The sequence below is a fragment of the Glutamicibacter sp. NPDC087583 genome, assembly GCF_044743685.1.
GTDB lineage: Bacteria > Actinomycetota > Actinomycetes > Actinomycetales > Micrococcaceae > Glutamicibacter.
Genome location: NZ_JBIUWY010000010.1, coordinates 1 through 56646, shown reverse-complemented (window position 1 = coordinate 56646; position 56646 = coordinate 1). Strand labels below are relative to the sequence as shown.

Below are 56646 nucleotides of genomic sequence, written 5' to 3'. Positions count from 1 at the left end.
GCCGCAGCCGGTCAGGGCCAAGGCCGTGGCGGCAAGCAGCGCGGCTGGGGCCAACAAAGTGCGAGTGATCTTGCGGGTCATGCGGGTGATCCTTAAACGGTCGGCCGCCGGGTGCGTGGACTGCGAGGTCCCACGGAGCGCACCACAAATCGGCACTGAGCATAGGCTAACCTATGTGAGTTACGAAAATAATTAATAGCATATTATGGGTAGCATGTCCTCATCTATGCTCACCGGGCGCACTCTGCTGCGCGGCATGCTGCGAGCCGAACGCGGCCGCATCATCGGCGCCATCGCCCTCCTTTCCTGCTGGACAGCGGGCGAAGCGCTTGTCCCCGCGCTGGTCGGTGCCACCATCGACCACGCCATCGCCGGGCAGAGCTTGCCGCTGCTGGTGGTGTGGCTCGCCGCCCTCGGCCTGTGCTTCCTCATGCTGTCCTCCGGCTACCGCTTGGGTGCACGGCTGGGCAACTCCGGAATGAACCGCCAGGTGCACCTGATGCGAACCCGGATCGCAGAGCATGTCATGGACCCCGGCTATCGGCCTGCCACCGCACGGATGCCCGGGGAAATTGCTGCCATCACCTCGGTGGACACCACCGTCACCGCGACGATCATCCGCCAGGCTTCCCTGGGCTTCAGCGCCTTGGCGGGCCTGCTGGTCTGCGCCGGATACCTGCTCTGGGCCAACCTCTGGGTTGGCCTGGCGGTGCTGGCCATCACGCCACTGGGCATGGCCGCCCTGCGCTGGCTGACCCCCAGATTGAGCCGGGCCAGCGACCGGTTGCAGTCCGATATCGCCGCATCCGGCGCGGCGGCCGCCGATCTCATGGCAGGAGTCCAGGTACTGCGTGGCATCGGCGGCCAGGACCAGGCATCCGAGCGCTACCGTGCCGCCAGCCGCAGCGCCGCCACCGCGGGGGTGGCCTCCGCTTCGGCCACCGGACGGATCGAGGGCGCCCAGGTATTGATCTCGGGGCTGGTCCTGCTGTCCGCCGCCAGCCTGGGCGCCTGGCAGGTTGCTGAAGGAGCCATGGGCATCGGCACCTTGCTGGGTGTGCTGGGCGTGGCCCAGTTCTTGTCCACGCCGCTGGGCACCCTGGTCTCAACGGTGGAATCCGGCACCCGGTCCATCGCCGCGGCGGATCGCGTTGCCGCATTGCTGGCCGACGGCGGGCGGCAACCCGGAACCCGGCGTCCGGCGGCCCAGCCGGATGCCGCACTTGCCTTGGATGTGCCCGGGCTTGGCGAACGCCCGCTGGTTTTCGTGCCCGGCAGGTTCACCGTGCTGGTCTGCGCCAACGACAGCATGCGCCACCGGCTGGCCAAGCTGCTCAGCGAAGGCTCGGAAAATCCTGGCACCGCGGCAGTCCGCGAAGGTACAGCGGCGGCGGCCGCGCGGCTGCTGGTTGATGGAATCGACGCCGCGCAGATCGATCCCGCCTACCTGCCGCAGCTGCTGCGCATGGCCCCGCATCAGGCGCACCTCATCGAGGGCAGCGTGAAGGAAAACATTGTGGGCGACGCAGCGCTGCCCGACCCGCAGACCCTGCAGCTGCTGCTGCGCGCCAGCGGCGTCGACGAGCTGCTGGGCACGCTGCCCGATGGGCTCGAACACCAGGTCCAGGGCCGTGGACATAACCTTTCCGGCGGCCAGCGTCAACGCATCGCACTGGCCCGCGCATTATCCGGCGGACCGTTGGCGCGCGTGCTGCACGATCCAACCAGCGCAGTGGATTCGGTCACCGAGGCGAACATCGCCCAGGGCCTGGTCCAGCTGCGCGCGCATGCCGCCAGCAACGGAGCCGGGGCAGGCACCTTGCTGGTGCTGAGCACATCCCCCACCCTGCTACATGCCGCAGATGAGGTGCTTTTCCTCGCGGCCGATGGAAGCATCACGCGTTCCACCCACCGCGCACTTGCAGAAAATACGACCTATGAAAAGGTGGTCGGCCGATGAGCGCTGTTCACGACCGGGCAGAACCCTCCGCTCCCGCCCTGCCGACCGCCAGCGCCGCTGCGGCCTGGCGGGCACTGCGGCGAACGCTTCGCCCGCACCGCCTGCTGATCACCTGGGCATCCGTTATCACCCTGGCTGCCTCCGCAACGGCCATGGTCCCGCCGTTTGCCATTGGCATCCTGGTGGATGCGCTGGGCACCGGCGCACCGGGCTCCGCCCTGGTGTGGTGCCTGGCCTCCATTGCCGCCTCCTTGCTCGGCGGCGCGCTGCTGACCTGGTACGCCCGGGTGCTGTACGCGCGCATTGCTGAGCCGACGGTGGCCACGCTGCGCGAGGACGCGGTAGAGCACGCGCTCCACCTGGAGTCGGGAATCCTGGAGCGCGCCGGTGATGGCGAGCTTGTCTCGCGTGTCTCGGATGACTCGCGCCTGATCTCCCAGGCAGTAGCCTGGCTGCTGCCCGCGTTGTTGTCCGCCGGCACGCTGCTGGTGCTGTCGGTTCCAGGGCTGTTCACCCTGCACTGGGTGCTGGGGCTCACCGGGCTGATCGCTGTCCCGATGTACCTGCTCTCGCTGCGCTGGTACCTGCCACGCAGCGCACCGCTCTACCGCGAAGAACGCGAGATCCTCGCTCGACGCACCAATACCTTCTTGAACGCATTCCATGGCCGGGCTATGCTGCATTCGCAAGGCTGGGCGCAAACGCAAATCGATGCCCTTGAACACGCAAGCGACGATTCACGCCACGTCGCGGACCGGGTTTTCCGCATGCTGACCCGCTACTTCGCACGCAACAACCGGGCCGAATTCATCACCATGGCCGCGCTGCTGACCTCGGGGTTCTTCCTGGTCCAGGCCAATGCAGCGACGGTTGGCGCTGTCACCACCGCGGCTCTGCTCTACCATCGGCTGTTCGACCCGATCTCCGAGGTGGTCACCTTGTTCGACATGCTCCAGGAAGCGGGGATCGCGTTGCGCCGGGTGACCGGAGTGTTGCTGGCCGCTCGGCGCACCCCGCTGGCCAGATCCGCGGTTCCCTCAGCTTCTTCCCCTGCCGAGGGACTGATTCTAAGTGGTGTCAGCCACCGTTTTGAGACCGGCCCGCAGGTCCTGGGCAATCTCGACCTGCATCTGCGCGATGGCCAGTGCGTCGCCTTGGTCGGTTCGACCGGCGCCGGGAAATCCACAGCAGCCAAGATCTTGTCCGGCGTCATCGAGCCGAGCTCAGGCACCGCCGCGTTGGATGGAACCGCGCTGGCCGCCCTGGACACCGCGACCCTGCGCCGCAACATCGCATTAATTTCGCAGGAGACCCATGTCTTTGCGGGAACCGTCCGGGAGAACTTGCTGCTGGGATCCACGGCGCCGTGCACCGATGCCCGGATTCAGCAGGCGTTGGAAACCTGTCACGCTGGCTGGATTAATGCACTGCCCGAAGGCCTTGATACCCTGCTCGGCTCCGATGGGCATCAATTGACGGCCCACGAACAACAGCACCTGGCGTTGGTCCGCATTGCACTGCTCAACCCGCGCATCATTGTGATGGATGAGGCCACGGCCGAGTCCGGATCCAGCAATTCGCGGGTGCTGGATGCGGCTGCCGCCGCGCTGGCTGCCGGGCGCACCGCCTTGGTGATTGCCCACCGGCTTTCCCAAGCGCGTTTGGCCCACCGGATCATTGTGATGGAGCACGGTCAGATCATTGAGGATGGCAGCCATGAGGAATTGCTGGCAGCCGGTGGGCGCTATGCCCAGCTCTGGGCCGCGTGGGAAGGATAGTTCACGTTCTCCTGGCAGCCATGTTCAGTCCGACGTCGAATAGCTGCTGGCTACGGGCTTCGCACCGCTCGGGGCGGCGCTGGTGCTCTCGCGCAGGATTCCCCCTATGCCAAGGCGCCGTGATGCCCTGGACGAGCAGGGCTGGAGGCCCGAGATGTCCCATCCTGCCTCCAGCCCCTGCCCGGTGCTTTATTGTCCGGCTTGCGCGGCTAGCTTGCGCTGCGGTGCTCGTCCCTGATCTGGCCGACCAGCTCTGCGAGCATGTCTTCCAAGGTCACCATGCCGGTGACCTTGCCCGATTCGCCATCACGCACCAGGGCCAAATGGGCTCCGGAGAGCTGCATTTCCTGCAGCGCGGTGCGCACGCTCTGCTGCTGCCCGAAGGACGGCAACTCGCGGATGCCGCTGGGCTGCAGCGGCCGCGTCCGGGCTTGCGCGTCGGCGCCCAGCACGTCCTTGACGTGGACATAGCCCACCGGGGTGCCGCCGGCGTCCACCAGCGGGAAGCGCGAGAAGCCATGCGCGGCCGCCGCCTCGATCTGCTCTATCGTGGCATCCACCGGCAAGGTCTGCACCTTCTCGAAGCTGATCGCCACGGACTCGATGCTCCGGGCATCGAAGTGCAAGGCGCCCAGCAGCAGCTGCTCGTCATGCGCATCGAGCAGGCCTCCCTCCCGGGATTCGGCCACCATGGAAGAGACCTCGTCGCGGGTAAAGGTGCTGGCCACTTCGTTCTTCGGAACGACGCCGAAGATCCGCAGCACCAGGTTGCCCATGGCATTCATCAGCCACAGCACCGGGCGCAGCACCTTGACCAGGATGACCATGCTCGGGCCCAGGATCAGCGCCATGCGCTCGGGTCCGGCCAACGCCATGTTCTTGGGCACCATCTCGGCAAGCACCACGTGCAGGTAGGTCACCGCGATCAGCGCAATCGCGTAGGACAGCGCGTCGATCATGCCTGCCGGAACGCCGATGGCTTCGAAGGGCCCGGCCACCGCGTACTTCACCAGCGGCTTGGTGACATAGCCCAGCGCCAGCGAGCAGACGGTGATGCCCAGCTGGGCACCGGCCATGACCAGCGAAACGTTCTCGATGGCCCACAGCGTCATCTTGGCGCTGCGGCTGCCTTCCATGGCCTTGGGCTCGATGATGCTCCGGCGTGCGGAGATCAGCGCGAATTCGGCGCCGACAAAGTAGAAGTTCGCTGCCAGCAGCGCGACCGTCACCAGAATTCCCATAAGGTCGCTCATCGCGCGTCCTCCCCTTCTGCCTGCTCGGACACCGTCACATCGACACTGGCGATCCGCTGCCCATCGGTGGCGTGGATGGTGAATTCAAGTTCCTTATGCGGTCCACCGGGCTCGCCCGGGACCACGAGGCGCACGACATCGCCCACCTCGCCGAACTTGCCCAGCTGCACGGTCAGCAGTCCTGCCAAGGTCTCGTAGTCCGAGTCCTCGGGGATCTGGCAGCCCAGCAGCTCATTGGCCTCATCCGGCCGCAGTGCCGCATCCAGCCGCCAGGAGTTCCCGGAGAGCACCTGGATGGTGGAATCCTCCGGGTCGTGCTCGTCGCGCACTTCGCCGACGATTTCCTCCACGAGGTCTTCCAGCGTGAGCATCCCGGCGACGTCGCCGGTCTCGTCGATCAGTACCGCCAGTTGCAGCCCGCCGTTGCGCATCTGGTCCATCAGCTCATCGAGCTCGATGGTATCCGGGACCAGGAAGGCCTCTTCGGCGCTGTCCCCGGCCGCGGACTGCTGCCGCTGCGCGTAGGGGATGGCGAGCAAGGCGCGGATGTGCACCATGCCCAGCACGCGGTGCCCGCCCTCGTCCACCAGCGGGAAGCGGGAATGCCCGGTCCGCGCGGCAAGCTCCAGCACTTCGTGCACCGTCTCCTGGGCGGTCACGGTGATCATCCGCGATCGGGCGGTCATCACATCATGGGCCCGGCGGTTGCCGAAGGCCACGGTCCGGCGCAGCATTTCGGCAGTTTCCGAGGGAAGCAGTCCCTCGCGGGCCGAGTGCCCCACCAAGGCCACCAGTTCCTCGGCCGAACGGGTCGAGGCCAGCTCTTCTTGCGGCTCGATGCCGAAGCGGCGGACAATCCAGTTGGCGTTGCCGTTGAAGAATGAAAGGAAGGGCTTGGTCACGACGCTGAAGCCGCGCTGGAACCCCACCACGGCCTTGGCTGTTTCGAAAGGCTTGGCAATGGCCAGGTTCTTGGGAACCAATTCGCCGAAGACCATGGTCAAGATGGTGGCCAGGATCAGCGCAATGGCAATGGAGACCGAGCGGGCCAGGGTTTCGTCGAGGCCGAAGTCCTGCAGCGGCCCGACGACCAGGGCCGCGATGGCCGGCTCGGCGAGGAAGCCGATGCCGAGGTTGGTCAGCGTGATGCCCAGCTGGGCGCCCGAAAGCTGGGTGGACAATGTTTCCATGCCCTTGAGAACACCGGAGGCACGGCGGTCGCCGTTCGCGGCGGCCTGCTTGACCTGATTCCGGTTAACCGTGATCAGCGCGAATTCAGCGGCAACGAATAATCCGCAACCGAGAATGAGGAGAAGCGCTATGAGTAGCGAGATCCATTCCAATTACATGCACCCCCTGACCTGCGGAGCCTGGCCGGCATGCCTTCCGGGCAGAGGGTTGGAACTATGAGATCTACTGTCGCCTGAAGCGTCCATCATTCCCTTCCGACCGGAGTATCTTCCTCCGGCCTGCTGTGTTCCATCAATTATCCGGCATGCTGCGCGCCAAATTGGTTGAACCGTACAATTGTTTGCCCAATCCCCTGCTCTTGCATAGAGATTTCACAAGATTACCGGCAGCCGAGCTGATCGGCTATGCCGGAGATTCAACAAACCTGTATCTTCGGTTCAGATCCATTGGCTTCTTTTAAGTCCGCGAAATACGCTGGTCCGGCGCATGGCGCCCAAGAAGGAGAAGCTCTATTTCCGGGCGCTACCGTCTTCGGCGGTTCCTGACGGGCGTGGCTCACTGGCGTATTGCTCTTAGCTTCTTCCAACGACCTGGACACGCAGTTCAACTAGGCCGAAGACCCGCAGAATTTCGTCATCGTCAGGCACGGCTCCCAAGAATGCGGACGTCGAAGGGCTGACTACCGCTTGCTTGAAGATGCGCAAATGCCTGGGCGGTGGGCACTGAGCCGGCCGCTTGCCGGCTCACCCAACAGCGGAGAGGTTCGCCGCGGAGCTACAGTGCTCCATGGCGAACCTCGTCAATGCCCATGCGTCAGGAGAAGTTGATGCCGCCATCGATCAAGACGGTCTGGCCAGTCATGTGGTCCGAGTCCGGGCCTGCCAAATAACTCACCAGCTTGGCGACGTCCTCCGGCTCGGAAACACGGCCAGCCAGAATGTTGTCCACCTGCGCCTGCAGGGCACTGCCCCTCGGGGTTCCTTCACGCGCCGTGAGCCGCTCGTCAATCAAATCCCACATCGCGGTTCCCACCACGCCCGGCGCATAGGAATTGACGGTGATGTTGTGTTTGGCGAACTCCATGGCGGCCGCTTGGGTCAGTCCTCGCACCGCCCATTTGGTGGCCGAATACGAGGCGAGGATGGGAAACGGACGGAAAGCAACGATGGATGCCGCGCCAATGATTTTCCCGCCGCTGCCCTGCTCAATGAAGCGCTTGGCCGCCAGCTGGTAGGAATAGAAGACGCCTTTGATGTTCACGTCGAGCATGCGGTCCAACGCCTCGGGTTTCACGTCCAGGATCTCCTCAACCTGCGCAATGCCGGCGTTGGCCACGAACACCGTCAGGTCGCCCAAGGCTTCGGTACCCTCCTTGATCATCCGTTCCACGTCTTCGGGGTTCGACACGTCTCCGGCTACCCCGACCGCACGGCGCCCGCGCTGCTGGACGGCGGCGATGACCTCATCCACGTTCTCCTGGGCTCCTGGGACATCGGCAACGATGATGTCCTGCCCATCATCAGCCAGGCGCTCGGCGATGGCCCTTCCAATCCCTCGTCCTGCTCCGGTGATGAGTGCGACCCCTGCGGTGGATCCTGCCATGGTGATTCCTCCTGTTAGATGCTGCTCGGACTTTGAAGCGGCCCCTTGGCCCGTCGAGTCTGCCCAGCTTGGGGCCCGCGCTCGCTCCGGGGATAGCTTCGTTCTCGCAGAGCGATAATGCCCGCAACGTGGCGCCGAGCGAGTTGCCGGGCCATTCTCACCAGCCGATAACGACGCTGGCAGCACTGTGACGTGCACTACATAATCCAAGTAAGGCTTCACTGCCGGTTTCCCTGCAGAATCAGCGCAGGAACTGACCTAACCGTCTAATAATCGAGGTGACAACAATGGTGTTCCCAGCAAAATATTCATCTCTCAACGCCCTGGAGCTCTCGGATGAGGCTCGGCGGATCTTGACCCGGATCATTCGGGTTTCGTTTCCGCACCCGCAGTTCCCGGATGGGCCCTACGAGCGCATGACAGAGAAAATCATCGAGGCTTCAGCCGAATCCAGCTGGTTCCGCATGGCTTTGGCCCAGGGCTTGATGACCCTGGATACGCTCAGCGAAGAGCATTTCCTGGATCTTCCCGATGACCGTGCACTGGCGGTGCTCAAGCGCATCGCGGATCTGGAGTTCTTCGCCTTCATCCGCCGCACCGTAGTCCTCAATTTCTACGATGACCCCGAAGTGCATCAGGCCCTGGGCTACGAAGGCGAATCCTTCTCCAAGGGCGGCTACGTGAACCGCGGTTTCAATGATCTGAATTGGTTGCCCGAACCGCGCATCGAGGAAAGCGGAGAGCCCGTACAAGACCAGGGCCCGCTTCCCTACGCCGTGAAAGCCTACGCATCGGAAACCAGCAGCAAACCCGTGGACAACGTCCTGGGTGATTCAGGAATCCTCGAGGAAGGGACAACCCGATGAGCACCGAAGAGCAATCGGCAGTGCACGACCATGACGACGACTCGGTAGTTGTCGTCATCGGCTCCGGCGCCGGCGGCGGAACTTTGGCCCATGAGCTGGTTTCCAAGGGCGTCAAGGTGGTCATGCTGGAGGCCGGCCCGTATCTGAAGAATGAGGACTACCACCAGGACGAATGGGCCGCCTTCAACCAGATGGCTTGGCTGGATCCGCGGACCACCTCGGGGTCATGGCGCGTGGCCCGCGACTTCCCCAATCTGCCGGCCTGGATCGTCAAGGCGGTCGGAGGCACCACCACCCACTGGTCCGGGGCCACCCCGCGATTCAAGGCACATGAGTTCAAGGCGCGCAGCACCTACGGCCGGGTCGACGGGGCCAACCTGCTGGACTGGCCCATCACCCTGGACGATTTGGCACCGTACTACGACCGTGCCGAGCAGAAGATGGGCAGCACCCACCGCCACGGGCGTCCCGCGCTGCCGGCCAACAACAACTACAAGGTTTTTGCCAATGGAGCCCAGCGCCTGGGCTACCGCCAGTATGCCACAGGGCCCTACGCAACCAATGCCGAACCCTACGACGGCCGCCCAGCATCCATCCAGGATGGGTTCAACTTCCAGGGCGACAAGAACAAATCCAAATGGTCCACAATGGTCTCGGAAATCCCGAAGTCGCTGCGCACCGGCCTGCTGGATTTGCGTCCCGAATCGCATGCTGTTCAAGTTACCCATACTGCTGCTGGCAAGGTGGACGGAGTCATCTACATAGATTCCGAAGGGAACCCGCAGCGCCAAAAAGCCCGCATCGTGGCGGTGGCCGGCAACGCCATTGAAACCCCTCGCTTGCTGATGCTGTCAGCTTCGCCGCTGTTCCCCGATGGATTGGCGAACTCCTCGGGCCAGCTGGGCCGCAACTACATGCGCCACACCACCGGCAGCGTCTATGCCAAGTTCGACCAGCCGGTGAACATGCACCGGGGCGAGACGATGGCCGGGCTGATTGCCGACGAATCCCGCCATGATCCGGATCGCGGATTCTGCGGTGGCTATTACATGGAAACCATCGCCTTGGGGCCGGCGTTCCTCGCCAGCTTCGTGGAGCCCGGCGGCTGGGGACCGGAATTCACTACGCTGCTGGACGACTACTTGAACACTGCGGGCATGTGGATTACCGGTGAGGATATGCCGCAGGAAAGCAATCGAATCACGCTGAACAACACGGTGAGCGACCGCTTGGGCCTGCCGGTGCCGAATGTCCATTTTGACGACCACTCCAATGACCTCGCCATGCGAACGCACGGCTACCAGCAGGGTTCGCTGCTCTTCGAGGCAGTGGGCGCGCGGTCCACGCACCACACTCCCCCGTACCCGTCGACGCATAATCTCGGTACGGCGCGAATGAGCCAGCGTCCTGAAGACGGGGTGGTCAACGCTTTCGGCCAGGCCCATGATGTTGCGAATCTGTTCATCTCCGATGGCTCGCAATTCACCACTGGAGCCGCGGCCAATCCGACCTTGACCATCGTGGCGCTGGCCATCCGCCAGGCCGAGTACATCGTCGAGCAAATGGCCCAGGCCAAGTTGTAGGCTGTCCGGGCACCTCGTTAGTCGGCGCAAGCTGCGCCTAGCATCGAGGTGCCCCGCAGCGCGCGGCTCACCCGCGAAGCCACATCGCGCAGCAGGACGGAGACGTCTCGGTGGCGGGTCTGGAATTCGGCCGGGTCCATGGAAACTGCCACCGATCCGATGACTTGCCCGGCGCCCGTGGTTACCGGGGCGGCCATGCAGGAGGCGCCTCGGATGAATTCTTCGCGTTCGATGGCAATGCCGGTCTCGCGTACGGCGTCCAGTTCTGCGGCAAAGACCTGCGGATCGCAGATGGTCGCGGAGGTCATCCCGGGCATGCCGTGCTTGTCCAGGTAGGCGTGGCAGCGTTCGGCATCCATGGCCGCCAACAGCACTTTGCCGAAGGCGGTCGCATGGGCACCATTGTTGAACCCGAAGCCCATGGGGGTGATGCGCGGGCGCAGTGGCGACTCAACGACGTGGGCCACCACGATATCTTCTCCGCGGTGCACTGCGTAGTAGGCGGCGGCATCGGCCCGCACATGCAATTCGCGGATCAAGCGCGCCACCGAAGGCGGGGTGCCTACCTGCCGGCGCAGCGAGTTATCCAGGGCGTGAAGCTTGTAGCCCAGGGCATAGAGCCCTTCATCGCGCAGGTGGACCAGGTGGCCCGACAGGGTCAAGGTCTTGAGCAGGCGATAAACGGTAGGCAAGGGCATCTGCAGTTCTGCAGCGATCTCCTTGGCAGCCATACCCCGGTTATGCGCGGCCACCACGTCCAGCAAGGCGAATGCTTTTTGAACTGAAGCAAGGCCAGCTAGTGAATCGTTATATCCCATAACCCCATCTTGTCGAGGTGAGCTGGGAACTTCAATATGAGTCGCAGCTGCCGCTGGCCTTGCCCCAGCAATTTCATGGTTCATCGCAAAAGCTGCTAGCTGATTTCCAATTCGCCCATGCGGTCCCAGGTATCGCCTTCGATCTGCCGGCTGACAATGCGCGGAGTTTCAACCAGGGCCGGCGCCATGTCGATCATGGCCTGCTTGAAGTGGTCGCTGCCCACGTGGTCTCCAGCTGCGTCGTCCTGGAAGGCTTCAACCAGAACGAATTCGTTGGGGTCTTCAAGGCTGCGCGACCAATCAAACCAAAGGTTGCCTGGTTCCGCACGGGTTGACTCGGTGAAACTGCGCACCAGATCCGGCCAGCGGTCTGAGCAATCCGGCTTGACTTTGAATTTAACGACAATAAAGTACACGATGACGTCCTTTCGGTAAGCAGCACATCCCTGCAGAAACAGGGCCTACTGCCAGTTTCCCCGGTGCCACGCGGCTGGGCCTATACGCATTATCGACAGGCGAGAATGCGGCAATCCCAAGAGGACAACAGTGTCCTGCAGCAGCCATCCTGACCGAGACTCCAGGCGCGATAGTGGCAGTGAAATCCAAATCAGAGCAGCCTCAGCAGCGAGTGGTTGCCGGCCAGATCCTCATCGCCCATCACGGCATCCTTCGGCGGTCCCGCTTCAATCTTGTATTCGACTGATTGGCCTTCTTCGACGCTCATGAATCCGAAGCTCTGAATTGCACTGCAATGCGCGAAGGCATCGGCAAATCCGCCAGAAGGCTGGATGAATCCGAAATTGCACGCATGATCAGCCTGCATTTCATGATCTCTCTCCTTATGATCGGGGCCAGCTTTCTGTCCCCATAGAAGTCGCCGCACGGCAAAGCCCTGCGCGGCTGAACGTCCCAGAATTCCAGCAACTTCTGCAGGCACTTTCTGACCGGCCGTAAGCATGGGTACACGGCATAGGGCGCTCTTGCCGATAGGGTGGGCCGTAACCGGAACAATGGCAGAATCCACCCGAGATCCAAGAGGAAATGGCACCATGAAGAATCCGATTCCCGATTACCTCCACGAAGTGCTCGATGCGCTGCGCGACGACACCTCCGGGCAGCGCGCCGGCTACATTCCCGAACTGGCCGACGCCAATCCGGATTTCTTCGCCCTGGCCGTGACCACCGCCATGGGCAGCACCTACACCGCCGGGGATGCCGGGATCGAGTTCACCATCCAGTCCATTTCCAAGCCCTTCGCCTATGCGGCGGCCATCATGGACCGCGGGCTGGAGCATGTGCTGGAACATATCGGGGTGGAGCCTTCGGGCGAGGCCTTCAACGAGCTGTCGCTGGAGGATGGCACCAATCGGCCGAAGAACCCGATGATCAATGCCGGGGCCATCGCCGCCCACGGCCTGATGGTCGGCGCCGACGCCACCGGCGAGCAGCGCGTTGACCGGGCACTGGATTTGTTCTCCGCACTGGCCGGGCGCCGGCTGCGCATCGACGAAGCGGTCTTCAACTCGGAGCTGGGCACCGCGGACCACAACCTGTCCATGGCCCACATGCTGCGCAAGCACGGGATCATCGACGATGACCCGCATGAGGTGGTCACCGGCTACACCCGCCAGTGCTCCATCCTGGTCACCGTGGCGGATCTGTCGGCGATGGCCGCCACCTTGGCCAATGGCGGGGTGCAGCCGTGCACGCACGAGCGGATCATGGACGAGGCCACGGCCCGCCAGGTGATGTCGGTGATGGCGGTGGCCGGAATGTACGACGGGGCCGGCGACTGGCTGACCCGCGTCGGGATCCCCGCCAAGAGCGGGGTGGCCGGCGGGCTGGTGGGCGTGCTGCCGGACCAGGTGGGCATCGGCGCGTTCTCGCCGCGGCTGGATTCGCACGGCAACAGCCAGCGGGCGCGGCGGGCCTTCGAGCGGCTGTCCACGGACATGGGCATGCACCTGCTGGCCCCGAGCCATGGCCCGCTCGATGTCATCGACGTGCAGCGCGGCGGAACGCGCGAGACCTTCTCCCTGCAGGGCAACGTGCAATTCACCGCTGCTGCCGAACTGCTCGATATCATGTCCGAGTCGCGTTTCGACGGAGACGTGCATGTGGATATTTCCCGGGTCTTCTCCTTCACCGATGTGGCCCGGCGAATGACCTTGGAAGGGCTGCGCCGGCTGCGCAATGAAGGGCGTCGGGTGTTCTTGCATGATCCGCTGCAGTCGCTGGCAAATCCGGATTTGGGCGATGGCACCTATCCGGAGACGCCCTGAGCGCCGGAATCTAGCGGAAGATGTCCAGGTACGCCAGCGCGGAACCCACCCGGTACTCCGCGGCGGGGTTGTTGGCCACCAGGTAGCGGTCCCGGATGGCCAGTTCCACGTTGTCGGTGACGATGCCGTCCACGCCGAGGCCCAGCAGCTCGCGGATGGTGGACTCGTCATTAACGGTCCAGGCATACACCTCCCGGTCCAGCGCGTGGGCCTGCTCCAGGAATTCGCGGGTGAAGGAGGCCTGCTCCAGGGTGTAGAAATCGGCGTTCGCCTTCGGCAGCCCGCCCACGCTCATGGCAACGGTCAGCCCGACCCGCAGCTCGGGGCGCTGCGCCTTGATTTCCTTGACTGCCCGGGGGCTGAGCGAATGGTAGATGTTCTGCGTGGTGGTCCCGGTCGCGTCCAGCTGCGCCAGGAAGCGCTCCAGGTAGCCCTTGGATTCGTGGCCGGTGACCTTCAGCTCCACGAGCACCGGGATGCCCAGCTCATCGGCGTGCTCCAGGTACTCCTGCATGGTGGGGATGCGGTCGGCGAAGCCGCCTTCGCGCACGGTGACCTTCCGGACTTCGGCCAGGGTCATCTCGTGGATGTTCCGGTTCACCCCGGCGACCACCAGCAGGTTGGTATCGTGGCTGGCTACGAAATGCCCGTCCGCGGTTTCCTGGAAATCGGCCTCGACGATGTCGGCCTGATGCGTTGCCGCGGCTTCCAGGGCTCCCAAGGTGTTTTCCACCCCGCCCGCCGAGTAGCCGCGGTGGGCCAGGATCTGCGCGTCCCCGGCTCCCGTTGCGGTCTGCCCCAAGGCAGGGGATGCGGCAAAGCTCGCTGAAAGCACCAAGGCCGCGGCCGCGGTCCCGGCGGTGGCCTTCAGTGCGCGCGACTGCGCGCTGCGATGCCGCTGCGAGCGCTCCTGCAGGGTGACGGGCAGTGCCAGGTGCTCGCGGCTCAGGGCCACCACAATCTGGATCGCCACCACGGTCGCGGCTCCGATCAGCAGGAAACCGAGCGTGTGTCCCACGCCGATGCACAGGGTCGCCACCAGCGCGGAGTTCTGCACGCCGAGCAGGCTGGCGGCCAGATCCGAGGTCCATACCAGCGCCTCGACCAGCAGCGAGGCGCACAGGGCGCAGACTCCCAGCGGGATCCCGATCAGCAGCAGGTAGCGCAGGCTGTTGCGGTGCGTGGCCTTCAGGCTGGTGCCCAAGGCAGCCAGCGGCCGCTTGGGCCCGACAGCCAGCAGCGGCAAGGTGAGCACCAGGCGGAGGTTGGCGTAGATGATCGCCCCGATCATCAGCAGGTAGATCCCCGTGCTCAGCGGCGCCTTGAGGTACTCGCGGGTCACGAAGGGCGGGATCCCCACACCCTGGATCAGCACCGAAGACAGGCCCAAGCCGCCCAGCGGCAGGGCGAGGAAAAAGTACACCATCATCAGCGGCGAGGGGTAGGACAGCATCCGGCCAAGGCAGGCGGCGGTCTCGCGGCACTCGGCCCGCAGGTTGGGAGGCTTCCCGGATTGCTGGCGGTTGACCATCACGATCAGTGCTACGAACTGCACGCTCACCGCGCCCAGTGCCAGCACCGCGATGGCCAGCAGGAGCAGCACCGAGACCGGATGGGCCAGCAGCACGGTGTAGGTCCGGTCGGTGACGTTGTTCAGCTTGCTGATTTCCAGCGCCAGGCCGAAGAGGTACTTGATCGCAGGGATGACCAGCAAGCCATTAGCTGCCTGCAAGGTGGTGATCACCGCCAGGTAGCGGAAAACGCGCACGTGCCCAAGCTTCAACACGCGCAGCAGGAAACCGAGGATCTGCCTCAGGGCAGGCAGGCCGCGGCCCGAGGGCAGCGCAGCGGCAGGAAAGTTCTGCCTGTCCTTGCGCGATGAAATCCTTGGGTCCACTGCTTTGCTTTGCCTTCCCGCCCGCCGGGTACACCTCGGCGGCTCCTTGCAATTCTATCGCCGCCACGTGCCGTTCGCTGTGCGCCTGCTGGATGGCAGCTGCGGGTAGCTTGCTGGACAAGGGGCGAGTGTCACCGCCAACGGGCAAGACCCAATACGAACTAGTCGAGAAGAACCCATGGATATTTTAAGTTGGATCGTTTTGGGACTGATCGCCGGTGCTATTGCCAAGGCCATCAAACCCGGAGAGCAGGGCGGCGGATGGCTCGCTACTTTGCTGCTGGGCAACGTCGGCGCAATCGTAGGTGGCCGGATCGGCTCAGCAGTCTTCGGCGAAGGCGTGGACCAGTTCTGGTCCCTGTCCAGCTGGCTCCTGGCCATCGGCGGGTCGCTGATCGTATTGGTGATTTGGGGATTGTTCACGCGCAAGCGTGCCTAACTGCACCTGCAAAGCAACGGTCCACCACGGAATAGTGGTGGACCGTTGCCGTATGAGGAAGTGCCTCTCGCATGCCTGCGCCGGATGCTCACTGGCGAGAATCGGATTCAAAGTCCCGATCCCGAGCCGAATCAACCTCGGGGCCAGTGTCCGCTTCCTTGGTGGAAGACTCGCTCTGTTCGAGCTCGTCAGTACTGTGCTCGTGAATCGTCTCGCGTAGACCCTCGACTTCCTGGGCCCGTCCTTCCCAGTAGGCCGGCTCTAAGCCGAAGCCATTAGTCGCTTCTTCGGCCATCTTCTTGAAACCATCTCGATGGTCCTCCAGAGCGTTATTCAGATCCTCGAACTCAGCATGACTGACACTTACATCAACGTGCTTTCGTGGCATTTGCATCATCCTAACTTGTTAGAAAGGCTAAATACTTTCTGGTTTCGTCTAACTTACGCGTCCAAGTTGCCTGCGACAGCTACCACAAGGTTTTCCTCAGAAACCTGTCTTCAAAAACACAGGAACTAGGCCCCTCGCGCGTCAGACGATCACTCAACTGGAGCACGTGGAGAATCAAAATCACTGAAGGAAACTAAACGGGCTACTATCCCTTGGTCGGTCTGCTAACTAAGGTATCGGTCAGATCTTCCAGCGTGGATAAAGCGGTGCTATGCGCTCTGCACCTACCGGGAAGACGCGGTGCTCTCCGCCATCTGAGATTTCCCCCTGGAAGGCTGGCTTGGCTCGTCCTCGATCTCGACGCTGCGGATCATGGCCTTCAGGAACTTGGCAACCGCAACCCTCTCGGCCTCGGAGAGCGTGGATACGGCATCCATCATCTGCTCATGCATCCGATGCAGCGTTCCTCGAACGTCCGTATCACTGTAGTCAGTGGGCACAATTCCCACAGACCGCCGATCTGCAGGATGCACAATACGCTCGGCATACCCATCGCGGCATAACCGGTCGATCAATACCGACACCGAGGCATTGGAGATCCCCAGTTCCTCAGCAAAATCCCGCTGGCGGGGAACCAACCCCTTACGGTGCGCAGCGAGCAGGAAGCGCAGCGCCGACATATCGGTCTCATTCATTCCCATCGAACCGCGGGTCGCAGCTCGCATCTTGCGCTCCGCCTCACGGTACTTGCGCATCAGATTCAGCAAATCCACCGCTTCGGGCACCGAACGGCCCTCGCCGTACCAATACCCACTGGCTTGATACCTACTCATGAAAACTCCTTCCGCCGGATGCGAACGCCATGCCCGCAACCCCTGGGGTTCCAATACCCTTCTTCGCGAGGTCCAGCTTGCTCAACACAGAAAAAATCATGTAACCTATCTAATAGTTAGCTTGTCTAAAGATATTCTACTACGAAACAGCTATCAGTACCGGAGTGAAAGATGAAAGAATCCTTAGCAGTTCCCGTAGAAACAACGATGCATGACACCAATTCGTGGACCACGCGAATCCACAAGATCGCCGCCTTCGCCTCTGAAGAGTGTCGGAGCCGGGACGCGGTGCATTCAGCAATATGCACCATTACCGGGTCCCCGGAGCAGCTGGTCGTGAATTTGGCCTGCACCGCGAAGAGTGAACGGGACGTATCCTCGCTGATGCAATATGTCAACGACACCCTCATGCCGCAGATGGAGACAGCGCTCGGTGTCCGATTCGAGGTGAAGAATCTGCAGTTCGCCGTCGCCGGCAAGGAGAGCCTGCTCGCAGCACCAGAGCACGCGCCCGAAGCTGGACTCCCAGCACATTGGCTCGATCAGCCTTCCGCCGCACCTTCGCTGGCCCCCACCACTGGTTTAGGGTTCGAACCTACCAGTTTGGGAAGTGAATCAGATGGATCCCATGCAGATTTGAGCATGGCCTAGGATCTGCAGCACCCGCCGCACGCCAAGAGCGGCACCACCAAAACGACGGGACCTTTCCGAAGCGCATCTCACTGCGGAGAATTACGTCCACATCGATATTTTTCATGAGCAGTGCACGAAAGGGAAGTATCTAAAATGCCAGGTCGAATCGCACGAACCCGAACCGCAGTCAGAGTCGCTGATTTTCTCGCCACCCGTGAAGGCAAGTCCCACCTGTCCGACTACGGCTGGGCGCAGGGAATGCCGATCGTCATGACGCAGCCTGCCGAATCGCTCAACGATGCCATGGGCATGGCATCAATCCATGGCCGTGCAGTGCTGGTGGCCATGCTCGATCCGCAAACCGAAGAACTGCACATGATGCATGTCACCGTCCCCCAAGCAGCACTGAAAGTCACCAGGGCCTGCGCTGATCGACTCACCATGGAAGAGTTCTTCGAACGCCTGGCGACCGAGCTCATTGCCGAGTTCCGTGTGAAATTCTGGAAGAACACTGCCGTCGCCCACAAGATCCCAGCCTGCCCCGCTATGCAGTCGCGAACCACCTCACCGGCTCGATATCCTCTCCCGGAACGCTGCCACGCAGAAGCGCCCGTCGCGGCGGGCGCCAGCCAGTAAGCCCTTCAGCCCAGCGGTCCTGGCTCATTCTCATGGCTGGTCAATACCCATGTTGGGTTGGACCGCTAATGGGCCAGAACCGGGCTTCTTCTGGGGGCTAGTTGTTGGCCTTGGTCCTCTATCCAGGGTTGCGGATACCAGGATCCAGAACAGCCACTAAGCCACAACAAAGTGCACAAAGCGTGATGGCATTACCCATGAAGCGATGATGCTCCCCTTTCGTAGCCTTCGAACCGGGATCTTCTGCCTGCCAGTTCCCTTTCAATGACGCCTTTTCGTGAAAATCATTAAGAAATGCTCACCATCAGCACGTAAAGTTACCTGGGACGCAGCGTCCACTTCAGTCGACTGCTTCCTTTCGTTGGAACTTCGGCAGTTAAACATTTAAGGACGGATTCCAGGAGCTCAGCGAAAAAGTTCATCCCCAACCGAGTTATGCTCGATATTGACCGCGAAGACGACAGCTACTGCCTCTTTAAAGCGCTCCAGCATTACGGTCGATAGCTTAGCGACCACAGCCGGCTCATGGTCACCGAGCACGGCGTCTAGAGGGTCGGCTCCTTGCCCGAAGCACTCCCTCTTCACCGGGCATGAAGACCTCGGTGCCAGCATATTCTCGGTTCTTCCCCTAGAGATCGGGCAATTTTATTCGCCTGGGTGTCGGCGTCTAATCCGAATTGGCCCTTTGACACCGTCAGCTTCCACGGGCTCGCCATTTTGAGTTGCAACGACTTCACCTTGCACGGCCAATGCCGCGGCAATCTGGCGCACTTGTCCCATGTACTTACGCCACCCTTCGTCCGGCCCGCCCACTATGCGTGCAACATCACTCGGGCAGATTGACGTGTTTGCCCTATGGCTCAGCAAGCTGCGAATGGTCGCGCGGATTCGCTCTCCCATTGAATCCGATTCCGGCTCCTCCCACCACGGCTGTCCACGTTCGCCCAGTGCGAGCTTGGCATTATTCACACGCTTGCTAGCGCCGATTTCGCCTTGCTTGACTGCCCGGCGGGCTGACATCAGCTCGTTGACCAGCTCTTGTCGTAATTTCGCAGGGATCGAGGGATCACTGGCTCTCCACCGCCGCCCCTTGATTATCAGGTAGCGCCCGTCGGTGGTGGTTTGTACTGGCTTCTCTGAAGGTGCCATCCTATACCCCATCTCCATTCAAAGTCCGACTCCCGAAGCGCACCGTCGTGCTGATCGCATCATATGGCGAATGAGTCAACTACTAGAGAATTTGCTTTCTATAAATCGTCGAAAATTAACTTGATGAAGGGCAATTGCATTCGCGGACTGCCGCAGGGTTACAGCTGTTTGATAGCTGCAGGGCTTCGCATTTTATCTTCGTGGCTAGTGCCAGATAGGCGCTGGCACTCCCCCCGATCTCTGGGGATGCTCACTTGGTTTCGGAGCACGCCAACTACTCATCAAATGCTTCCGATACCCGCTCCGATCATGGTTTGGCTGATGCCGGGTTCAATTTTTCCCCGAAGGCAGGGGTCGTTACGGCGCATTCCACGCGTTCGCCGGGCTTGCCGGTTTGCGCCGCGATCTCCTTTACCCCGTCGAGCAGGATCCGGCAGGTGGCGGTGCTGCCTGCGGCAGGCGTAGCCGCGATGGCTGCATCCTTTTCGGCCGTGATGACGCTCTGCGCAGTCCAGATTGATTCGCTGTTCTTGCCAGCACCGCTGGTCGTGGCCACCGCTTGCTCGGTCACTTCGGCCGAGTCTTCGCCGCGGCTGGGCGAGTCCAGGTAGGACACATCACTCAGCGCATCGGCGGCTTCCCCGCTCACGGTGATCTCGTAGGTCACCGCCCAGGCATCCGCAGTCGATTTGTCGAAGCTTTCAATGGCGCCGCATCCAGTCAGGCCCATACCGAGGACAAGCGCTGCGGAACTGGCCGCCAGCCAGGTCGAAGTGCGGTTGGATGCTGAACGCGAAGTGCCGTGCATGGGATTCCTTTTCTCAGGTGGACGCAGCTGCTGCTTTCTCTACGTGTCAACACTAGTTCCGCGCGCCGGCGATGTCCTCCCGACCGGGAATGATATCCGTTGCCCCGCCTCCCCCCTCAGGGTGGAGGCAAGGATCGCCAGCGCTCCCCTGCTTGCCGCGTCTTGGATGCCCCGCTGCCCTGCGCAACGCGGTAAGCTCACTGACTGGACCCTCGCCGTTGAAAGGACATGATCATGCAGCTGCAGCTTGCCCCGGAGAATCGCAAAGCAGGCCTGCCTGCATGAGGCTTTCCATACTTGACCAGGTCCCGCTCACCGAGCATGCCCCCACCGCAGGCCAGGCCTTGTCCAGCGGCCTGCAATTGGCTCAGGATGCGGAAGCGCTGGGCTACCACCGCATCTGGTTTGCCGAGCACCACCACTCGAAATCCTTCGCCAGTGCCGCCCCGGAAATGATGACCGCGCTGGCTTTGGAACGCACGGAGACCATTCGGGTCGGCACCGGTGCCATCTTGCTGCCGTACTACCAGGCGCAGAAGGTCTCCGAAGCCATGGGCCTGCTGGCCGCCGTGCACCCGGACCGGGTGGACATCGGCGTGGGCCGCGCTGCACTCTCGGACCCGCATTACGCGCAGAAGATTGCCGCCCTGGTGCATGATTCGGACGCCGTCCACGAGCCCTCGGATACCGAACCGGCAGGCCGCGTCTGGGTACTGGGCGCTGGCGGTTCCACCGCGCCCTTGCCTGGAATGCTCGGGGCGGGCTACGTCCATGGGCACTTCCTGCGCCCTGCTGGCGGCGAGCCTGCCACCCGGGCCTACCGCGAGGCCTCGGCCAATGCGGGGCACGCCGCCCACACCGTGCTGGCCGTTCGCTTTGCCACCGCCTCAACCGAAGAGAAGGCGCAGGCCCTGGCCAACGCGCTCTTGCTCTGGCGCGTGCGCAAGGACCTCGGCCACGATGGACCGATCCCCTCGACGGCAACGGCGGAGAGCCACCCGTGGAATACGCAGGAACTGGCCCGTGCCGAGGAGCGCAGCAAGGCGCTGATCGTAGGCACCCCGGACCAGGTCCGCGACCGGCTGCTGGCCTTGGCAGAAGAGCACAGCGCCGATGAGTTGATGCTCAATACCTTGGTCTGCGACCCGGCAGACCGGTTGGATGCCTATCGCCTGCTCGCCGAGAGTTTCAACGCCTGATCTCGGATTCTGCGTCATTGCTGTGCATCCCGGTCAGCTGTTCATGGCCCAGCACGCAGGGATGCACCCCGTATCCCGGGATCCCGCGTTCCTGCCAGGGTGCCGAGCCTCTGCCTGCTTCGCCTAGCGCCTTGAACAGAGGATTCTCCTAATTGGCCGGCTCGGCGACACGGACAGCTCCACCTTCAACTCGCTTGCCCGTTCCGCGGCGCCAAACGAAAACTGGCTGGGTTGCTATCGATTGAGCACGAAAGTGTTCAGGTCATCGAGGGTCTGCTGCATGTGGTTGTCCATTGCCTGGCGGGCTTGGGAGCTGTCGTGCCGCTGAAGCGCAACCAGGATGTGCTCATGCTCGGCGATGGCGTGCTGCTGGATCTGCGCGAAGGCGCTGGTCTCACGCCGCCGTGAGGAGAGCACTCGGCCCAGCGGCTCGTAGAGCGCCGAAACGAAAACATTGCCCGAGGCCCGCAGGATCACGTCGTGGAATTCCAGGTCCGCTTCGACAAAGCCGTCCAGATCGGCGGCCGCGTGTGCTGCGCGCATGGCTTCTAGCAGTTCGCCCATTGCTGCCAGCTGCTCCTCGGTGATCCGCGAGGCGGCCAGCTCGCAGGCGCCGGTCTCCAGCATGCGGCGCAACTCGATCAGCTGCACGGCGGCCGCGGCCGCCCCCACGCCGGCGGTTGTGGCGCGTACTACCGCCTCCAGCGAGTTCCACATGTTGACCGGATTCACATAGGTCCCGCGGCCCCGTTCGACGCGGATGATGTTCTGCGCCGCGAGTGTCTTGATCGCTTCGCGCACCGTCATCCGGCTGACTTCCAGGGTCTCGCAGAGTTCCAGCTCGCCAGGAATCAACTCGTCAACCGACAGTTCACCGCTGACTATGCGGTCCAAGACGCTGTCGGCGACCTCTACGACCAATGACTTCCGGGCCATGCTTCCTCCATCCCCGGGACAATTCATCCCGCCAAAGACCTGTCCAGTCTATGTCCCGCAGGCAGTTGCGGCTGACCGCGATCCATGTAACACTAATCGTCATGACAGATGTCTGACATCTTACCTATGATGCAGAGACGTTGCCCAATGACAAAGGAGTCCTTGACCATGCTTGAGTCCGAGTTGCTCGCCGGATACCTCCCGGAGCGCGAGATCGCGCCCTCGAAAATCGCCGAGGCCGCGCGCTCCACCGGCAGCGTGCTGGTGGTCCTGGATGACGACCCGACCGGAACCCAATCGGTCAGCAACCTTCCGGTGCTCACCAGCTGGGACGTCGAGGACTTCCGCTGGGCCTTCGCCCTGCAGCTGGATGGCGAACGCCCGCTGGCCGTCTACGTGCTCACCAACACCCGCTCCCTGGACGCCGCCGACGCCGCACTGCGCAATGAGCAGGTGGCCCGGGCCGCCCTGCAGGCAGCAGCGGAAACCGGCCTGTCGGTATCCTTTGTCAGCCGCAGCGACTCCACCCTGCGCGGGCATTTCCCGCTGGAAACCGACACTCTGGCCGCCACCGTGGCCGCCGTGGATCCGGATTCCTCGGTGGATGCCGTGCTGATGGTTCCTGCTTTCGGCGAAGCCGGGCGGATCACCGTGGCCGGCGAGCATTACATGCGCACCATCGATGGCCAGGTCGCCAAGGTCAGCGAGACTGAGTTCGCCAAAGACGCCACCTTCGGATTCAGCACCAGCTATCTGCCGGACTACGTCGCCGAGAAGACTGCCGGGCGCATCGCGGCCAACGACGTGATGGTCCTGGACTTGGACACCATCCGTTCCGGCGCTTCCTCCATCGCCACCCGCCTGGCCGAAGCTTCCAACGCACAGGTCGCCACCGCGGATATCGTCACGGAAAACGACCTGCTGGCCTTGTCCGAGGGCCTGCAGCAGGCCGAAGCGGCCGGAACCCGCGTGCTGTGCCGCGTGGGCCCGCCCTTCGTGCGTGCCCGCATCGGCCAGCAGCAGCGCCAGCCATTGTCCGCCGAGGAGATCTACGCGGGCAACGGCGCCGAGCGGCGCACCGCCGGCGGGCTGATCGTGGTGGGCTCCCACGTGGGCGTGACCACCCGCCAGCTGGCCGACCTGACCGGCCGGCACTCGAATGCCACGGTGATCGAGCTGGACGTCCCGGAAATCCTAGCCGACGGCTCCGAGGCCTACCTGAAGGGCAAGGCCGCGCAGATCAGCGCCGCCCTGGCCACCCAGGATGTCATCGTGCACACCTCGCGCAAGCTGGTGAAAACCGATGACGCGGCGCAGTCGCTGGAGATCGCCCGCACCGTGAGCGCTGCGGTGGTTTCGGTCGTCAACCTGATCCTGCACGCTACTCCCCCGCGCTTCGTGATCGCCAAGGGCGGGATCACCTCCTCGGATGTCGCCGCCCATGGCCTGGAAATCCGCCATGCCATCGTGCGCGGGCCGATGCTCCCGGGCATTGTCTCGCTCTGGGAATCGGTGGACGGACCTGCCGCCGGCATCCCCTACATCGTCTTCGCCGGCAACGTGGGCGACGACAGCTCGCTGACCGCCGTCACCGCCAAGCTGAGCGCCACTTTCTAACCATCTTTACAATTTCCTGGAGATCCCAATGAGCACTACCAAAGTTGCAGTCCTCGGCCTGGGCGCCATGGGCCTGCCCATGGCAACCCGCCTGGCCACCAAGCTGGAAGTCAACGGATTCGACATCTCGGCCGAACGCATGGCCCTGGCCAGCCAGTCGGGCATCACTACCTACGCTTCCGCCCGCGAAGCGGTCACCGGCGCTGATGCACTGCTGCTGGCAGTACGCAACGGCGAGCAGCTGGATGCCGTGCTCTTCGGCGAGCAGGGCGTGGCCGGGCAGCTCAAAGCCGGCGCAGTGGTCATCCTGACCTCCACCGTTGGCCTGGAAGCAGTGCCCGCCACCGCCAAGCGCCTGGCCGAACTGGGCTTGGGCCTGGTGGACGCGCCGCTCTCCGGCGGCCCGGTGCGCGCAGGCGAAGGCGACCTGCTGATCGTGGTCGGAGCCGAGCCGGCTCAGCTGGAGAAGGTCCGCCCGGTGCTGGAGCTGCTGGCCTCCACCCTGAGCATCGTGGGCGACAAGCCCGGCGATGGCCAGGCCCTGAAGACGGTGAACCAGCTGCTGTGCGGCGTGCACATCGCCGCGGCCGCGGAGGCCCTGGCCCTGGCGGACAAGCTCGGCCTGGACCAGGCCACCACCCTGGAAGCGCTGCAGGCCGGCGCCGCGAACTCCTTCATGCTCGGCAACCGCGGCCCTCGCATGCTCGAGGCCTACTCCGAGGATGGTGCCGAAGTGCTCTCGCGCCTGGACATCTTCGTCAAGGACATGGGCATCGTGACCTCCGCGGCCCGCTCCCTGCACCTGTCCACCCCGGTGGCCTCGGCGGCCGAACAGCTCTACCTGCTGGGCGAAGCCCACGAGCTGGCCGCGGCCGACGATTCCGCTGTCATCAAGGTCGTAGCCCCGAAGGCTGCCCAGTAAAGTCATCAGCGCGCGAGTTCGACACCCGCGCACCGCGTCAAAGGAGACGACACAACCCATGAGCCCGCTAATGCTGCTACTGATCGCAGTGGCCGGAGTGGCCCTGCTGCTGCTCGGCGTCATCAAGTTCAAGATGCCCGCCTTCATTGTCCTGCTGCTGGTCAGCATGCTCGTGGCCCTGGCCGCGGGCATCCCCATCCAGGAGGTGGCCGGCCTGGTCACCGAGGGCATGGGCGGCACGCTGGGCAGCGTCGCCGTGCTGGTGGGCCTGGGCGCCATGCTCGGCAAGGTCATCGAGATCTCCGGCGGAGCCCAAGTGCTTTCCACCCGCTTCACCGCACTCTTCGGCCCGCGCCGGGTGATCGCCGCGCTGACCACCGCGGCCTTCCTGCTGGCCATTCCGGTGTTCTTCGACGTGGGCTTCATCGTCCTGGTGCCGATCATCTACGGCTTCGCCAAGGCCCTGGGGGTCCCGCCGGTGAAGATCGGCCTGCCGGTGGGCGCAATCATGCTGGCCATCCACGTTGTGGTTCCGCCGCATCCGGGTGTGGTCGGCGGCGCAGAGATCCTCGGCGCCGATATCGGCTGGGCCACCATCCTGGGACTGGCGTTCTGCGCCCCGCTGGGCGTCTTGAGCTACTTCGTGGCCAAGCGCATCAACCGCCGCGAGATCCCGATGCTTCCCGAAACCGCCGAGCAGTTCGAATCCTTCGGCGCTTCCGGAACCGGCACCGCCCTGGCCAAGACCAAGGCCCCGACCTCGTCCATGGTCATTTCCATGATCCTGCTGCCGATCGTGATGATCATGCTCGGCACCGTGGGCGGTTCCCTGGTGGCCGCTGAATCCACTGCGGCCAACATCCTGGGCTTTGTCGGATCCCCTGCTGTCGCGCTGCTGGTCACCGTGCTGGTTTCCTACTACCTGCTGGGCGTGCGCAGCGGCTGGACCAGCGAGCAGACCGGCAAGGTCATGGACTCCGCTCTGGCCCCGGCGGCCATCGTGATCCTGGTGACCGGCGCCGGCGGCGTGTTCGGCAAGGTGCTCACCGAATCGGGCATCGGCACCGTGCTGGCGCAGTCCCTGGCTGCGGCCGGCCTGCCGATCATCGTGATGGCCTTCATCCTGGCCGCCATCCTTCGCGCCTCGCAGGGCTCTGCAACGGTCGCAATTATCACCACCACCGGCCTGCTGGCCGCAGCCGTGGAAGCCGGCGATTTCTCCACCGTGCAGACGGTGCTGATCCTGGTCGCTGTGGGCTTCGGCGCCTTCGGCCTGAGCCACGTGAACGACTCGGGCTTCTGGATTGTCACCCGCTTCCTGGGCCTGTCCGTGGCCGAGGGCCTGCGCACCTGGACCGTGCTGACCACGGTGCTGGGCGTGGCCGGGTTCGCGCTCACCGCCATTACCTACGCCATCATCACCGCTGCAGGAGTGTAATCATCCCGATGCTCACCCCCATGAACCAGATGGCCGCCCAGGCCATTGCCGCAGGGCACGCCGTCCCCGCCTTCACCTGCTACGACTTCACCACCGCGCTGGCCGTGGTCGCCGAGGCCGAAGCCCAGGACCGCGCGGTCATCCTGAATGTCGCGCCGAAGGCCGCCAGCTCCACCGCGGGCCTGCGGCTGATCTCCGCCCTGCGCACCCTGGGCGAGCAGGCCGCCGTTCCGGTAGCCATCCAGCTGGACCACGCCAGCGACGCGCAGCTGATCGTGCGGGCGGTGCAAGCCGGCGCCACCGCGGTGCTGGCCGACGGCTCGGCCGGGACGCTGGAGGAGAATACCGCCTTCGTCCAGCAGGTTCGTTCGCTGATCGGCCCTGAGGTGGTGCTGGAAGCCGAGCTGGGTGCCCTGCCGGGCAACGAGGACAAGGCCTTTGAGCAGAGCGCCTCCCAGCTGACCGATCCGGCGCAGGTGGCCCGATTCGTCCAGGACAGCGGCGCGCAGCTGCTGGCCGTGGCCATCGGCAATGTCCATGGCCGGTACAAGGGCGAACCGAAAATCCACTGGGATGTGCTTGAAGCCATCCACGCCGAATCAACGGTGCCGCTGGTGCTGCACGGGGCTTCGGGCATTGCGCCTGCGGACCTCTCGCGGTCCATTTCCTTCGGGGTGGGCAAGGTCAATTTGAACACCGAGCTGCGCACCGCGACGCTGGCCGCACTGGCTGGGCAGCTGGAAGGCCGCCGTTCCGATGGTCAGAACGTGCTGGGCTTGCTCGGCGACTGGGAGCGCGCGGTCACCGAGGTCGTTTCGGCGACGTTCGTCGCGCTGCGCGCCACATAGCTTGCTGCCTTCGAAGGCCGCGGCGCAGGGACTTTCAGGTTCCGGCACCGCGGCCTTCGGCTTATCCGGCGGCGGAAGTGCCGTCACGAACCTCGCGCAGAAGGCACTGGCCTTGCCCGGATCGCTTGCCCTGCATAATATCAGCGTCAGCCAGGACTACCTGGTCGATATCATTGTCGCCAACAGCAGCGAGCTGCAGACCCAGATCATCGACAAGCGGCCGCCTCGGCCACAGATGGCACACTGTTGAAGTGAGCTGATCCTCGGCGAGCTCTGGGCAGCTTCGCTGCACCCGCGTTAGCGCTAACTCGCAATCATGTGAGTTCCCCCGAACAAATATGCCGAGGCAGCCCCTTCGTCTGTCACCGAGCGCTTTTGCAGCATTCACTTGGAATGTGTTGCCTGCGCAGTGATGGAAAAATTGCAATCCATAGTGGACATCGTAATTTTCATTCGCGATTTCGGACAAAACCGTAGCGCGACTGCTCGCTTTTCCTCTCCCCACAAGACAATTCCACTGCTCCTGGCATGCCTGTCCCGGTGGCCAGATCCTTGGCGCCCCTCAAGCCGAGGCCCATGATGTGCTTGATCTGCCGAATTCCGGCCGGACCTTCGTCGTCCCTTCCGAACTCGCCGCTGGCACGAAGCCAGCTTCGTGATCCGGCATCGCAAATGGCCTCCCTGGGCGCGCACTTTACAGTGCATCAAGATCGCTCAGTCAAGGAGGGGCAGTGATCCGCGTGCAACGCACACAGAACACTGCACAAACACCACTGAGGCCAGCTTGCTACTCTGTGGCCGGGCGTTGGCTCCTAGCTCCATGAGTCCAGCCAATGACCAAGTCTGCGAGCAGGAACAGGGCCAGGCTGATCCCCATCAGGGGCAGGAAGACGCCGACGGCAGCTGCAGCCAGCAAGACCAGCAGGTTGCCCCACCACGGGGCGCGGGCTAGGCCGCCACGTGCAGGTGCTTTGCCCACGCGTTGTCCCAGGTTCTTCGTTGGGCGGCGCTTCCACCACATCGCATAGCCCAGCACCACCATGGAGGCGATGGCAGAGGCCACCAGGAACAGCAGGATCTGGTTGGACAGTCCGAACATGGAGCCCATATGGATGTCGATTCCCCATCGCGAGAGTTTCGCTGCGAGGTTGAATTCGCTGAAATCAACGCGGTCAACGACGTCCAGTGTTTGCCCATTGATGGAGACAGCGTCAACTTCGGTCGGGTAGGACCGCTGGATCTCTTGGACCACCCACGCCTTGCCGTCAGCGGCTGGCGGCTTGATCTCAACCAGTCCAGTATTGACATTGACTTCCTTGGCGATCGAGAGCATGGTGTCGAATGCCGCCGGGTTCACCGATTCGCCGGTTGGCGCGGGCGCTGCCCCGTGGTGGTGGGCGTGTTCATCACCTGCGCTGCTCTCCGCGGCAGACAGTTCAGTGTCCACCGAGGGGGTTCCCCAGTTCAGCGCGGCGCGGAGCTCACTGACGTTGGCGCCACCGTAGGTCGACCAGGTGATGCCGGTGGCGGAGAGGAAGAATGCGCCGAGCAAGACCCAGATCCCAAGCGATCCATGCCAGCTGGCCAGGCGCCGGTAGCCCGTTGCCTTGGCAGCGGGGCGGATGAGGTCTTTTTTGCGCTTGGTTTTCCTGATGCGCAGAATCCACAAGGCAAATCCTGCCAGGGCGATCACTCCCAGCCAGGAGGCTGCCAGTTCGCTATACATGCGCCCTGGCTCGCCGAGCTGCAGGTTGCGGTGCAAGTGGTCGATCCACGTTCGCAGGGGCAGCACTCCGCTGGTTCCGTAGGCGGTCAAGTCACCGCGGATTTCAGCGGTGGCCGGGTCGATGAAAATAGCCCTGGTTTCGCTGGCTCCCAGGTTCTCATCCGCATACATCACCCGAGTGGTATCACCGGGGTGTGGTGCCGGTCGAACCGCCACCAGCGCATCACCGCTGCCCATGTAGGTGTTAGCCACCTCTACTTGATCGGCCAGCGGCAAATAGGCGTCGGCTAGCGGCGCGCGCAACTGATCTGCATAGACAGCCTGTTCGATTTGCGGAGTAATTGCATATAAGGCGCCGCTCACGGCGGCGACAAGGATAAACGGGCCGATGAAGATTCCCGCATAGAAGTGCAGCCGTAGCAGCAGCTGGCCGAACCATCCTTTTCTGTTGGGCTTCGAAATCCCGGTCGGCGGCTGGGATTCGGGGGTCGTGGTTTCCAGAAGAGTCATGAGGGATCCTTGGTGGCAAAGCAGGACGAGTATCGGCGGCTAAGCTGCGAAGAGAGTTTCACCGATGAACCCTCCTTCCGCGCAGCCCTGCGGAATCAGGAAGACGGCCGAGCCGATGGGAGTCGTCCACTGGTTCAGCGCATCGAGGTCCGATAGCCGTTGCTGCATCGGGGTGTATTGTTCGGCCACGCTCTTTTGGTAGGACACGAAGATCAGCCCGGAGTTGGAGATCTCGCTCCCGGTAGGCGGCTCGTCGTAGTTATATCCGCGCCGGAAGATCCGCTCGTTCGTGTTCTTGGAACGGGCTCTGCGGATGTGCGCGTGCGCGGCGATGACCGTGAATCCCAGGGCATTGGTCGCTTCGAAATCCGGCTCATCGTGTTCCTTGCTTCCAGTGGTCGGCGCCCCGTTGCCCAGGGTCCGCCCGACACTGAATTCCCGGCCAGAACGGTCCAGCTCATCCCAGGTATCAACATTCATTCGGATGCGCCGGATGACCATCGTGGTGCTCCCATCCGCGTTCCACACCACGGAGTTGAAATCCTCCGAACCTGGAACGGGGTTCACGGTTCCGTCGACTTGTCCGAACAAATTCCGCATCGTGGTGCCGCTGGCTTCGGATCCCCGGGACCGGCGGAACCCGGATTGCACCCATTTCACGGAGGCGAACCGGCGGGCATCCTTGAGCATCATCCGCTGGGCATGCGCAACGGATAATGGATCATCCGAGGCGATATGCAGCAGCAGATCCCCATCGTTCCAGCGCTCTTCGAGCTCGTCGATCTTGAACTCCGGCAGCGGCTGGCTTTCGCCGGCCGAGGAGCCGGCGAGTTCCATGAGCTTCGGACCGAATCCGAAGGTCACCGTGAGCCGTGCGGGAACAGTGCCCAGTTCCGGTTCGGTGTCTGCCAAGGCCGCCTGGCCTTGGGTGAGCCTTGCCGCGTCATCGCTGAGCAGACGGAGCAGGCGTTGCAGGGACTCGTGGTCAAGGCCATCACGCAAGTTCAACGCGACGTAGCTGGCGTGGGCTTGTGGCTCCGTGGTGATTCCTGCCTGGTGTGAGCCGTAGAACGGAATCACGGCTTGTCCGTGCAGCGGCTCCGAGCCGCCGGCCGGCGCTGCGGGACTGGACAGGGAGTCGATCCCCAGAGCTACGATCGCTCCCAGTCCGGCTGCGGCGCGCCGCCGAACAGAATTCCTCGCCTGCTTGGTCCTTGTTTGGCGGGTGCGTCTACGTGTGGCATTAGTGATCGTGGGCGCTTTCGGATTCGGAGTCGTCCTTGTCCATCTCGCCGTGATCCATGCCCTCGTGCTCGGAGCCGTCATAGTTTTCATTCGCGCCGGCGAAATCCTTCACCGGGGCGATGGTCTCGGAGCTGGTGCCATCGGAGAATTCCAGGCTCATGTTCACGGTGCTGCCGGGCTTGAGCGGTTCGGCGAGGTCCATGAGCATAATGTGGCTTCCCCCTGGTTCAAGATGCAGTTCGCCGTGGGCGGGGATGGTGAATCCGCCAGTTTTTTCACGCATCACCATGGCCCCGGATTCGTTGGCTACCGTTTCATGCAGTTCCAGATCACTGGAGGCCGGGCTCGTGACCGAGGTGATGGTGATGTCCTGGCCTCCGGTGTTTCGAATCGTGCCGAATCCCGCCGACATCCCCTCATCGATAGCCTTCACCCAAGGATCTTTCATGGTGACAGTGGCGCCAGCCGGAGCCGGGTTGCTGTTGGCAGCAGGGGTGCCGGCACAACCTGCTAAGGCGATCAATGCGGCTGCGGATAGGGCGGTGGTGCGCAGGGCAAAAGAGGTTTTCACTGTTAATCCTAGGAAAATGAGGGAAGCACGAATAGCGCGCTCTGAATTATTGCTGCTGTGGTGCCTGCAACCACCGAGGCATGGTGCCGGTGGGCAGGACGCATGGTGCTGGGCACAGCAGAGGAGAAAATAGCCCTGATCGGATAGGGCTTGCGAAGGTGAGGTGCGAAGCTGGGTCGGTTGGCCGCTGAAGTTCTAGCCGGAGCGCGCAATGGAGTCCGGACAGGCAATGCCGATAAACGAACTCAGAAGGATAGGTTCACCGGCATGCTTTCAAGCAAGCCAGTGCGCACGAGCATGGAAACTTGTCCCGGGATGGGGCATGTCAGGGCCCGATTCCGGGGCCTTTGAAAGCAAGAGCGGAAAAGCAGCAGGCCAAATGGACTGCAACTGTTGCCTTACACCTTTGCCAGTGCGGGTGGGCCTCTGCGAACGACAGACGTTGCATACACAGCCACTGTGCAGCCAGGGATATCGCGCGGTGCGGCAGGAACTGGTTGCGGTCGCACTGGTTGAACGGCGAAGTTGACCAGTCGCCAGAAGAGTTTCCAGGTGAACAGGCTAATGATGTCTGAAGCGGCGATGAGTAGCTGCTCGCTACGGTGAAGCACCAGAACTGTTGCGAACCCAGCAAGGAAGTGAGCAAGCAGCATGGTGCCATCGCCGTGAATTGCCATGGCGGTACTTGCCGAGCCGGTCGCATCGACCGCCAGGGACATCCCATGATGTGCGTGGATGCCTTGCCCTGCGGATGAAAGAGCGGAATGCCCGGCTCCCATGGAGAACAGGAGATGGAAAAGCACCTGGCTGAACCCCACCATGATGGACAACCGCCAGAAGGTGAACCGCTTGCTGCTGAGCAAGATGCAGACCATGAGCGACAGAGACAGCGGGAGAGCGACGTTCAGGATGTCCGGTATGGCTCCGCCCGCAAGCACGTGGGAAGCCAGAGAAACAAACGTCGCGAAGAACGCGGCGGCGGTGCCTCTGAGAGCACGTGATGAGCGGGAGGTCTTTTGCACACCACCAGTATTACAGATCGGTGACTGTATTTCGACAACGTGTAAAACTGAAGGCGGGATCGTTTGGCCATTCAATGCCGGGCGGTTACGTGGATCGCCTCGGGTTTCATGGTGCTTTCCACTGGGTAAATGGATAGCGGGCCCAATCTGCGCACCGGAAAGCAAGATCCGCGCAGCGCCATGGCGCTGAGGAATGCCCACGCCGCTCCCCGCTGCATGCGTCAATCGGCGGTGGACATTGGCAAGGTAGCCCTGCATCGCTGGGTTCTCCCTGTCCAGATCCATGCTGGAGGCCTCAGGGCGAATTCGCCGCCGATGAGCTCACCGGGACCAAAGTTCGGAGGAGAATTGGGAGCGGCTCGAGATCCCGGCCAGGCTGCAGCGCAGCCAGTTCCGCGTCCTATCGAAGCCCGCCGTGGACTCTCTGGTGCGTTCCGCAATATTGAATGCACTGGTGCACTGTTGGAATGCAACTACGCTGTTGAGTTGCGCCGACAAGTTCCACGCGAACACCTGCTCGATTTCAGTAGGGCTCGCTTACCGAGAGCACTTTCAACCCCTCGGCCACCACCCGCCCGTCGTGGATGACGGTGCGGTCGGTGCCCCGGTCCATCACGGTGGAGGCAATGCTCTCGCCATCCACCAGCACCAGATCGGCCCGGTCCCCCACGGCCACCCCTGGGCGGTCGGCCACCGAAACCAGGCGCGGCACCGAGCGGTCCATGATCGAGGCACCGCCCATGGTGGCCACGGCCAGCGCATGCCCGATCAGTTCGTCCTGGCGGAACCCGTTGACGAAAGCCAACTGCCAGGTCCGGTCCAGCAGATCGCAGTTCCCGTAGGGGCTCCAGTAGTCGCGCTGCCCGTCCTCCCCCAGGCCGAATCGCACCCCGGCTCCAACCAGGTCCACCAGCGGCAGATGATTGGAGGTGCTGGGCGCAACGGAGGTCAGCGAGATGTCCAGCTCGGCGAAGGTGTCGATCAGCCGGCGGCTGGCAGCCTCGCTGACACTGCCCAGCTCGTAGGCATGGGACAGGTTGACCCTGCCCTGCATGCCCAGCGCCCGGGTGCGTTCGGCAATCAGCTCTGCCGAGAAGACGGCGAGCGCACCGGGCTCATGCAGGTGCACGTCGATATCCACCTGGTATTTATCGGCCAGCCCGAACACCACGTCGAGGTGGCGGACCGGGTCGCGGTCCAGTGCGCAGGGGTCGATGCCGCCCATGGCATCCGCACCGGCTTCCAGCGCATCCTCGAGATGCTTGACGGTACCCGGCTCGCGCAGGATCCCTGCCTGCGGGAAGACCATGATCTGCACCTCGGCCTCGTTGGCGAACTTCTTTTTCGCGGCCACCACGGCCTCGTATTTCTCCAGCTTGGAATCCACATCCACCTGGGCGAAGGAACGCACCCGCGTGGTGCCGCGGGCAATCATCCGTTCCAGGGTTCCGGCCACGCGCTCGGGCAAGCTGATTTCGGCATCCCGCCAGTTCTCCCGGTCATTGCTCATCATGCCCCACACCCCCGGGCGTCCAGTGTGCTCGCGGAAAGGCAGGCCGATGCGCGTGGAATCCAGATGCACATGCACGTCGGAGAAGGAGGGGAGAAGGATGCGCCCGCGGCCATCGACGTCCGCCAGGTTGCGCACCTGCTGCGGGTCGTGCACGGAGATCGCTGAAATCTTGCCGTCGCCAATCAGGATGTCGCTGGGCGGACCGCCCCAGGGGCGGGCATTGCGGATGAGCATGGTTCAGCTTCCTTGCCGGTATGGACAGTGCTAGTAGAAACGTACCGCATGCGCCCCTAGGGCCAGCAGCGCTTCGGGCCGAGCGCGGTTCTCCTGCTCCAGGCAGGACAATGGCGGGCCCTAGCGGGCCCGCCATCAATTTCATTGGCTATTCGTCAGCCTCTTCTCCGGGCAACGTCGACTGCTCCGGCAGGCTGTCCCAGAACGAGGTGTCCATGGTTTCCACGGAGCCATCGGCTACCGCCTTGATGGTGCTCTCCAGGGTCAGGATGGTCTGCTGGCGCAAGTAGCCATTGGATTTCTGTCCCAGGACATAATCCGGGTTGCTGTGATCGCTCATGCCGCGCATTTCGAAGAGCAAGGTGGAAATGCCGTATTCGGCCGCGATGCCATTGCGCGCAATGGTGTTGGCGGTCCCGCCCACGTACTTGCCCAAGTGGCCCCAGCCGGTCCGGTCGACATTCTGGTAGACCACTGCGCCCAGGCGCTTGGAACCCTCGCGGACTTCCTCAGGCACGTCCGGGGTCGTCGGGTAGAGGATCGAGCCGGACACCAGCTTGCCGTCCACCGCCGAGCGGGTGCCCTGATGGTGCAGATCGATCATGTAGTCGATGCCGTAGGCGGAGAGCACATTGTTGTGCAGCGCCTGGATTTCCGGCTGGGTCTTGGCCACGTGGTCCCGGTTGATGTCCACGTTGTTGGCGTTGTAACGGGTCAGGTGCCGGTCCCCCGAGGCGATGTAGTCATCGAGCGGGAAGTCCACATCGCCCATGGCGCCATCCGGGTTCAGCATCGGCACCACCAGGATGTTGACGTCCTTGAGCACCTCCTTCATCCGCCCCGAGCCCAGGTGCTTGATCACTTCCAGGGTCCCCTCGGTGGTCAGCTGCTCGTTGCCGTGCTGCTGGGTGAGGAACATGATCGTGGGATTTTCCGGGTTAGAAAGGTACTTGGCCAGGAACAGATCGCGTCCCTTGGCGGATTGGCCGATGACTTCCAGTTCCATCGCCGATTGCTTGGCATCCTGCTTGCGCAGTTCGGCGGCCATCGACTCGTGCGTATGCAGGATCGAGGTGTTGATGGTTTCATTTCCGGCGTAGTCCGGCCCGTTGCCTACGGCATTGGCCGGGACAAGCCCCAAGCCGAGGAACAGTGCCGAGCCGGCAACGATGCAGGAGCCCTTCTTCAGCAACTGAGCGGGGAACTGCTTTGGCATATTCTTCATTGAATCTCCGATGTCTTCCTGTGATGGGATGGATCTTGGTCATTGCGCCGTCCTCCGGCGTTTCCAGTCTCAGCTGCCGATGATGAAGTAGCCGCCGTTCAGTCCGTCCACCATGACGCGGTAGGACTTTTTCTCCAGGCTCGCTTCGATCATCCAGTTGGGTTTCCAGACCTTTGCGACACTGCTCTTTTCCCGGACCCCGCCGCGCCAGGCCAGCCGGGCCCGGCGCAGCGCCGCGGTGGACAGCAGGGCCTTGGCCCGCCGGCGTGCGGTGTCGAAATCGATGGTGTTCCACTGCGGATCAGCCACCCGGTCCAGCACTTGGCCGGTTTCCGCATCTTCGGCTTGCCACGGATCGCAGACGAAGGCCTTGCCCGAGTAGTAGTCCACCAAGGCGTGCGCCTGCCCTGACCGCCCGGCCAGCTGCGGCACCTCGAAGATGAACCCCGCAAAGGGATGATGGCGCAGCTTGGCCGACTCGACTCTCAGCCCTGGCGCCTTGGCGGCAAGGATGCGTTGCGCGTCCTGGTCATCGACCAAGGTTTTCAGCACCAGTTCATTCACCGCGGGCCGCCATTTCCGCCTGGCTGGCCAGCAGTGCATCCTGGCCCATGAGCATCTTCTTCGGGATCGGGCCGATCTTCGCAGTCTCATCCAGGGCACGGCCAATATGCTCCGGCACGGGATGCGACTTCTGGCTGGCCAGGCTGCCGATGACCATGGCCGCGGTGGAGGCCAGGATGCCGGTGACCATCGGATCAATGCCGGTGGCATCCGGCGCGCCGGACACCTGCCAGAGCACCGAGACCAGTGTGCCGGCGGCCATCGAGGAGATCGCGCCAACGGTATTGGCCTTCTTCCACCACACCGCGCAGATATAGGAAGGGACAAAGGCGCTGCCCAGCACGGTCGTTGAGAAGATCACCACGGCGGCCACCGCGGGAGGATCAAAAGCGGCAATGCCATAGCCGATGATGGCCAGGGCCAGCACGGTGATCCGCGAGACCCAGACCATCTGCGCATCGCTCATCTTCTTGTTGATGAACCGGGCGTAGATGTCCTGGCTGGCGATGGTGCCGGCCTGCAGCAGCAGGGCATCGGCGGTGGACATGATGGCTGCCATGATCGCTGCCATGACGATGCCCACGGCGAAGGTCGGCAGCACCGCGTCGGCGACCTCGAAGATCGCGGTTTCCGGGTTGGCCAGGTTGGGCAGCAGGATCAGCGCGAACAGGCCCACCAGGTAGGGGCCGGGGATGAACAGCAGGTTGAATACCAATGAGTAGACCCCTGCGGTACGTGCCACCGAAGGCTTCTTCATGGCCATGTGGCTGACCACCACGTGCGGCCAGCCCATGTAGCCGATGGAGAAGACCAGCAGCGCACCGAGAATGACTCCCCACTGTCCCTGGTAGCCCAGGTCCGCTCCCCACATAGTCAGCAGGTTGGGGTTGATCCCGCCCACAGTCTCATTGCCCTTGGTGAAACCGCCCACGGCCATCAGCGTGGCAACCAGGATCCAGACCATGCCGACCACCATGATGATGGCCTGCACGAAGTCGGTGTAGGCCACAGCCAGGTAGCCGCCCAGGAAGGTATAGAGGACAATCACGCCGATGGCGATCGCCAAGGCCACCGGGAAGGACACCCCGGAGACCATTTCCAATCCGCGGCCGCCGGCGATGAACTGGGCCAGCACGTAGAAGAACATGCAGAACAGCGCCACGGGAGCGGCGATGAGCCGGATCCACTTCGAGGGATAGCGGTGCTCCAGATACTCGATGGAGGTGATGGACCCCAGGATCTGGGATAGCTTGCGCATGCGCCGGCCCAGGACCGAGAGGTTCAGGATGCCGCCGCCCAGGTCGCCCAGCGCGTACCACATGCTGAAATAGCCTTGGGTGTAGCCCATGGATCCGGCACCCATGAACATGTAGCCGGACATGGAAGAACTCTGCAGCCGCAGCGCGGTGACACCGGGGCCGAGGCTGCGTCCGCCGAGCAGGAACCCTTCGGCATCTTGCTTGCCTCGCTTCATCGCCCAGAAGCCGATGGCGGCCATGGCGATGAAATAGATGACCAGGAACAGGATTTCGATGCTCACTGCTGCTCCTTCGCATCCTCGCGCTTCCAGCCGCGGCTGAGCCACAGGAAAACAGCTGTGTAGATCACCCAGAGGGCCGGAACCCCGATGATGACCATGGTCGTGAACGCCGGTAGTCCAAACATCGACACATTCCTTCTGGGGGCCGCTGGTTCTTATTTCATGAGCTGGGTCACAAGCACCCGCTTGATCCATAGCCTTGCATAGCCCCAGTGGCCAAGACAAGGATAATTCCTAGGTTAACTTGGGAAAACTTCCGTGCCCCTGCATTCGACCGCACTGTCTTCCCGGCCTTTGCGCCTCCGGTCGAGCGCCTCCGGGCCCAAACGGCGGGCAACAGCAAAGGCCCCGGCCGGGTTCGGCGGGCATCGTCATATGATGTCCGTCGAATCCCCGCCGGGGCCTTTGGCCCGGAGGGTGCTAGCGCAGCACCACAGTGCGCGAGCCGCTGAGGAAGACCCGGTCTTCGCAGTGCCAGCGCACCGCATCGGACAGGGCCTTGCACTCGGTATCGCGTCCAGCGGCCACCAAGTGCTCGGGCGCGTAGCTGTGGTCCACTTCCTGGACGCGCTGGGTGATGATCGGCCCCTCGTCCAACTCCGAATTCACGTAGTGCGCCGTGGCGCCCACGGTCTTCACACCGCGCTCGAAGGCCTGGTGGTAGGGCTTGGCCCCCTTGAAGGAGGGCAGGAACGAATGGTGGATGTTGATGGCCCGGCCGGTGAGCTTGCGGGTGAGATCATCGGATAGCACCTGCATGTAGCGGGCCAGCACCACCAGATCCACCTCGAAGCGCTCCACCAGGTCCATCAGCTTGGACTCCGCCTCGGGCTTGGTCTCAGGGGTGACAGGAATATGGAAGAACGGGATCCCATTCCACTCGACCTGCTGCCGGTGATCCGGGTGGTTGGAGACAACGGCAGCGATTTCCACCGGCAGCTCCCCCATCCGGGCGCGGAACAGCAGGTCATGCAGGCAATGGCCGAACTTGGAGACCATCACCACCACGCGCTTCTTGTTTCCGGCCGGGCGCAAACCCCAGGTGGCCTGGTGCTCATCGGCGAGCTGGCCGAGGCCCGACTCGAGTTCGGCGATCTCAGCGGGGATATCCTCCGCCGCGGCGACCTCGAATTCGATGCGCATGAAGAGCGTCCCGGAAAGCTGGTCGTCATGCTGCTTGAGCTCCCGGATGTCGCCATGGTGCTTGAGCAGCAACCCGGTGACCGCATGCACGATGCCCGGGCGCTCGGCGCAGGTGAGGGTCAGGACATACTTGTTGTTCGGTTCGGTCATCGTGCCGCTCCTTGGTTTCGCCGAGATGGCATTAGCTTAGCCATGGCTCGTAGTGGTTTTTCGGGGGATTTTCATGCGGTTGCACCTGGCTTTCGCGCAGTGCTCTGCGCCGCGGATTCAAAGCCGTCCGGCCTGAGTTTTCCCAGCGGAACTGCGCGCCGCCCCTGCCTTCGGAAGCAGCTGCGGGCAGATTCGCCAACCTCTGGCCGGATACTGATATATCAATTGATGATCACAATACTATGTGTGCTTCAGCACAGCGTCAACAACTTTTCCGGCGGTTCTTCCTGGCGCCTTTCCCAGCGCTTCCAGAGCGGTTTTCCGCTCTGCCGCTAGCCGGCGAGCCAAGGGCTGTTGAGCGCATCGGCGCAGGAAAAGCGCCTAAAGCGAAGCCGGGGCGATACTCTTTGTGTGTCGGCAATTGATTTTTGAACAGTGATAGAGAGCGATATGCCAAGGCCCACCGAACTGACCAGCGCCGCCACCGAGCAAGGCTCGATGGCTGATCGAGCCTATAACGCGTTGCGCGACCGGCTGGTGCTGCTCGAAATCGCTCCGACGCACCCGATCCACGAGCCGCAGCTGGCCGAGGAACTGGGCATTGGGCGCACCCCGATGCGCGAGGCTCTCAAGCGGCTGGAAACCGACCATCTGGTGGTGTCCTATCCGCGCCGCGGCACCTTCGCCACGGCCGTGGATTTCCATGAGCTGAACTACATCTCCGAAATGCGCCAGGTGCTCGAGCCGCTGGCCGCGCGCAACGCAGCCGCGAACAAGGACCCGCAGATCCGCGAGCAGCTGGCCAGTTACCTGCAGCAGATCGATGCCCTGGATCCCGCCCTGGACCAGCGTTCGCTGCTGCTGCTGGATGTGCGCATCCACCGGCTCATCTACAAAGCGGCGGCCAACAAGTACCTGGAGGAAACCCTGGTGCGCCTGGATAATCTGGTGACCCGGATCTGGTGCCTGGTCATCGACCAGATGCCTCCGATCGCAGAGCACATTTCCGAGCATTCGGCCCTGCTGCGCGCCATCCTCGACGGCGACGCGCAGCTGGCAGCGCGGCTGGTCTCCGAGCATGTGGCCCACTTCGAGCAGGCCCTGCGCCGCGCCCCCTAGCTGGATGCCGGGGACGCGAACCGGCCGCTAGCGGCCGGCGCCCTCGGGTTCCAGATCAGTTTCGGGCCGCGGCTGCGGTTCGCGCACCGGGGCTTCCAGCTCCTGGGCCACCGGCTCCGGCCGGTCTCCAGCCGGCAGGCCCGACGCAGCCACAATGGAGTTCTCCCTGGTCATCAGACTGAAGTGCTCGCCTTCGTGGCGGTCGATTCCGTCATCCACCGCCTGCTCCAGCACCTCCATCGCCACCTTGCCGCGCAGCACCAGCGGATCACGGCACAAATCCTTCCACAGCGCCACGCACAGCAGCAGCATCACCAGCACGAAGGGCAGCGCCGAGACGATGGTGATGTTCTTCAGCCCGTTCAGGGCCGCCGCCGGATGGTCCCCGCCGGCCAGCAGCATGACCGCGGCCACCGCTCCCACCGAGACGCCCCAGAAGACCACCGACTTCTTCGAGGGCTCCTGCGCGCCGCGTTCGCTCAGCGCGCCCATCACGATCGAGGCGGAGTCCGCCCCGGTGACGAAGAAGATGGCAATCAGCACCACGGCCAGAGCCATCAGCGCAATGGAGAACCATTCGGGGAATGGCAGTGCGCCCAGCAGCTCGAAGAGCACCGAGTTGAAGTCGATGTCCGGGGCCCCGTCCACCATCTGGGCCAGCGCCTGGCCCATGTCCCCGTTGCGCTCGGCCCGCTCCTGCAGGCCGATGGCGCCGCCGCCGAAGATGGCGAACCAGAACAGCGTGACGGTGGAAGGTACCAGCAGCACCCCGGTGACGAACTGGCGGATGCTGCGCCCGCGCGAGATCCTCGCGATGAACAGGCCAACGAACGGGGTCCAGGAAACCCACCAGGCCCAGTAGAAGATGGTCCAGGAGGAAAGCCACGCGGCCATGTCGCCATCCCCGGAAGCCGCGGTCCGCGATGCCATTTCCGGCAAGTCAGCGATGAAGGAGCCCACCGCATTGGGAATCACGTTCAGGATGAACAGCGTCGGCCCGCCGATGAACACGATCAGCGCCAGGATCACCGCCAGCACCATGTTGATATTGGACAGCCACTGGATGCCGCGCTCGATTCCGGAGACGGCCGAGGCCACGAACAAGGCGGTGAGCACCGCAATGATCAGTACCAGGACCCCCGAACCCACCGAGGACAGCAGCCCGGCGGACTGGATGCCGCCGCCGATCTGCAGCGCGCCGAGCCCCAGCGAGCAGGCCGAGCCGAAAAGCGTGGCCAGGATAGCCAGGATGTTGATCGTCTTCCCGCCCCAGCCGTGGACGACCCTTTCTCCGAAGATCGAGGTGAACATCGAGGAGAACAACTGCGGGCGGCCTAACCGGAAGCTGCCGTAGGCCATGCCCAGCCCGACAATCGCGTACATGGCCCAGGGGAACAGCGTCCAGTGGAACATGGTGGTGCCCATGGCCGTGCCCACCGCGGCCGAGGTCTGCCCGCCCACGGTTTCCGGCGGCGGAGACATGTAGAAGTACAGCGGTTCGCCCACCCCGTAGAAGACCAGCCCGATGCCCATGCCGGTGGCGAACATCATCGAGATCCAGGAAACCGTGCTGAACTGCGGCTTCTCCCCGTCCTTGCCCAGCGGGATGCGCCCGAAGCTCTTGGCCGCGACCACCAGCACGAACAGGGTGAAAACGGTCGCGGCGATCACGAAGACCCAGCCGGTGTTCGTAATCACCCAGTCGAGGGCCTTCCCGGCCGCGGAGCCCAGCCCTTCGGGCGAAGCGAAGCCCCAGGCGATGAACGCCAGGGCGAGGAGTCCGGCAATGCCGAAGACCCAGTAGTCGGTGCCGGAGGACAGGTATCTTCTGGGCCGGCGCCGGCGAGCCGAGTGCAGCTCGCTGACCAGGTCGTTCACGGGTTGCTCAGTGCGTTTCATTTCGGTTTCCTTCAATAAAGGCAATAGGTGGCGGGCCGGCAGGGGAATGCGGGCGCGCCGAATCAGCCGGGGTCCCGGGGTTGCTCGTGAGTGGTGGCCGGGGCCGGCAAATCGGCCGGGCTCAAGAGCCGGCCGGAAGTGCGCCGTGCAGGCCGGGAATTGTTCCCGGCCGGCACGGCGGGCAGCGGTTAAATGCGCGTCAAGCGCGGATCAGGCGCTGATCAGCCCGTGCGGGTCGAGCACGAACTTCTGCGCGGCGCCTTCGTCGAAGGCCGCGTAGCCCTGCGGGGCCCGGTCCAAGCCAATGGCCGTGGCGTTGACGTTCTTGGCAATCGAGACCTTGTCCGAGAGGATCGCCTGCATCAGCCCGCGGTGGTACTTCATCACCGGGCACTGGCCCGTGACGAAGGTGTGGGACTTGGCGAAGCCCAGGCCGAAGCGCATGGACAGCGAACCGACCTTGGCCGCTTCGTCCTCGGCGCCCGGATCCCCGGTGACATAGAGTCCCGGGATGCCCAGGCTGCCGCCGGCACGGGTGATTTCCATCAGCGAATTGAGCACCGTGGCAGGCTGCTCCTTGCCAGCGTCGTGCCCGTGCCCGCGCGCTTCGAAGCCCACCGCGTCGATGCCGCAGTCGACCTCGGGCACGCCCAGGATCTGGGCGATCTGCTCGGCGGGGTCGCCCTGCGAGACGTCCACGGTTTCGCAGCCGAAGCTGCGCGCCTGGGCCAGCCGGTCGGCGTTCAGGTCCCCGACAATCACGGTGGCCGCACCCAGCAGCTGCGCGGAGGTGGCCGCGGCCAGGCCCACCGGGCCGGCGCCGGCGACGTAGACGGTGGAGCCGACGGTGACCCCGGCGCCGATGGCTCCGTGGTAGCCGGTCGGGAAGATGTCCGAGAGCATGGCCAGGTCCAGGATCTTCTCCATGGCCTGGTCGCGGTCGGGGAATTTCAGGGCGTTCCAGTCAGCGTAGGGCACCAGCACGTATTCGGCCTGGCCGCCCACCCAGCCGCCCATGTCCACGTAGCCGTAGGCGGAACCGGGGCGGTCGGGATTGACGTTCAGGCAGATGCCGGTTTGCCCGACCTTGCAGTTGCGGCAGCGGCCGCAGGAGATGTTGAAGGGCACCGAGACGACGTCGCCGACCTTGAGGAATTCCACATCGCGGCCTACTTCCACCACTTCGCCGGTGATCTCGTGACCCAGCACCAACCCGACGGGCGCGGTGGTGCGGCCGCGGACCATGTGCTGGTCCGAACCGCAGATGTTGGTGGCGATGGTGCGCAGGATGACCCCGTGGTGCACCTGCCGCCCGACGTTTGCCGGGTGGACCCCGGGTCCGTCCTTCAATTCGAATTCGGGGTACGGGGTGTCGATCAGCTCGACCTTGCCTGCCCCGGCGTAGCTTACTGCCAAGTTGCCCATAGCGGACCACTTCCTTGAAATATCAGTTGGATACCAAATCGGATGTGCCCAAGTCTGACCACTGGATGTGATCCATGTCAATAGCCCGGCGAGAAATCCGCCGGGCCCGGCAGCCCGCCAGCGGCCGGCTACCCGTCCAGTTCCTCGGCCGAGCGCAGGGAAATGATGTCCTTGGCTGTGCGCTGCAGGATTTCCAGGGATTCCTCGATCAGCGGCGAGCCGCGGCTGCCCTTGCGGGTCACCGCCACGATGCGCCGCGAGGGCTTGGCCGCCCCGGAAATCCGGCGGCGCACCACATTCTGCGCATCGCCCAGGGTGGCCAGCCGGGGCAGCAGCCCCACACCCAGGCCCGCCCCGATGAACGCGATCATGGTTTCCCACTCCACCGCCTCGTGGGCGATATGCGGGGTGACCCCCAGCGAAGTGAAGGCGGCAACGAACAGCGCCCGGTAGACCGACTGCCCGGATTCGGAGATCCACGGGTCATCGGCCAGGTCCTCCAGGGCCACGGACTTGTGCTGCGCCAGCCGGTGCGTGGCGGGCAGCACCACATCCAGCGGGTCATCGAGCAGCACGGTCTGCTCGAACCGGTCCCTGGCGGCAGAACCCCCGGACGTCTGGCTGGCCACGATCACGGCCAGGTCGATCCGCTCCGCGAGCAGCAAGTCCAGGCAGCGCTGCGGCTGCGCTTCGATCAGCTGCACCTCGGTATCGGGCCGAGTGGCTCGCAGGTTCGCGGCCAGCGGGGCAAGCAGCTGCGCGGCAGCGGTGGAGAAACCGCCCAGGCCGAACTGCCCCTGCACCTGCCCGGAGGCGTTGCGCGCGGACGCCGCGAGCAGCTCCCATTGCGTCACAATCCCGTCCAGGCCCGCAACGAAATGCCGGCCCGCGGAGGTCAGCCGCACCCCGCGGCCCTCCTTGGTGATCAGCTTGATGCCCAGGGTGCGCTGCAGTTCGCGCAGCTGCGCGGAGACCGCCGAAGCCGAGTAGCCGGTCAGTTCCGCGGTGCGCGCTACCGAGCCCGTGGAGGAGAAGACCCGCAGGGTGGCGAAGCGTGGATCGATCATGCACCAATTGTGCACGGTTCCGTTCAATTTCTTGCGCTTTTCTTGCCGACTATTTCTTCCTAGTCTCGATTCATGCGGTGACCGGCCTCACATCGGCCCGCGCAACCACAGCCCGAGGACGCCAGCCGCGTCGTGTTCCAAGGAGTAACAGATGACCGCTTCGGTAAGCGCACCGCGCACTACGCGTGGGAAGCTCGCTACGTCGGTGAACCAAGAACAGCTCGCCGAGATCACCGAACTCTTCCGCAACCGGCGCAAGGGCTACTCGCTCGAAGCCCCGCTGTACACCGACCCCTCAGTATTCGATGTCGAAATGCAGGCCATCTTCGGGACCCACTGGCTGTTCGCCGCGAGCATTGCCGAGATCCCCGAGCCCGGGGACTACGTGACCGTGGACTACGGTCCGCATTCGCTGATCGTGCTGCGCACCGAGGAGGGCGGGGTCAACGTGCTGCACAACGTCTGCCGGCACCGCGGCGCCCGCGTGCTCACCGAAGCTTCGGGCAGCACCGGGAACCTGGTCTGCGGCTACCACTCGTGGACCTACTCCCCCGAAGGGGACCTGATCCACGCCTCCGCCCCGGGCGAAGGCAAGTTCGACAAGAGCTGCTTCGCGCTCAAGCGCGCCCACGGCCGGGTCCATGCCGGGCTGGTCTTCGTTTCCCTGGCCCAGGACCCGCCGGCGGACTTCGACGAGGTCGCCGGCATCTTCGAGCCCTACCTGGCCCCGCACGATATCGCCCGCGCCAAGGTCGCCTACCAGCAGGACATCATCGAGGAGGGCAACTGGAAGCTGGTGATGGAGAACAACCGCGAGTGCTACCACTGCGACGGGCACCCCGAGCTGGCCTGCTCGCTGTTCCCCACCTGGGGGCTGAGCGACGACACCGTTCCGCCGCACTTGGAAGAGGTATGGGAACGCAACCAGCAAGCCCAGGCGGCCCTGGAGGAACGCTGCCGCCGCTACGGATTGCCCTACGAGGTCGTGGAGCAGCTGGACACCCGCATCGCCGGCATCCGCATCTCCCGCGAATCCCTGGACGGCGACGGGGAATCCTTCTCCGCCGACGGGCACCGCCTGTCCAAGAAGCTGCTCGGCGAGCTGCGCGACTTCCGGCTGGGCCGCTGCTCCATGCACCTGCAGCCCAACAGCTGGTTCCACTTCCAGTCCGACCACGTAATCACCTTCGCGGCCTTCCCGATCAACGAGCACCAGACCCTGGTGCGCACCACCTGGCTGGTGGCCGATGACGCGGTCGAAGGAGACGACTACGATCTGGAGAAGCTCACCCACACCTGGAAGCAGACCAACCTGCAGGACAAGGCCTTCGTCGAGCTGTGCCAGAAGGGCGCAGCCAGCCCCGCCTACCAGCCGGGCCCGTACATGAAGAGCGAATACCAGGTCGAGGCGTTCATCAACTGGTACACCCAGCGCGTGCTGGAGCACCTGGCATGAGCGCAGGCGCCCAGCTGGCATCGAGCGTAGCGGCCCAGCGCATCCGCGGGCTGGAAATGCCGTGGAACCGGGTCCTCAGTTCCCAGGAAGGCCCGGCGAGCGCGGCCCGCGCGCTGGGACCCTGGCACCCCCAGGAGTTCCTGGCCGAATGCGTGCAGACCATCGAGGAAGCCGGCGGGCTGATGACCTTCGTCTTCCGCCGCGCCGACGGCGCCCCGCTGGCCTTCCGCGCCGGGCAGTACCTGAACATCGCCTTCCCGGTGCATGGCGAAGACCAGGACCCGGTGGACCGCAGCTACTCGATTTCCAGCGCGCCCACCGTGCCCTGGACCTTCAATGTCAGCATCAAGCGCGATCCCAAGGGCCTGGTCTCCTCCTGGGCGCATGAGAACCTGCGTCCGGGCATGGTGCTGGAGATGCTCGGCCCGGTGGGCGCCTTCCACCTGGGAGATTCCGACCGGCGCGCCCGCTACCTGTTCCTTTCGGCCGGAGCCGGGATTACCCCGATCATGTCGATGGTGCGCACCATCCACTCGCTGCCCGGCCAGGCCGATGTGGTGGTGCTCTGCCACGGCACCGTGCCCGGGGACTTCGCCTTCTGGCCCGAGCTGGAATACATCGCGCAGGTCGATTCGCGGATCAAGGTGTTCTACTCGCTGGGCGACCGGGCCAAGCCCAAGAGCTGGAAGGGCTTTGCCGGGCGGCTGACCACGGCGATGATCGACGCGGTGGCCCCGGATGCCAATGGCCGCAAGGTGTTCGCCTGCGGGCCGGAAGGCTACCTGAATTCGGCCACCCAGCTGCTGCGCGAGGCCGGGGTGGATGACACCTCGGTGTTCATGGAGTTCTTCTCCGGGGACCGCAAGACGCTGCTCGAATACCAGGAGGAAATCGCTCTGGCCGGGTCCATCGCCGAGGAGGTGGCCGAATCCGTGGAGGAGTTCTACGAGAGCCAGCCGCCGGAGCTGGGGATGTACGAACCCGAGTACGACCAGAGCGGCACCATCGAGGCCAGCGGCCAGAAGCTGGTGGCGGTCGATTCCAATGCCCCGCTGCCGCCGGCCTCACCGCGGGTTCCCGCGCAGGACCCGCCGGATACCGCTTCCTTCCCCACCGTGGGCGAAGGCGAGCTGACCATGACCTTCCTGCGCACCGCGGTGAATGTCCGGATCAGTTCCCAGGAGCACATCCTGGGTGTCGCCCAGCGGGCCGGGGTGCGCATCGGCGCCAACTGCCAGGAGGGCATGTGCGGCTCGTGCAAGGTCGTCAAGCTCGAAGGCGAGGTGGCGATGAACCACCAGGGCGGCATCCGCGCCCGTGAAATCGCGGCCGGGAAATTCCTGCCCTGCTGCTCCACCGCCCAATCGGATCTGGTCATCGACGCCTAGCCGCGCCGGCCACCACCACACCATCAGCTTTCAAGGAGTCCCCATGTCCCGTCTTTCCCCTCGGATCGTCATCATCGGCGCCGGCATCGTCGGCGCCAACCTCGCGGACGAACTGGCCGCGCTAGGCCACACCAATACCCTGGTCATCGAGCAGGGTCCGCTGGATCTTCCCGGCGGCTCCACCTCGCACGCCCCGGGCCTGGTCTTCTCGTCCAACCCGTCCAAGTCCATGACCGAATTCGCGCAGTACACCATCGAGAAGCTCACCGGCCTGGTGGGCGCCGACGGGCGCGGCTCCTTCCTCCCGGTGGGCGGGCTGGAAATCGCCACCACCGATGAGCGCCTGGCCGACCTGCATCGCCGCGCCGGCTGGAACCGCTCCTACGGGGTCGACGCCGAAGTCATCGACGCCGCCGCCTGCCTGGCGAAGTTCCCGATGCTCAACCCGGAGAAGGTCCTGGGCGGCCTGTTCACCCCGGGCGACGGCCTGGCCCTGGCCGCCAAGGGCACCGCGCTGGTCATGGAACGCGCCAAGGCCGCGGGAGTCGAGTTCCGCGACCGCACCATCGTCACCGACATCGAGGTCTCCGGCGGCAAGGTCGCCGCGGTCATCTGCGGCGAGGAGCGCTTCGCAGCGGACATCGTGGTCTCCTGCGCAGGCTTCTGGGGACCGAACATCGGCAAGATGGTGGGCACCTCGATCCCGCTGCTGCCGCTGGGCCACCAGTTCGCCTGGAGCACCCCGGCGCCGTCGCTGGCCGGAGTCAACGAGCTGCCGGCCGGTGCCAGCCGCCCGATCCTGCGCTACCAGGACCGCGACCTCTACTACCGCGAGTGGGGAGATCGCATCGGCATCGGCTCCTACGCCCACCGCCCGATGCCGGTGGACCTGGACACCTTGCAGGCCTACCGCCCGGAAGAGATCACCCACGAGCGGATGCCTTCCTCGCTGGACTTCACTCCGCAGGACTTCGCCGCCGAATGGGAAGCCAGCCAGGAGCTGCTGCCGGATCTGCGCAACACCCGGATCCAGCGCGGCTTCAACGGCATCTTCTCCTTCACCCCGGACGGCGGCTCGCTGGTAGGCCAGTCCAGGGAAGTGGACGGCTTCTACGCGGCCGAGGCCGTGTGGGTCACCCACGCGCCGGGCATCGCCAAGGCCGTGGCCGAGCTGATCACCACCGGCACCTCCACGACGGACCTGAGCGACTGCGACCTGAACCGCTTCGAGGACGTGCAAACCACCAAGGAGTACGTCAGCGAGACCTCGCAGCAGAACTTCGTGGAAATCTACGATGTCCGCCACCCGCTGGAACCGCGCACCAAGCCCCGCGCCGTGCGAACCAGCCCGTTCTACTCCCGCCAGCAGAAGCTGGGCGCCTTCTTCCTGGAGGGCACCGGCTGGGAGCGCCCGCACTGGTACGAGGCCAACGCGGCGTTGCTCGATGAAATGCCGGCGGAGTGGGTGGCCCCGGAGCGCGACAGCTGGTCAAGCAAGTTCCACTCGCCGATTGCCGCGGTGGAAGCCTGGAAGACCCGCACCGCGGTGGCCATGTTCGACATGACCCCGCTCAAGCGCGTGGAAGTCACCGGCCCCGGTGCCGGGCCGATGCTCCAGGGCTTGACCACGGCGAATATGCTGCGTGCCCCGGGCATGGTCAGCTACACCCTGCTGCTGGACCATGCCGGCGGCATCACCAGCGACATCACCGTGGCCCGGCTCTCCGAGCAGGTCTACCAGGCCGGCATCAACTCCAACGTGGATGTCGCCTACCTGGACCGCGAAGCGCGCAAGTTCAATGAGGCCAGCCCGGGCCAGTGGGTGTCAGTTCGCGATATCACCGCCGGGACTTCCTGCATCGGCCTGTGGGGCCCGCTGGCTCCACAGGTCATGGCCAAGATCAGCGACGACGATATGGGCAACGAGGGGCTGAAGTACTTCCGCACCAAGCAGATCTCCATCGCCGGCATCCCGGTCACCGCGATGCGCCTGTCCTACGTGGGCGAATTCGGCTGGGAACTCTACGCCTCGGCGGATGTCAGCGCCAAGCTCTGGGATGCGATCTTCGAAGCCGGGCAGGAGCACGGCATCATTGCCGGCGGGCGCGAGGCGTTCAACTCCATGCGACTGGAGAAGGGCTTCCGCTCCTTCGGCACCGATATGACCAGCGAGCACGAACCGGAACAGGCCGGCCTGGGCTTCGCGGTGAAGGCCGCCAAGACCGCGGACTTCGTGGGCAAGTCGGCGCTGGCCGAACGTGCCGCGGCGGCCACCAAGCGCCTGCGCTGCCTGACCGTGGATGATGGCGTGTCCATGGTCCTGGGCAAGGAACCGGTCTACGTGGATGGCAAGCCTTCCGGCTACGTCACCAGCGCCGCCTACGGATACACGGTCCGCAAGCCGATCGCCTACGCGTGGCTGCCGATCTCGGTGGAAACCGGAGACCCGGTGGCGATCGAGTACTTCGGCAAGCAGATTGCCGCCACCGTGGTCGATGATCCGCTGTACGATCCGCAGATGGACCGTTTGCGCGGAGTTTCGCTGGCCACTTCGGCCAGCTAGCAGCCAGACGCACGTACCCGGGGCCGGGCACCGCTCATGCGAGCGGTGCCCGGTCCTTTTCCATCTGCACCGGCAGCCGGCTGGCTGGTCCATGCCCATGGGAACCCTGCCGCCTGATGCGGCCGCAGCGCTCTCTTGGACTCACTGGCTTCACTGGCCTTCTAGCCGCGTCCGGGAAAAACCAGCTTGCCCATTTGGAGAGAATACATATAGCCTATCTAATAGTTAGCCTGTCTAAATTAATTAGGCATTGAAGCAACTCAACACAGCGGAGCAGATGATGAGTGGTTCCTTGGCAGTTCCCGCAGAGGTAAGTCCGGTTCACAGCTCGGCCTGGGACAACCGGATCGGCCAGGTCGCTGCGCTGGCAACCCGGCTGTGCCAGGAGAAGGATGCAGTCCACTCCGCCTACTGCAGCATTTCCGGATCCCCGAATGAGCTCATCGTGAATCTGGCCTGCACCGCCACGGGCGAAGAGCATGTCCCGATGATCATGCTCTACGTGAACGACACGTTGCTTCCGCAAATGGAAAGGTCTCTCGGCATCCAGTTCGAGGTGCGAAACCTCCACTTCGCCGTTGCCGGCAGGGAAGTCCATGCTCCCGCAACCGCTGGGTTGAAGGGCTGCTCGCCCACCATGGATTGACTGGACCAGCCATTGACCGAGCCCATCCCTGCCACCTCGAAGGATCCCCGGGGTGCCCACGCGGACCTGACATTGATTTAGCCCCTCCGCCAGTGGAGGAATCCCCTCTCGGGTGGCGATTCCTTCGAGCTTGCTTGTTTTCTTATCCAGCGCAAGAAAAGGAAGTAACTGAAATGGCAGGTCGCATCGCTAGAACCCAAACCGCGCTCAGGGTCGCGGATTTCCTCGCGACGCGCGAGGGCAAAACTCATCTGTCGCAGTACGGATGGGTTCCCGGAATGCCCATCGTGATGACTCGGGCCACAGAATCAGCAGATGACGCCATGGGAATGGTCTCGATCCATGGACGTGCGGCCCTGGTGGCAATGCTCGACCCGCTGACCTCGGAACTGCGGATACTGCATATCACCACCCCGCAGCCTGCACTCAAGAAGGTCCGGGTCTCTCCGGCAGGTCTCACCATAGGGGACTTGTTCGAGCAGCTTGCCTCGACGCTGATCGTCGAATTGCGCGTCAGGTTCTGGAACCACACCGCCGTAGCGCACATCATCCCGTCGTGCCCCGGCATGAAGAATGCGAACGACTCCTGGGGCGCTGCCTTCCCACGGACCCAGCGGCCGCTGGAAACCACTGCCCAGGCAGCTGCCCTCCCCTGATCCGGCGCGACTGCCGGTAACTGGGCGAAGGGATCCAGGAATGGAATCGAAGCCAGTGCGCGCTGGGATCAACTGTGCCTCCTCGCGCTGAATCCCCGCCAGAGAACCTTCCCTGCCCGCCGCGGAACAGCACCCATGGGAAAGCCGCCGCATCATCAACCTCCCAATCGATGATGCGGCGGCGGCACGTGGTGCACCTGGCCGGCGGCAGATCCCAGTTCATGTCCCCGCCGGCGTGCACCGTGCCCGTGGTTCGCTTCGCCATGGCAATTGCGGTTCCGGCATTGAGGGTTCCACTGCCAGCTGGCTTGCCCGCAGCGGAATCCGGAACACCGGCCAGCCAGCTACCGGCGTCCGGCCATGTGCGCTCCCTTCGCCGGGGCCGCCTGCTGGCTTGCCGCCGCGGCCTGCGCGGCATGCAGGACCAGCAACGCCGTCGTCACCGTGCCCACGCCGCCGGGAACCGGGCTCAGGGCCCGCACCAGCGGACGCACCGATGCCGCATGGACGTCCCCCACCAGCTTTCCTTCGGCGTTGACGTTCGTTCCGACATCGATCACCACAGTACTTTCTTCCGCGTCATTGCCGGTGAGCAGGTTCGCCTTGCCCACGGCCATGACAACCACCGCGGCGGACTTCGTGAAATGGGCCAGATCGGCGGTCCTCGAATGGCAGATGCTCACCGTGGCATCGCGCTGCAGCAGCAGCTGAGCCAGCGGCTTGCCCACCACTGCAGAGCGCCCGACCACCGCGACATGCTGCCCGGACAGCGGGATCCGGTAGTGCTCCAGGATCTCGATGACCGAGCGTGCGGTAGCCGGGGCAAAGGCCGGCTGGCCGACACTGAGCCGTCCCAGGCTCAGCGGATTGGCCCCGTCAATGTCCTTGGCCGGGTCGATCAGCGCCACCAGCGCCGCGGCATCCACTCCTGGCGGCAAGGGGGTCTGCAAGATGATTCCGTGCACCGAGCTGTCCTCGTTCAAAGCGGCGATCGCTTCGGACAGCTGCTCCTGGCCGGACCCGGTCAGGTCCACAACCTGGCAGTCCACCCCGAGCTGTGCCGCGGCCCGTTCGATCGAGCGCACATACCAGGCGGTGGCCTCGTTATCGGTGGCCAGCACGACTGCGATCCGGACACTGGTGCCCTCGCTGGCCATGCGCACCACCAGTTCTTCGGTGCGGGCGCGGATCGCTTCAGCCACCGGCTGCCCGGCTAGATTGCGCGCCGTCATGCTGCCACCACCGTATGGGCGTGCGCGCTGAGCTCTTCGGCGTGGGCGATCGCCTCGCTGGCCTCGCTGGCCGCCTGGACCAGCCGGTCGCGCTGGGCGACGTCCTTGATTGAGCTGATATTCATTTCCAGGGTGGCCAGCGCGGTAGCCAAGGCCGCCCGGGCAGCTTCGGCCGCGGCGGCCACGTCGCTGAGGACCGATCGGTTGCCAATGGGCAGCAGGCGCTGGCCCAGCTTGATGATCTCAGTGGAGGCCTCAACGGTAGAGACCAGCGGTGCGGCGGCGGCGATGGTGGCGTTTTGGATGGCCGCGCTGCGCTCCGACTTCTGCTCGTCGCTTTCCTTGGGAAGCTTGTACGCGGCACCCAGGGCGCCGAACAGCCTTTCGTCTTCCTCCGCGGCGAAGAGCCCCTGGCGCATCAGCAGCCGGGCATGCTCGGAAATCTGCTGGGCCTGCTCCTGGACGTCCGCGTACCGCGGTCCGGAAGTGAATTCGGCAACCATGGACACCAATGCCGCGGCCTGCGCCGCATGCAGGCCCGCGGCCGCGCCCCCTCCTGGCGTCGGGGCGCCCGAGGCAAGCCGCTCAAGGTAGCTGCTGACAGTTTCATTGGAGATCAATGGGGTTTCCCCTCGTTCGGGACGCATGGAAGTTGATCCCTGCACCGTTCGGCGGGATTTCCGGCGCGCAGGACCACGGTCCAGGCCGCCGGAAACCCTTGGTATCCGACTGGTATATCAGGTTATCTTGAAGCCTAGAGCACCTACCGAACGCGGGTCAAGGGTTTTCTGCCACCCGGAACACCCCGGCATCCAAGCGCCACGCGACCGGATCCCCCACTAGTCCATCTAGGAACTGCACATGCCGGCCAACGGGGCCCGGAAGGCATTTTCCCTGCGGCGCACACGCGGTCCCGGCGAAGGGCCAGGCGTGCGCGGCACGAGCCGGAATCCATCAGGAGTGCACCACAGCGACAACCACTTGCTGCGGTGGCATGCCCGCGAACCGCGGGGCCAAGCGAGCGAGCACCACCTTCTCGCGCCCGATGGATCGGGGCAGTGTCCAGCCTCACGAGCATTCCACAAGAAACTTGTACAAGTTAATTGTATTCTATAGCTATGGAAATTGATCCCGAGCCCGCAGACCTTCCCCAGCAAATGCTCGAGGTGCTTTCACCATTGCTGAGCCTGATACGCACGGCACGATCCATCTCCCCGGGCAAACTGGGAATCCTGCACACCTTGGCCACCGAAGGCCGGGCTAGTGCCGCCCGGATGAGCCAGGCCATCGGGGTCAGCCAGCAGGCCATCTCGCTGACGACCAAGGAACTGGAAGGCCTCGGACTGATCGAGCGGCACCGGGATGAGGCCGACCGCCGCAAGCTCTGGTTCCAGCTCACCGATGACGGCCGCCAAAAGCTGGACCAGGAAATCCTGCTCGGCCGGACCGCGCTGCTCCAAGCCATGGGCGAGAACCTGAGCGAGGAGGACCATTCCCTGATCCGCTCCGCCTTGCCCGCGCTCAAGAAAATCAATACCGCGGTCCGCCCATGAACCGCAACGCACCCAGCCAGAGCCCGCTGGTGCCCACGCTGGTCTTCGCCGCGCTGGCCACGGCAATCGTCTCCTCGCTGGGCATGCTGCTGGTCCCCTCGATTTCCCTGCGGTTCAATGTCGATATTGCCGCCGCCCAGTGGATGCTCACCGTGAATCTGCTGGCCGGCGCCGTGGCAACACCCATCATGGGACGCCTCAGCGATGGACCGCATAAGAAGCGGCTGCTGCTCGTCTCGCTGGCGGCCATGTTCCTGGGTTCTGTCATGGCAGCGTCCGCACCGAGCTTTGGCGTGTTTCTTGCCGGACGCGTGCTCCAGGGATTGTCCTACGGCATTGTTCCGGTCACCATCGCCATCGCCAGGCGCTATGTAGCGCCCGAGCACGTGCAGAACACCATCTCCACCTTGTCGGTGACGGTTGCTTCCGGAATCGGCATCGGCTATCCATTGACCGGCATCATCGCTGGCATTTTCGACTACTCCTACGCGTTCTGGTTCGGTGCGCTATTCGTGCTGGCCACCATCTGCGTGGTGTGGAAAGTTGTTCCTGCAGGCCCCGATACCCAGGCCGAGCAACGCCCCTTCGACTACACCGGCTCCGGCTTGCTGGCCCTGGGGCTCACCTCCCTGCTGCTGGCCATATCCGAGGGCCCCAAGTGGGGCTGGGCTTCACCTGCCACCCTTGTTTTGGGCGGTTTCTCGGTCATCGTGCTGATCATCTGGGTGAGGGTAGAAAACAGCCTTGGCCACCCGCTGATTAATCTGCGCACGCTCAAGCAGGGCGAAGTCCTCCTGGCCAATATCTCGGCCATCGCCCTGGGCGCCGCACTGTATATCGGCATGTCCGTATCATCACTGGTAGCCCAGGCAGATGCGGCAACGGGCTACGGGCTGAGCCTGCCGGTCTTCTGGGCAGGATTTGTCATCTTCCCGCTCTCGGTAGGCAGCTTGGCTGCCAACCGCGTGGTGCGTATACTTGCAAAACGCGTTGGCATCCAGGTCATGCTTCCCATTGGAGCGATCATCATGGCCGCAGCAGGCACCATGCTCTGGCTGCTCCACTCGGCGCTCTGGGAGATCTTGCTGAGCATGCTGGTCTTCGGCATCGGCATGGGCGCAAGCTATGCGGCCATGCCGGCATTGATCGCCCGCAGCGTAGCGACCAAGGAGCTAGGCAGCTCGGTAAGTTTCAACCAGGTGCTGCGTACTGTAGGTTCTTCCTTCGGCACGGCGATTTCCGCGGCCATTATCGCCACCCACCCCGGACTCAATGGCGAGGCCAGCCCGGAAGGCATCGACATGACCTTCTTGATCGGCGCACTGCTTTGCATCGCCTTGGGTGCTGCGTTGCTGGCCGATTCGGCACGGCGCAAGTTCAAGGGACGCAGGTAGGCGAAAGGGTCCTGGATGCAGATAACGCCCCGATACCACGAAGGCATCGGGGCGTTGCCCGCAGGCTGCTGCGCCTAGAATTCGACGATCTCGAATTCGAGAAGTTCAGCGCCGCTGGCCACTGGCTTCTTGGCATCGTTGCCAGCATGGGCCGCATCAGCGCGCTGGGTACGCCAGTTCTCGAAGTCCTCGCGGGTTGCCCACTGGGTGTACACGAAGTACTTGTCTCCACCATTGACCGGACGCAGCAACTTGAACCCTTCGAACCCCGGTGAAGAATCCACTGAATGCTTGCGAGCAGCAAAACGCTTCTCCAGTTCCGGTCCAGCTTCGCCGGGAACCGATAGGGCATTGATGACGACAATCGACATGTTCAACCTTTCTTTTCCGGGCTTCTTTCACGGGAAACCCTCTGTCTCCACCCTACGCCCGCGCGTTCTCGACCGCAGGCCAGCGTGACGAAGTTCGACCGGCTAGTCGGCATGCTCCTGCGGCCAGCAAATTTCAAAGCGTTCCAAGACCAGCTCTCCCCCGGCTTTGGCGGTGTCTTCAGGGTTCCAGTCGATTCCTATGGATTTCTGCGTTCGGCGCCAGAATTTTTCATGTTCTGCGCGCCAGTATTCCAGCGAGAGATCCCCTTCGCCCTCGGCCGCGGCAAACTGCGCGTCTACCTCGAAGAACGAGGAACGCTCGACGGAAAGTACTCGCAAAATTGCTCGCGGCTGCCCTTGCCCATCGCAGACAATGCAGTGGTCTTCAGGTTGCGGGACACGTTCGTTGTAATAGGCATAATCGCTAGCCAGAGATGAAGTCGCTCGCTTGGTTCCGTGCAGCATTTCATCCAGAAGCTCATCGGCAAGCGCAGGATGATCACCGAACGATTCGGCGACATAGTGCGGTGCCTCGGTCCGCGGAATCCCCTTGCTCACCAGGTACGCAGACCACATCTGTTCAGCAGCTTCTGCATTGACAGGCGGCAACACTGGAAGAGATTTTTCAGTCATGGAACGATCCTAGCCGCGAAGCACATTCCGGATGGCCCTGGAATGGCAATGGAAGGACGATTGGGCTGCGTCTAGAGTCCTGGAATCTTGAATTCGAACTTCTCCTTCGAGTTCCCTTGGCTTTCAAATGCAATAGTCCGGCCCCCAAGGAAGTAGAACTGCTTCAGCTTTATAGTCATTGGGCCTTCGCAGCTTAGCCTGAACGAATTAGCTCGCATGTTCGAGGGAACGCAGTTCCCCTCGTACGTCATGTTATCCACCCAAAGCCAGTTGAGCCGCACCTCGAAACTTATTGGATCGCTTTCAGAAGCTCCGCTGATATCGAAGGTGTAATTCGCAAAGAATCCACCTTCCTCTTGTGCCATGATGACCTGGAATCCAGACCCGTCTTGGTCGTCTTCCGGCTCAACTGTTGGTTCCGAGGTTGGTTCCGAGGTTGGTTCCGCAGTCGGCTCCACCGTTGGCTCCGGGGTCGGTTCTGCAGTCGGCTCGACTGAAGGCTCCACCGTAGGATCCACCGTTGGTTCCGGAGTTGGTTCAGGAGTCGGCTCCACCGTTGGTTCCGGAGTCGGCTCGACTGTAGGCTCCACCGTTGGTTCCGGAGTCGGTTCCGGAGTTGGTTCCGGAGTCGGCTCCACCGTTGGTTCCGGAGTTGGTTCAGGAGTCGGTTCCGGAGTTGGTTCCGGAGTCGGCTCCACCGTTGGTTCCGGAGTTGGTTCCGCAGT

The 56646-nt window shown here is 63.7% G+C and carries 53 protein-coding genes (1 of these 53 only partly in view); 22 read left to right on the top strand and 31 right to left on the bottom strand.

Annotated elements, in window-relative coordinates; all coding sequences use genetic code 11:
- A protein-coding gene (locus ACIOU9_RS17210; RefSeq protein ID WP_133833967.1) for an ABC transporter substrate-binding protein crosses the window boundary here: on the bottom strand, window positions 1–81 show its 5' portion. The gene continues 909 nt to the left of window position 1, outside the view; the window shows 81 of its 990 coding nt (coding positions 1–81); the start codon lies at window positions 79–81; its stop codon lies beyond the left edge, outside the window.
- Window positions 82–214: 133 nt separating this feature from the next.
- On the opposite strand from ACIOU9_RS17210, the gene ACIOU9_RS17205 reads away from it, so the two are divergent.
- Entirely contained in the window at window positions 215–1960 is a 1746-nt protein-coding gene (locus tag ACIOU9_RS17205; RefSeq protein WP_402697693.1) for an ABC transporter transmembrane domain-containing protein, read from the top strand.
- Window positions 1957–3738 carry an ABC transporter ATP-binding protein gene (locus ACIOU9_RS17200; protein ID WP_105662359.1) on the top strand — a complete coding sequence of 594 codons (1782 nt, stop codon included), beginning with the start codon at window positions 1957–1959 and terminating at the stop codon, window positions 3736–3738. The genes ACIOU9_RS17205 and ACIOU9_RS17200 overlap by 4 nt, the downstream gene beginning before the upstream one ends.
- A gap of 209 nt (window positions 3739–3947) precedes the next feature.
- Here ACIOU9_RS17200 and ACIOU9_RS17195 read toward each other — a convergent pair whose 3' ends face one another.
- The 3 genes from ACIOU9_RS17195 to ACIOU9_RS17185 all read right to left on the bottom strand — a co-directional run bounded on the left by ACIOU9_RS17195 (window position 3948) and on the right by ACIOU9_RS17185 (window position 7784).
- On the bottom strand, window positions 3948–4991 hold the full coding sequence (locus ACIOU9_RS17195; RefSeq protein ID WP_105658952.1) for a hemolysin family protein: 1044 nt from the start codon (window positions 4989–4991) through the stop codon (window positions 3948–3950).
- Window positions 4988–6334, bottom strand: a complete 1347-nt coding sequence (locus ACIOU9_RS17190) for a hemolysin family protein (RefSeq protein WP_402697691.1) — start codon at window positions 6332–6334, stop codon at window positions 4988–4990. Before ACIOU9_RS17190 ends, ACIOU9_RS17195 begins: the two co-directional genes overlap by 4 nt.
- A 661-nt stretch (window positions 6335–6995) precedes the next feature.
- Window positions 6996–7784 carry an SDR family NAD(P)-dependent oxidoreductase gene (locus tag ACIOU9_RS17185; RefSeq protein ID WP_402697689.1) on the bottom strand — a complete coding sequence of 263 codons (789 nt, stop codon included), beginning with the start codon at window positions 7782–7784 and terminating at the stop codon, window positions 6996–6998.
- A 287-nt stretch (window positions 7785–8071) separates the two neighbouring features.
- On the opposite strand from ACIOU9_RS17185, the gene ACIOU9_RS17180 reads away from it, so the two are divergent.
- Both ACIOU9_RS17180 and ACIOU9_RS17175 read left to right on the top strand, forming a co-directional pair.
- Window positions 8072–8650: a hypothetical protein gene (locus tag ACIOU9_RS17180; RefSeq protein WP_402697688.1), complete on the top strand. Its 579-nt coding sequence runs from the start codon at window positions 8072–8074 to the stop codon at window positions 8648–8650.
- Entirely contained in the window at window positions 8647–10233 is a 1587-nt protein-coding gene (locus ACIOU9_RS17175) for a GMC family oxidoreductase (protein WP_105658948.1), read from the top strand. The genes ACIOU9_RS17180 and ACIOU9_RS17175 overlap by 4 nt, the downstream gene beginning before the upstream one ends.
- A gap of 17 nt (window positions 10234–10250) precedes the next feature.
- On the opposite strand, the gene ACIOU9_RS17170 is transcribed toward ACIOU9_RS17175, so the two are convergent.
- From ACIOU9_RS17170 to ACIOU9_RS17160, 3 genes are all read right to left on the bottom strand, one after another.
- Window positions 10251–11051, bottom strand: coding sequence for an IclR family transcriptional regulator (locus ACIOU9_RS17170; protein WP_105658947.1), 801 nt, complete (start codon window positions 11049–11051; stop codon window positions 10251–10253).
- Window positions 11052–11146: 95 nt separating this feature from the next.
- The gene (locus ACIOU9_RS17165; RefSeq protein ID WP_105658946.1) at window positions 11147–11467 is read right to left on the bottom strand and encodes a putative quinol monooxygenase; all 321 of its coding nucleotides are present in this window, start codon (window positions 11465–11467) and stop codon (window positions 11147–11149) included.
- 191 nt (window positions 11468–11658) lie between these two features.
- Window positions 11659–12075 (bottom strand): cold shock domain-containing protein, encoded by a 417-nt coding sequence (locus tag ACIOU9_RS17160; protein ID WP_402697686.1) that lies wholly within the window; start codon window positions 12073–12075, stop codon window positions 11659–11661.
- 25 nt (window positions 12076–12100) lie between these two features.
- Here ACIOU9_RS17160 and ACIOU9_RS17155 point away from each other — a divergent pair, with 25 nt between their 5' ends.
- Window positions 12101–13333, top strand: coding sequence for a glutaminase (locus ACIOU9_RS17155; RefSeq protein WP_402697684.1), 1233 nt, complete (start codon window positions 12101–12103; stop codon window positions 13331–13333).
- Between the two features lie 10 nt (window positions 13334–13343).
- Here ACIOU9_RS17155 and ACIOU9_RS17150 read toward each other — a convergent pair whose 3' ends face one another.
- Entirely contained in the window at window positions 13344–15230 is a 1887-nt protein-coding gene (locus ACIOU9_RS17150) for a glycerophosphodiester phosphodiesterase (RefSeq protein WP_105658943.1), read from the bottom strand.
- Between the two features lie 178 nt (window positions 15231–15408).
- Between ACIOU9_RS17150 and ACIOU9_RS17145 the strand changes: the two genes are divergently transcribed.
- Complete coding sequence (locus tag ACIOU9_RS17145) at window positions 15409–15669, top strand: GlsB/YeaQ/YmgE family stress response membrane protein (RefSeq protein ID WP_105658942.1); 261 nt, start codon at window positions 15409–15411, stop codon at window positions 15667–15669.
- 88 nt (window positions 15670–15757) lie between these two features.
- Here the strand turns inward: ACIOU9_RS17145 and ACIOU9_RS17140 are convergent, their stop codons facing one another.
- Window positions 15758–16057, bottom strand: coding sequence for a hypothetical protein (locus ACIOU9_RS17140; protein ID WP_105658941.1), 300 nt, complete (start codon window positions 16055–16057; stop codon window positions 15758–15760).
- Between the two features lie 284 nt (window positions 16058–16341).
- On the bottom strand, window positions 16342–16890 hold the full coding sequence (locus tag ACIOU9_RS17135; protein WP_105658940.1) for a MarR family winged helix-turn-helix transcriptional regulator: 549 nt from the start codon (window positions 16888–16890) through the stop codon (window positions 16342–16344).
- A gap of 207 nt (window positions 16891–17097) precedes the next feature.
- Here ACIOU9_RS17135 and ACIOU9_RS17130 point away from each other — a divergent pair, with 207 nt between their 5' ends.
- The gene (locus ACIOU9_RS17130) at window positions 17098–17541 is read left to right on the top strand and encodes a hypothetical protein (protein WP_402697681.1); all 444 of its coding nucleotides are present in this window, start codon (window positions 17098–17100) and stop codon (window positions 17539–17541) included.
- 135 nt (window positions 17542–17676) lie between these two features.
- Window positions 17677–18159 carry a hypothetical protein gene (locus ACIOU9_RS17125; protein ID WP_105658938.1) on the top strand — a complete coding sequence of 161 codons (483 nt, stop codon included), beginning with the start codon at window positions 17677–17679 and terminating at the stop codon, window positions 18157–18159.
- Between the two features lie 645 nt (window positions 18160–18804).
- Here ACIOU9_RS17125 and ACIOU9_RS17120 read toward each other — a convergent pair.
- Both ACIOU9_RS17120 and ACIOU9_RS17115 read right to left on the bottom strand, forming a co-directional pair.
- Complete coding sequence (locus ACIOU9_RS17120) at window positions 18805–19059, bottom strand: DUF3253 domain-containing protein (RefSeq protein WP_286134400.1); 255 nt, start codon at window positions 19057–19059, stop codon at window positions 18805–18807.
- 556 nt (window positions 19060–19615) lie between these two features.
- Complete coding sequence (locus tag ACIOU9_RS17115; protein ID WP_105658936.1) at window positions 19616–20116, bottom strand: hypothetical protein; 501 nt, start codon at window positions 20114–20116, stop codon at window positions 19616–19618.
- A gap of 281 nt (window positions 20117–20397) precedes the next feature.
- Here ACIOU9_RS17115 and ACIOU9_RS17110 point away from each other — a divergent pair, with 281 nt between their 5' ends.
- The gene (locus ACIOU9_RS17110) at window positions 20398–21315 is read left to right on the top strand and encodes an LLM class flavin-dependent oxidoreductase (RefSeq protein ID WP_105658935.1); all 918 of its coding nucleotides are present in this window, start codon (window positions 20398–20400) and stop codon (window positions 21313–21315) included.
- 234 nt (window positions 21316–21549) lie between these two features.
- Here ACIOU9_RS17110 and ACIOU9_RS17105 read toward each other — a convergent pair whose 3' ends face one another.
- Window positions 21550–22251 carry a FadR/GntR family transcriptional regulator gene (locus ACIOU9_RS17105; protein ID WP_105658934.1) on the bottom strand — a complete coding sequence of 234 codons (702 nt, stop codon included), beginning with the start codon at window positions 22249–22251 and terminating at the stop codon, window positions 21550–21552.
- A 168-nt stretch (window positions 22252–22419) separates the two neighbouring features.
- On the opposite strand from ACIOU9_RS17105, the gene ACIOU9_RS17100 reads away from it, so the two are divergent.
- From ACIOU9_RS17100 to ACIOU9_RS17080, 5 genes are read left to right on the top strand one after another with little or no spacing between them, the layout of a single operon-like run.
- Window positions 22420–23868 carry a four-carbon acid sugar kinase family protein gene (locus tag ACIOU9_RS17100; RefSeq protein ID WP_402697678.1) on the top strand — a complete coding sequence of 483 codons (1449 nt, stop codon included), beginning with the start codon at window positions 22420–22422 and terminating at the stop codon, window positions 23866–23868.
- A gap of 28 nt (window positions 23869–23896) precedes the next feature.
- Window positions 23897–24790, top strand: a complete 894-nt coding sequence (locus ACIOU9_RS17095; RefSeq protein ID WP_105662339.1) for an NAD(P)-dependent oxidoreductase — start codon at window positions 23897–23899, stop codon at window positions 24788–24790.
- 58 nt (window positions 24791–24848) lie between these two features.
- Complete coding sequence (locus ACIOU9_RS17090) at window positions 24849–26228, top strand: GntP family transporter (protein ID WP_402697676.1); 1380 nt, start codon at window positions 24849–24851, stop codon at window positions 26226–26228.
- A gap of 20 nt (window positions 26229–26248) precedes the next feature.
- Complete coding sequence (locus tag ACIOU9_RS17085) at window positions 26249–27076, top strand: class II fructose-bisphosphate aldolase (RefSeq protein WP_402697674.1); 828 nt, start codon at window positions 26249–26251, stop codon at window positions 27074–27076.
- 1 nt (window position 27077) lies between these two features.
- On the top strand, window positions 27078–27326 hold the full coding sequence (locus ACIOU9_RS17080; RefSeq protein ID WP_332499398.1) for a hypothetical protein: 249 nt from the start codon (window positions 27078–27080) through the stop codon (window positions 27324–27326).
- 537 nt (window positions 27327–27863) lie between these two features.
- Here ACIOU9_RS17080 and ACIOU9_RS17075 read toward each other — a convergent pair.
- From ACIOU9_RS17075 to purU, 10 genes are all read right to left on the bottom strand, one after another.
- Window positions 27864–29312 (bottom strand): PepSY-associated TM helix domain-containing protein, encoded by a 1449-nt coding sequence (locus tag ACIOU9_RS17075; protein ID WP_332499400.1) that lies wholly within the window; start codon window positions 29310–29312, stop codon window positions 27864–27866.
- A gap of 39 nt (window positions 29313–29351) precedes the next feature.
- Window positions 29352–30392 carry a Dyp-type peroxidase gene (locus ACIOU9_RS17070; RefSeq protein ID WP_402697671.1) on the bottom strand — a complete coding sequence of 347 codons (1041 nt, stop codon included), beginning with the start codon at window positions 30390–30392 and terminating at the stop codon, window positions 29352–29354.
- A 163-nt stretch (window positions 30393–30555) separates the two neighbouring features.
- Window positions 30556–31128, bottom strand: a complete 573-nt coding sequence (locus ACIOU9_RS17065; RefSeq protein WP_105662334.1) for a copper chaperone PCu(A)C — start codon at window positions 31126–31128, stop codon at window positions 30556–30558.
- Window positions 31129–31526: 398 nt separating this feature from the next.
- Window positions 31527–32435, bottom strand: a complete 909-nt coding sequence (locus ACIOU9_RS17060; RefSeq protein ID WP_146112962.1) for a hypothetical protein — start codon at window positions 32433–32435, stop codon at window positions 31527–31529.
- A 238-nt stretch (window positions 32436–32673) separates the two neighbouring features.
- Entirely contained in the window at window positions 32674–33897 is a 1224-nt protein-coding gene (locus ACIOU9_RS17055) for an amidohydrolase family protein (RefSeq protein WP_332488093.1), read from the bottom strand.
- A 148-nt stretch (window positions 33898–34045) separates the two neighbouring features.
- Entirely contained in the window at window positions 34046–35113 is a 1068-nt protein-coding gene (locus ACIOU9_RS17050) for a M14 family zinc carboxypeptidase (protein ID WP_332488140.1), read from the bottom strand.
- Between the two features lie 78 nt (window positions 35114–35191).
- Window positions 35192–35686, bottom strand: a complete 495-nt coding sequence (locus ACIOU9_RS17045; RefSeq protein WP_332488091.1) for a hypothetical protein — start codon at window positions 35684–35686, stop codon at window positions 35192–35194.
- Window positions 35679–37226 (bottom strand): sodium/proline symporter, encoded by a 1548-nt coding sequence (locus ACIOU9_RS17040; protein WP_105658924.1) that lies wholly within the window; start codon window positions 37224–37226, stop codon window positions 35679–35681. Before ACIOU9_RS17040 ends, ACIOU9_RS17045 begins: the two co-directional genes overlap by 8 nt.
- A complete protein-coding gene (locus ACIOU9_RS17035) occupies window positions 37223–37351 on the bottom strand; it encodes a hypothetical protein (RefSeq protein ID WP_286134668.1) in 129 nt (42 codons plus the stop codon). Before ACIOU9_RS17035 ends, ACIOU9_RS17040 begins: the two co-directional genes overlap by 4 nt.
- Before the next feature lie 295 nt (window positions 37352–37646).
- Window positions 37647–38519 carry a formyltetrahydrofolate deformylase gene (gene purU, locus ACIOU9_RS17030; RefSeq protein WP_105658923.1) on the bottom strand — a complete coding sequence of 291 codons (873 nt, stop codon included), beginning with the start codon at window positions 38517–38519 and terminating at the stop codon, window positions 37647–37649.
- Window positions 38520–38969: 450 nt separating this feature from the next.
- Here purU and ACIOU9_RS17025 point away from each other — a divergent pair, with 450 nt between their 5' ends.
- Complete coding sequence (locus tag ACIOU9_RS17025) at window positions 38970–39638, top strand: GntR family transcriptional regulator (protein WP_105658922.1); 669 nt, start codon at window positions 38970–38972, stop codon at window positions 39636–39638.
- A 27-nt stretch (window positions 39639–39665) separates the two neighbouring features.
- Here ACIOU9_RS17025 and ACIOU9_RS17020 read toward each other — a convergent pair whose 3' ends face one another.
- From ACIOU9_RS17020 to ACIOU9_RS17010, 3 genes are all read right to left on the bottom strand, one after another.
- Window positions 39666–41537 carry a BCCT family transporter gene (locus tag ACIOU9_RS17020; protein ID WP_332499088.1) on the bottom strand — a complete coding sequence of 624 codons (1872 nt, stop codon included), beginning with the start codon at window positions 41535–41537 and terminating at the stop codon, window positions 39666–39668.
- Between the two features lie 210 nt (window positions 41538–41747).
- Window positions 41748–42962 carry a formaldehyde dehydrogenase, glutathione-independent gene (gene fdhA, locus ACIOU9_RS17015; protein ID WP_133833949.1) on the bottom strand — a complete coding sequence of 405 codons (1215 nt, stop codon included), beginning with the start codon at window positions 42960–42962 and terminating at the stop codon, window positions 41748–41750.
- A gap of 128 nt (window positions 42963–43090) precedes the next feature.
- Window positions 43091–44029 (bottom strand): LysR family transcriptional regulator, encoded by a 939-nt coding sequence (locus ACIOU9_RS17010; RefSeq protein WP_332488082.1) that lies wholly within the window; start codon window positions 44027–44029, stop codon window positions 43091–43093.
- A 151-nt stretch (window positions 44030–44180) separates the two neighbouring features.
- Between ACIOU9_RS17010 and ACIOU9_RS17005 the strand changes: the two genes are divergently transcribed.
- From ACIOU9_RS17005 to ACIOU9_RS16985, 5 genes are all read left to right on the top strand, one after another.
- Window positions 44181–45485, top strand: a complete 1305-nt coding sequence (locus ACIOU9_RS17005; RefSeq protein ID WP_105658918.1) for an SRPBCC family protein — start codon at window positions 44181–44183, stop codon at window positions 45483–45485.
- Complete coding sequence (locus tag ACIOU9_RS17000) at window positions 45482–46873, top strand: flavin reductase family protein (RefSeq protein ID WP_133833948.1); 1392 nt, start codon at window positions 45482–45484, stop codon at window positions 46871–46873. The genes ACIOU9_RS17005 and ACIOU9_RS17000 overlap by 4 nt, the downstream gene beginning before the upstream one ends.
- Before the next feature lie 43 nt (window positions 46874–46916).
- Entirely contained in the window at window positions 46917–49436 is a 2520-nt protein-coding gene (locus tag ACIOU9_RS16995; RefSeq protein WP_133833947.1) for an FAD-dependent oxidoreductase, read from the top strand.
- Between the two features lie 250 nt (window positions 49437–49686).
- On the top strand, window positions 49687–50082 hold the full coding sequence (locus ACIOU9_RS16990; RefSeq protein WP_133833946.1) for a hypothetical protein: 396 nt from the start codon (window positions 49687–49689) through the stop codon (window positions 50080–50082).
- 173 nt (window positions 50083–50255) lie between these two features.
- Complete coding sequence (locus ACIOU9_RS16985; RefSeq protein WP_402697666.1) at window positions 50256–50738, top strand: hypothetical protein; 483 nt, start codon at window positions 50256–50258, stop codon at window positions 50736–50738.
- A gap of 344 nt (window positions 50739–51082) precedes the next feature.
- Here ACIOU9_RS16985 and ACIOU9_RS16980 read toward each other — a convergent pair whose 3' ends face one another.
- Both ACIOU9_RS16980 and ACIOU9_RS16975 read right to left on the bottom strand, forming a co-directional pair.
- Complete coding sequence (locus tag ACIOU9_RS16980) at window positions 51083–51970, bottom strand: bifunctional 5,10-methylenetetrahydrofolate dehydrogenase/5,10-methenyltetrahydrofolate cyclohydrolase (RefSeq protein WP_402697664.1); 888 nt, start codon at window positions 51968–51970, stop codon at window positions 51083–51085.
- Entirely contained in the window at window positions 51967–52617 is a 651-nt protein-coding gene (locus tag ACIOU9_RS16975; RefSeq protein ID WP_402697662.1) for a cyclodeaminase/cyclohydrolase family protein, read from the bottom strand. Before ACIOU9_RS16975 ends, ACIOU9_RS16980 begins: the two co-directional genes overlap by 4 nt.
- 471 nt (window positions 52618–53088) lie before the next feature.
- Here ACIOU9_RS16975 and ACIOU9_RS16970 point away from each other — a divergent pair, with 471 nt between their 5' ends.
- Together ACIOU9_RS16970 and ACIOU9_RS16965 are read left to right on the top strand one after the other, a co-directional pair.
- Window positions 53089–53523 (top strand): MarR family winged helix-turn-helix transcriptional regulator, encoded by a 435-nt coding sequence (locus ACIOU9_RS16970; protein ID WP_133833942.1) that lies wholly within the window; start codon window positions 53089–53091, stop codon window positions 53521–53523.
- A complete protein-coding gene (locus ACIOU9_RS16965) occupies window positions 53520–54917 on the top strand; it encodes an MFS transporter (RefSeq protein ID WP_133833941.1) in 1398 nt (465 codons plus the stop codon). The genes ACIOU9_RS16970 and ACIOU9_RS16965 overlap by 4 nt, the downstream gene beginning before the upstream one ends.
- A gap of 74 nt (window positions 54918–54991) precedes the next feature.
- On the opposite strand, the gene ACIOU9_RS16960 is transcribed toward ACIOU9_RS16965, so the two are convergent.
- The 3 genes from ACIOU9_RS16960 to ACIOU9_RS16950 all read right to left on the bottom strand — a co-directional run.
- Complete coding sequence (locus ACIOU9_RS16960; RefSeq protein ID WP_332488065.1) at window positions 54992–55288, bottom strand: antibiotic biosynthesis monooxygenase; 297 nt, start codon at window positions 55286–55288, stop codon at window positions 54992–54994.
- Between the two features lie 102 nt (window positions 55289–55390).
- Window positions 55391–55921 carry an ASCH domain-containing protein gene (locus ACIOU9_RS16955; protein ID WP_133833939.1) on the bottom strand — a complete coding sequence of 177 codons (531 nt, stop codon included), beginning with the start codon at window positions 55919–55921 and terminating at the stop codon, window positions 55391–55393.
- 71 nt (window positions 55922–55992) lie between these two features.
- The coding region (locus ACIOU9_RS16950; RefSeq protein WP_402697659.1) for a PT domain-containing protein at window positions 55993–56646 on the bottom strand (654 nt) is incomplete at its 5' end.

Bases quoted from the DNA above. Each gene is read 5' to 3' on its own strand.
- ACIOU9_RS17155 (WP_402697684.1), top strand. From the start codon at position 12,101: ATGAAGAATCCGATTCCCGATTACCTCCACGAAGTGCTCGATGCGCTG.
- fdhA (WP_133833949.1), bottom strand. From the start codon at position 42,962: ATGGGCAACTTGGCAGTAAGCTACGCCGGGGCAGGCAAGGTCGAGCTG.
- ACIOU9_RS17175 (WP_105658948.1), top strand. From the start codon at position 8,647: ATGAGCACCGAAGAGCAATCGGCAGTGCACGACCATGACGACGACTCG.
- ACIOU9_RS17145 (WP_105658942.1), top strand. From the start codon at position 15,409: ATGGATATTTTAAGTTGGATCGTTTTGGGACTGATCGCCGGTGCTATT.
- ACIOU9_RS17100 (WP_402697678.1), top strand. From the start codon at position 22,420: ATGCTTGAGTCCGAGTTGCTCGCCGGATACCTCCCGGAGCGCGAGATC.
- ACIOU9_RS17130 (WP_402697681.1), top strand. From the start codon at position 17,098: ATGCATGACACCAATTCGTGGACCACGCGAATCCACAAGATCGCCGCC.
- purU (WP_105658923.1), bottom strand. From the start codon at position 38,519: ATGACCGAACCGAACAACAAGTATGTCCTGACCCTCACCTGCGCCGAG.
- ACIOU9_RS16960 (WP_332488065.1), bottom strand. From the start codon at position 55,288: ATGTCGATTGTCGTCATCAATGCCCTATCGGTTCCCGGCGAAGCTGGA.
- ACIOU9_RS17135 (WP_105658940.1), bottom strand. From the start codon at position 16,890: ATGAGTAGGTATCAAGCCAGTGGGTATTGGTACGGCGAGGGCCGTTCG.
- ACIOU9_RS17010 (WP_332488082.1), bottom strand. From the start codon at position 44,029: ATGATCGATCCACGCTTCGCCACCCTGCGGGTCTTCTCCTCCACGGGC.
- ACIOU9_RS17185 (WP_402697689.1), bottom strand. From the start codon at position 7,784: ATGGCAGGATCCACCGCAGGGGTCGCACTCATCACCGGAGCAGGACGA.
- ACIOU9_RS17055 (WP_332488093.1), bottom strand. From the start codon at position 33,897: ATGCTCATCCGCAATGCCCGCCCCTGGGGCGGTCCGCCCAGCGACATC.
- ACIOU9_RS17110 (WP_105658935.1), top strand. From the start codon at position 20,398: ATGAGGCTTTCCATACTTGACCAGGTCCCGCTCACCGAGCATGCCCCC.
- ACIOU9_RS17025 (WP_105658922.1), top strand. From the start codon at position 38,970: ATGCCAAGGCCCACCGAACTGACCAGCGCCGCCACCGAGCAAGGCTCG.
- ACIOU9_RS17050 (WP_332488140.1), bottom strand. From the start codon at position 35,113: ATGCCAAAGCAGTTCCCCGCTCAGTTGCTGAAGAAGGGCTCCTGCATC.
- ACIOU9_RS17195 (WP_105658952.1), bottom strand. From the start codon at position 4,991: ATGAGCGACCTTATGGGAATTCTGGTGACGGTCGCGCTGCTGGCAGCG.
- ACIOU9_RS16980 (WP_402697664.1), bottom strand. From the start codon at position 51,970: ATGACGGCGCGCAATCTAGCCGGGCAGCCGGTGGCTGAAGCGATCCGC.
- ACIOU9_RS16995 (WP_133833947.1), top strand. From the start codon at position 46,917: ATGTCCCGTCTTTCCCCTCGGATCGTCATCATCGGCGCCGGCATCGTC.
- ACIOU9_RS16970 (WP_133833942.1), top strand. From the start codon at position 53,089: ATGGAAATTGATCCCGAGCCCGCAGACCTTCCCCAGCAAATGCTCGAG.
- ACIOU9_RS17120 (WP_286134400.1), bottom strand. From the start codon at position 19,059: ATGGGAGAGCGAATCCGCGCGACCATTCGCAGCTTGCTGAGCCATAGG.
- ACIOU9_RS17200 (WP_105662359.1), top strand. From the start codon at position 1,957: ATGAGCGCTGTTCACGACCGGGCAGAACCCTCCGCTCCCGCCCTGCCG.
- ACIOU9_RS17020 (WP_332499088.1), bottom strand. From the start codon at position 41,537: ATGAAACGCACTGAGCAACCCGTGAACGACCTGGTCAGCGAGCTGCAC.
- ACIOU9_RS17075 (WP_332499400.1), bottom strand. From the start codon at position 29,312: ATGACTCTTCTGGAAACCACGACCCCCGAATCCCAGCCGCCGACCGGG.
- ACIOU9_RS17005 (WP_105658918.1), top strand. From the start codon at position 44,181: ATGACCGCTTCGGTAAGCGCACCGCGCACTACGCGTGGGAAGCTCGCT.
- ACIOU9_RS17060 (WP_146112962.1), bottom strand. From the start codon at position 32,435: ATGGATCTGGACAGGGAGAACCCAGCGATGCAGGGCTACCTTGCCAAT.
- ACIOU9_RS16985 (WP_402697666.1), top strand. From the start codon at position 50,256: ATGGCAGGTCGCATCGCTAGAACCCAAACCGCGCTCAGGGTCGCGGAT.
- ACIOU9_RS17125 (WP_105658938.1), top strand. From the start codon at position 17,677: ATGCCAGGTCGAATCGCACGAACCCGAACCGCAGTCAGAGTCGCTGAT.
- ACIOU9_RS17090 (WP_402697676.1), top strand. From the start codon at position 24,849: ATGAGCCCGCTAATGCTGCTACTGATCGCAGTGGCCGGAGTGGCCCTG.
- ACIOU9_RS17140 (WP_105658941.1), bottom strand. From the start codon at position 16,057: ATGCCACGAAAGCACGTTGATGTAAGTGTCAGTCATGCTGAGTTCGAG.
- ACIOU9_RS17205 (WP_402697693.1), top strand. From the start codon at position 215: ATGTCCTCATCTATGCTCACCGGGCGCACTCTGCTGCGCGGCATGCTG.
- ACIOU9_RS17105 (WP_105658934.1), bottom strand. From the start codon at position 22,251: ATGGCCCGGAAGTCATTGGTCGTAGAGGTCGCCGACAGCGTCTTGGAC.
- ACIOU9_RS17180 (WP_402697688.1), top strand. From the start codon at position 8,072: ATGGTGTTCCCAGCAAAATATTCATCTCTCAACGCCCTGGAGCTCTCG.
- ACIOU9_RS17000 (WP_133833948.1), top strand. From the start codon at position 45,482: ATGAGCGCAGGCGCCCAGCTGGCATCGAGCGTAGCGGCCCAGCGCATC.
- ACIOU9_RS16965 (WP_133833941.1), top strand. From the start codon at position 53,520: ATGAACCGCAACGCACCCAGCCAGAGCCCGCTGGTGCCCACGCTGGTC.
- ACIOU9_RS17035 (WP_286134668.1), bottom strand. From the start codon at position 37,351: ATGTTTGGACTACCGGCGTTCACGACCATGGTCATCATCGGGGTTCCG.
- ACIOU9_RS17170 (WP_105658947.1), bottom strand. From the start codon at position 11,051: ATGGGATATAACGATTCACTAGCTGGCCTTGCTTCAGTTCAAAAAGCA.
- ACIOU9_RS16975 (WP_402697662.1), bottom strand. From the start codon at position 52,617: ATGCGTCCCGAACGAGGGGAAACCCCATTGATCTCCAATGAAACTGTC.
- ACIOU9_RS16955 (WP_133833939.1), bottom strand. From the start codon at position 55,921: ATGACTGAAAAATCTCTTCCAGTGTTGCCGCCTGTCAATGCAGAAGCT.
- ACIOU9_RS17115 (WP_105658936.1), bottom strand. From the start codon at position 20,116: ATGCACGGCACTTCGCGTTCAGCATCCAACCGCACTTCGACCTGGCTG.
- ACIOU9_RS17095 (WP_105662339.1), top strand. From the start codon at position 23,897: ATGAGCACTACCAAAGTTGCAGTCCTCGGCCTGGGCGCCATGGGCCTG.
- ACIOU9_RS17085 (WP_402697674.1), top strand. From the start codon at position 26,249: ATGAACCAGATGGCCGCCCAGGCCATTGCCGCAGGGCACGCCGTCCCC.